A 57,671-nucleotide genomic window follows, 5' to 3' on the forward strand; every position below is an offset into this window, starting at 1 on the left:
GCTTATGGGTTCAGAAACTTTAATAATTTTAGAGTAAGATGCTTATTGAATTGGCATTTTAATTATTAGTTTAGCATAACAAGTACTGAAGAGCCGAGACTTTGAATTTTCCCCCTTCCCGTTTCGGGAAGGGGGCTAGGGGGTTAGGTCAATCGTTAGCTTTTCCACATGACGTGAAAAGTCAGGTCAAATATAGTGACACTTTTGCTTAAACTAACAGCCTGCACCCAATTTGTATGCCCCTGTAATGTTTCAAAGCATAGTTAAAACTATACTGTAAATTATCAAGTTGTCAATTTCTACCTATCAACTTATTGACAAAATTAATAAAGTAAATGTAGAATCGATAACAAATTAGGTGTGAATCGCGAGGATAGCTGAAGTAACTAGCACTGAGGTACCCCACACTATGCCAACACCTGACGTTTCAAATTCTGCTCAGGAATTATTTGACTTACTTGAGAAAGATATTCTTGCTTGTCACACTTGCAAGGATGGAATGATTGAAGTGAGTATCCGCAAGATCGGAACCGATGAGTTTGAAGTGCGTGTCATCTCTTTTCGAGGTTCTTTTCGTTGCGTTCATGCGGATCTGAATAGCTATTTAGAGGAGTTACCAACAGATACGCAAAGTCAGGTATCTATCTATTGCGATCGCTTTCGAGTGGGATTGAGGGGATTGTTAAAGAATGGGTTTGGACTACTCAGCCTAGACTTTTCTAAATGCAAGAAGGGAAATCCCGCGCCGATATTTGGCTGGATGGTATCTGAATTGTTGGATATTGACTAATTTTGGTTGTTTTTTGTTGATTATTCTCAGTAATTACCAAAAGCCACTGATTTCACCTCAAGCTTTAGAGAAACAGTAGAAAATTGTTTTCGTTATTGAGGTTAACAAGTGAATAGTTTTCCAGCCCAAGAGAGTCTAGAAAAAGACTACAGCAGGGTTGATATGGTGCTAAAAAGTGCCACGTCAACCCTGTTGTTTTTTATTAATTTATCAGGAGGAAAATATGGATGCGAATCGTCACAGCTTTTTATTTCGTTTGACTTCCCGGTTTCTTAAATATTTTGCGCTGGGATTATTTGGTCTAGCGATCGCTTACGTTATGTCAGCTATTTTCGGAAGCTCACATATTGCGATGAGTCTACTACCCTTTGTTTTATATTGGGTCATTTTCCGGTGTGGACTTCTTCTTCTTTGCTTAATCTTGACGACAGTAATTTTTGAATCTGTTCGTTAAAACCTCACAAAGAATATTCGGCTTTCACATTTTGCACCATTTTCAACTAATATCCTCGCTCACTCTAAATGAACAATATAGCTGCTAGGTGAAAGTCTGAATTACTTTGTGAATATTTTTAGAGCCGTGAAAAGCTTCGTCTCTAATCATACCTAATAGTATTGAGAATGTGCTAGAAAATTTTACCAATCTAACACACTAAACCTTTTGACAAAATTCAGGCAACAAATTATCAATTGGAGACGGAAGTAATAATGAAAAAAAAACACAGCAATTTTTCTGTACAAGAACAGTTTCATCCTATCTTAGTGATATTAGTAGCAGGTTCACTCTCTTTGGCAATTGCTGATCCGAACAATCGCCCTGCATACTTCGATATTGTGAAAATTGCAGTCGTTTATTTTTTTGGCACAACCAAGTCCCAAGGAGATATTAATAAGTCTAACAATCTAGATGATTCAGAAATCCCAGACAGTTTAGATAGTAAAAAATGTAATGATAGTCATAAGAAGCCTAAATGAAGGACTGAACTAGTTAACAAAACAGAAAATAGAAGTAAAATCAAAAACCCGGTCATGAAGACCGGGCTTTCGAGCGGAAACAATGGGGCTATATTCCCCGAAGGTTAGGTATAGAGGTTCAGTATAATATCGATGCTCTGATATGTACTACTACCCAGTTGCGATCAATTCCGGAAAATTAGCTAATAATTTTTGACTAGCCTTCCTTTGTCTCTGAAAATACACCAACCGACTGGTAACATCAGCCTGTAGGATTGATAAATATTAATTTTCTGGCTTTTGCTGATGAACAATGCATTTAGTAGCTGGCAAGAATGGCTAACAGTATTAGCCTATCTAGGTTTCACCATCTTCATTACCTGGCGCGTCTTTACCGCCGAGAAAAATTAAAAAAGCTGCATATCATCTCACCAGGGCTTTTTTGCTCAAAGGGCAAAATAGTCCCACCTTCTTGAACCTTGACTCGTTGACGACAATTGTAAACTTCGGTGGATCTTTTTACTCCATCTACACTAACTCTTGCCCTGTATTCCCAATAATTTTTGGCACTTCGGTTGATGCTGAGAATGCAAATCTGGTGGCGTAGCCCGTCGTAGTCATCGTAATTGCGGCATACAGATGCAAAAGCCGGATATACCACAGATAAAGGCAGTATTAATAGAAACACAAAAATTATGTATTTAATCCTGCTCATAAAAAATTGAGTTGAACCATACCCAAAGGCCTCCTGTACTTTGAGGGTAAATATCTAGTGCGCCACGGCAAAAATAAAGCTACCATACCCTAATGCCAATTCGTAATATCCTGCGTTAAGCCGCCTTTGTGCGTCTACGTAATTGAGAAAGTCAGATTACATCTGGCTGGGTTTCCACCATTTGTATCTGTAGTCTTATTTTGGAGAATTGATATCACAATATGTGCAAAAAAGTCAGTCTTAAGGACGATAAAATTGCAACCAAAAACAAATTTTGAGCAATCTTGGATTCTACGCTGTTTTGCAGCAGTACTGCTCTTTGGTCAAGTGTGGCTGCATTTACTCCAAGGAAAAACTTACTATCGCAAGATTCTGCAACATCTGGTGACGGCTGGACCAGGTTCTATCTCTCCAGTTCTCCTTGTGAGCGGTTTTGCCGGAATGATTTTTACTATTCAAACGGCGAGGGAATTAGTCCGATTTGGGGCTGTCAATGCTGTGGGAGGTGCTTTTGCCTTAGCTTTTTGTCGAGAATTGGCTCCAATTTTGACCGCTAGTGTGATGGCGGGACAAGTTGGTTCTGCTTTTGCAGCAGAAATAGGTGCAATGCGAGTCACCGAACAAATTGATGCACTTTATATGCTCAAAACTGATCCAATTGATTATCTAGTACTTCCTAGAGTAATTGCTTGTTGCTTGATGGTGCCTTTGATGACGATTTTGGCTTTAGTTACGGGCATCATCGGTGGAATTTTTGCCGCCTCACAGTTTTACCAAATTATTCCTGAAACATTTTTAGAATCAATCAGAGATTTTTTAGAACCGTCAGATTTGTTTATTATTTTGCTAAAAGGGTTTATTTTTGGAGTACTGGTTGCTGTCATTGGCTGTAGTTGGGGTTTAACTACTAGAGGGGGAGCAAAAGAAGTAGGAGAATCTGCAACAAAAGCAGTTGTTACTAGTTGGGTGTCAATTTTTATCATGGATTTTTTCCTCTCTCTACTGCTGTTTGAACAGCCTGCATTTTGAACCCAAGTATTGAAGAACAAAATTCCCGACTTTTTTAATAAGTTGAGAATTTGAGCTAAAAAGGAAGTTGTGGGTAAGCAATATTGGTTGTGAAGCGTTGGCGTAGCCCAACCCAAGCATCGCTAGCTTTTTTGGGTATAATTCATAAAGTTAGCGGAATTTGAGAATATATTAAGTTATAGGTTAGCGCACCCAAAGCTAAACCTCCCAATGAAAAGATAGACGCAGTGCAAAAAGCTAGCCCTTCCCTAAGACCTGCTCTTTGAAAGTCTATCCTAACTAATATAGTCGCTGAAATGATCAGTAAGGTATCAAGAAATACCTGAAACCAGGCAATCATGAGAAAAAATAAGAAAGCTGCTAAGACGGCAACGCCGAAAGTCCTAGTATTTGATTTAAGCAAAATACTGTAGTAATATGTCATCTTTGGCCAAGGAGCAGTCAAGGTTACGATTAAAAGCAAGATAGCAATTACAGTTGCCAGCCACACAAACTCAGGAGCGTGTGTTTCAGATATTACCCAGCCCAAAGTACTGTAACTAAGCAGTACTAGCGCCAGGGACACCCAAGGAACTCTTTTCAAAATTGACATGGGTTGGTATTCCTAGTACAGGGTCAAGGTTTTATTCCATAACTAAGTGTAGTGACTAAAAACTTGATTTTGCTTGAGGGTTTGCTCAGTTGATGATGGTTGTCCTCTCTCAGCGATATCTCAGTATAAAAGGAGTTTTTCACGATGTCGGTATCAATCAAACAAAAAACCAGAAGCTCTTGCAGATGAAATTATGCAGATTCTGACTATATCGCTTAAACTAGTAAGTCTATCATCATATTTCTTATAGCTTCAATCAATAGGCTGTTATGCTGTTCCCAAGTAAGCCAAACAAGTTTGTCGAGAATTGCGGTACAAAGTAGTTAAATATGTTGTTAAACATTTGTAAACTATTAGCAGCCGAGTAGCCGCGTGTCACATCTTGTTAAGGAATTATCATGAGACAACTTGTTATTGCTGAACGCGTATGCCTCATTGGTCATATCGTGTCAAAAGCCTTTGGACTGGTAGGGATGCTACTGGTCGTACCTAATTCGGAAATAATTTTAAACTTATCACAGGTTGGAGAAACCGCCATACAGTTAAGTCTGGCTGGCGGCGGTGTAGTTGATATCATCTTGGGGACAATAGCTGTCTCTATCTATGCCTACCGGACGTTGGGATTAGGGACTTGGCTAGCATTTATGCTACCGGCGATGTTTATCTCTTTGGGGAGTGAACTACTGGGAACTAGCACAGGTTTTCCATTTGGTGATTATAGTTACTTGAGTGGGTTGGGTTATAAGATTGGGGGGTTGGTTCCTTTCACAATTCCTTTATCTTGGTTTTATGTTGGGCTGTCGTCTTACTTAATTGCTAGGACTGGTTTGAAAGTGGCTCAAAAACCCAGTTGGGGTCGCCATATTGCCGCGATAGCCGTTGGTGCTTTGCTCTTCACTTGCTGGGACTTTGCCCTTGAACCAGCGATGAGTCAAACTTCTCTGCCCTTCTGGTATTGGGAACAACCAGGAGCTTTCTTTGGGACACCTTACCAAAACTATGCAGGTTGGTTTGGTACTAGCGCTCTGTTTATGAGTGTGGCAGGATTATTGTGGAGAAATACCTCGATTAAATTAGAGCGATCGCAACTTAATCTGCCCTTAGTCGTTTATTTAACTAATTTTGCATTCGCCGCCGGACTCAGCTTGGCTGCTGGGTTCTCTGTCCCTGTGTTGCTCGGCTTATTGCTAGGTGTGACTCCGGCTGTGGCGCTGTGGTTAAGGAGTTCAACCACACCTGCTCAAGTTACTGTTGAACCAGTAAGCAAAGAAGTATTAGTAGCAAAGGTTGAAGTTGCCTTGAAATAGTATTGGGGACTGGGGACTTGTACTGAGCGACTTGTGCCGAGCGAAGCCGAGGTAAGCCGAAGTATTGGGGACTGGGGAAACTAGGAGAATAACCCACCCAATGCCCAATGCCCCATGCCCAATACCCAATACTTCGGCTTCTCTACGAGACGCTACGCGTAGCTTGCTTCCCCGAAGGGGTAGGCTCAGTACAACTGCCCAATGCCCCATGCCCAATGCCCCATGCCCAATGCCCCATTCCCAATGACTTTGATTGTAGAAAGCGCCATCTCTCTTTTATTGCTACTTATCCAATTACCAGCAACAGCGATTCTGTTTTCACGCCTGTTAAAGGGGCCAAGACGGCATCCGCCAATAGAACCCCAACAGCCGACACCGGATCTTTTGGGTAAGGTTAGCGTCGTCGTTCCCACACTGAACGAGGCGCTTCGCATTAGCCCTCTGTTGGCTGGTTTAAGTCAGCAAAGCTATGAAGTTCGGGAAATTATGGTTGTAGATAGCAAGTCTAGTGATGGCACCCCCGATTTAGTAAAAGCTTCACAGCAGAAAGATCCGCGCTTTCGTCTGATGACAGATGATCCCTTGCCCCCTAGTTGGGTGGGACGTCCTTGGGCGTTACATAACGGTTTTCTATATAGTTCAGAGGGTAGTCAGTGGTTTCTGGGGCTGGATGCTGATATCGAACCACATCCTGGTTTAGTTGCTGGTTTGGTGAAGACGGCTGAAGCACAAGGTTATGATCTTGTTTCCCTTTCACCCCAATTCATTCTCAAATATCCTGGGGAGTGCTGGCTACAACCGGCTTTATTGATGACTCTACTTTACCGATTTGACCCAGCCGGGATCAATACAGATCAGCCAGAACGGGTGATGGCAAATGGGCAGTGTTTTTTGTGTCGTCGCTCCGTTTTAGCTGCTGTGGGTGGTTATAGCAGTGCAAGGAGTTCTTTTTGTGATGATGTCACCTTGGCTCGGAATATTGCGATTCAAGGGTATAAGGTTGGCTTTTTAGACGGTGCAAAGGTGTTGAAGGTAAGGATGTATGAAGGGGCGATGGAGACGTGGAAGGAATGGGGGCGGAGTCTCGATCTCAAAGATGCAACTTCTCGTTCTCAGTTGTGGGGGGATTTATGGCTACTCACGTGTGTTCAGGGTTTACCCCTTTTAATTGTCTTCACTTTTTTGTTGATTTCTCCCCCACTATCAGACTCGCCTACTCCCCCACTGCTGTTGCTGGGACTGAATTTATTTCTGCTGGTGATTCGCTTTGCTATGCTGATTGCGATCGCACCTTCCTATGATCGCACAAGCGCTAAAGGGGGCTGGTTGTTCTGGCTTTCCCCTTTGGCTGATCCCTTAGCCGTGCTGAGAATCTTCTTATCTGCATTCCACACCCCGCGCGAGTGGCGAGGACGCAAATATAGTTAGGAGTTTGGAGTTTGGGACTTACAAATAAAAAAAACATCCAACTAACTCTTGTGGGGTGGGCGTCTCGCCCGCCCAAGTCATAAGGCGCTCATGTTGCCCACCCCACAAGATTGGATAATTTATTTCTTGGAGTTGGGAGTTAAAAATTCATAACTCCTAACTCATAACTTACAACTCATAACTCCTTATTCCTCTTCCCCTCCTACTTGATCCCCGCGTTCCAGTTCCCAAAGAATTTGATTTCCTTCACGGCGTACCCGTGACACTATCCAGTTTCGCCAGCGCCATTGATCTCCTCGACTGGTAACAGCGCTGGCGTGGACATCCATCAAGTCTGCTAACTCAGAACTGGTGATTAAGTAGCCTTTTTCAGAAATTTCGTCAGCGATACGCAGAGTTTCGACCAAGCTGCGGAGTTGCAAAACCCTCATTTCTGGGGGTTTTTCATCGGTTGCGGTCGCAGTTGGCCCAGTTGATGGTTCCATAAAAGTTATTTCTGGTGCAGAAGTACTGACTTTTTGTATACTTTGGTTAGTTATTCTAGAGTTTTTTTCAGAATCAGCTACTTTTGCTACATTTACTTCATTTGGGGAAGGTAAAGATTTGTAAAAATCTGTAGAAGATAATTGTTGTAGGGAAGGCGTTTTGCCACTGCTATATGTGCGAGCGATCGCATCACAACGTTCGTTACCTATGTTACCAGAATGTCCCCGGACGTGTTGCCATTTTACCTGTTGGGTATTGAGTTCATCCAAGATTTCTAAAAGGTCTTGGTTTTGGACGGGTTTACCATCTGACTTTTTCCAGCCTTTGTTTTTCCAGCCTTTCACCCATTTGGTAACGCAGTTAATCAGGTATTCGCTATCTGTATGAAGGGTGATGGCTTGGGTTTGTTGAGATGTTTGCAGGAATTGTAAGGCAGCGATCGCCGCTTGCATTTCCATTTTATTATTAGTGGTATGAGGAGATGCATCGCCCATTTCATGGATTGAGCCATCGCTGAAGTAGACGACTACACCCCAACCGCCAGGGCCAGGATTACCGGTGCAAGCACCATCGGTGTATATGCTTTGAATTGTGGGTTGGGTGGACATGGTTAGGGTATGGAACCGAGAAGGACGCTAACTAAGGAAAGAGTTATTAGCAGCGATTTTTTTAACAATATCCAGGCTATTATACTGATAAACGCTCTTGATTCTGAACGCAGGCGGAGCGTCTCCGGCTCCACTCCTGAATTCTGACTTCCGAATTCTTCTTTAATCCTCCTCATCAGGCAAATTTTCCATTTCCTCACTAATTAGCGTCTGAAAATCTTCGTCACAATGATTATGCAGATGAACCGCAGCAGCTAGGAGTTCTGCTAGAATTTCAGCTTGTTGGTTAGCAGTTAGACTAGTTAACTGTAACTGGTTAACTAAAGCTTGTACTTTCAGGCACTCTGTACCTAATTCATCAATCAAGGTACTGAGGGTTGAATTGGTAACTGCAAGAGGGCGATCGCTAATCTGCATATTTATTGTCCCAATTTTTTACGCGCTTGTTGGATTGCTTTGCCAAAAGCACGAATCTCTTTTTCCCAATGCTTAATTAAACCTTCGTCAGGAAAACTTTTCTCTAATTCCAGTCTAATCTTTTCTTGATGTTCAGTAATTCTTTTAGCTAAAGATTCAATCGCCTTTTGATGGTGCTTTTTACTCATCACTCCGAGCGATAGGCAAGGCGGAGACTTTGGACTAAAATCACCAGAGATGCGATCGCCATTAACCCACCCCAAAACCAGTAAGGTAAAAGCAAATACCTCTGCATTTGCGCTGTATCAGAGAGTCCAAGGGAACCAGCAGAAGTACTAAATAAATAATCAAGTTGATGGTACGTACTTACACAAGCTTGTACACCCAAAAATTGAATGACAAACCCTTGCGCCCAGCGAGGTGCTTTTAGGGCAATACCCAAGATGATTAAACCCAGTAAGGGAATTGCCACTAATCCAAACCAGGAACGTACCCAAATTAATGTGGAAAATAGCAAAAAACTCCCTAATATTTTTAAACAGAGGGTTGCTGCTGTAAAACTGCGGGAAGCCAGAATCAAAGCTGCACCGGCAAGAGGCGGCCCCATTGGCCCGGCTGCGGCGATGATTGCTGGGACAATTGGCCCTAATGACGACTGGATGCCATAAGTTGCGACACCGGAACCATTGCTGAAAATCTCTAATTTCTGAAACTTTCCCCCGAATAGGAGTGCCATTAAGCCGTGACCCATTTCATGAAACCAGGTTGCCAGGATCGTGAATGGGTATAAAATATAATCACCTCCTGGTACTTGCCACAGTAAAGCAGTTGCGATCGCAGCTGCAACTAGCCAGGTTAGCCCCATACGTTCAACAACTGGCGGAGCTTCTTTGGTGAGCAAGGTTTCAAAATTTTTATTTGGTTCCCTCATACATAGATCGCTCAATTTTGGATTTTAGATTTTAGATTACTGGCGTGTGGGGGGCAATAACTATGGGAATCATAACTAATTACCCGGACGTGATATAAAATAAAATTTCTGTAAGTTTGACATCTCACCAGCCTATGCTATGTATGCTAAAAATTCAAAGGGCAATAGGCAAATATGGTTTTTCAGTACACTAACGCATTTGTCACTATAGCATCGGTGAATTTTGAGAAGTTAGTGAATTTCTACATTCAATTGCTGGAGCAAAAGCCAGTTATTTGGATTCCCAATGTCTATGCTGAGTTTAATCTAGTTAGTATGCGATTAGGTATTTTTAAACCAAAGAACACAAAGGAATCTGAATTTGAAGCGATGTCTAACGACAACCCGCTTTCTGTGTATGCCAAAAGTAAGATAAGTTTGTGTTTAGAGGTGAGTAACTTGGAAGATGCGATCGCTCACCTAACTGCTTTGGGCTATCCCCCGCCAGGAAATATTTTCATTGCTTCCCACGGCAGAGAAATTTATGCCTATGACCCTGATAGCAATCGTCTGATTTTACATCAAGCCGAAGAGAGTTAGGAGTTAGGAGTTAGGAGTTAGGAGTTAGGAGTTAGGAGTTAGGAGTTAGGAGTTATTATTTTCCCAGTCCCCAATCCCCAATCCCCAATCCCCAATACTTCGGCTTACCTCGGCTTCGCTCGGCACAAGTCGCTCAGTACAAGTCCCCAGTCCCCAGTCCCCAATCCCCAATCCCTAATTAGTAATTGATAGTTAATAATAAAAAATGGCCATAACTCAAAACTATAGATTAAACCTGATTCAATGGTATCCAGGTCACATTGCTAAAGCTGAAAGGAAGCTCAAAGAACAGCTAAAGCGTGTAGATGTGGTGTTTGAAGTCAGAGACGCGCGGATTCCCTTAGCGACTCACCATCCGCAAATTGCGGAGTGGGTGGAGGGTAAGGCACGGGTGTTGATACTTAACCGAGTAGATATGATTACGCCGCAAATGCGATCGCTGTGGATAGATTGGTTTAAACGTCAAGGAGAAGTCCCTTATTTTACCAATGCTCAACATGGTAAAGGTATAGCAGAAGTGGCGCGGGCAGCGCAAGCGGCTGGAGTAGAACTCAATCAAAGAAGAAGCGATCGCGGGATGTTACCCCGTCCAGTGCGGGCTGTGGTAATTGGTTTTCCCAATGTCGGTAAATCAGCCTTGATTAACCGCCTGTTGGGACGGCGAGTAGTGGAAAGTGCAGCCCGCCCTGGAGTAACTCGCCAACTACGCTGGGTGCGAATTTCCGACTATTTGGAATTGCTAGATGCTCCTGGTGTCATCCCTCTCAGATTAGAAGACCAAGACGCAGCATTAAAATTAGCTATTTGTGATGATATCGGTGAAGCATCTTATGATAATCAGCTAGTAGCAGCAGCCCTAGTGGATTTACTCAACTATTTAGAAGCTGTAGCCACAGATTTATTACCAAAAAAACCATTACAGTCCCGCTACCAACTCGATTCTCTATCCGACACCGGAGATACCTATTTACACGCCTTGGCGGAACATCGTTACAAGGGTGATGTAGAGCGAGCTGCAAGGCAACTTTTAACAGATTTTCGCAAGGGGTTGTTGGGTGAAATGAGTTTGGAATTGCCACCCAATTAAGCAAGAATAACACCATTTTGGATTTTAGATTTTAGATTGACCCCAGACCTAAATTCATTGGCTCTGTCAATTAATTTTGGATTTTAGATTTATTCTCCCGTTTAAATTCGGGGGTAACTCTTCTCTACGAGAGGCTGCGCCACTTTCGACAACGGGGGGAACCCCCACAACGGAGTGGCTTGACTTGAGCAAACTTTCCAAGACGGATTTTGAATCTTCAATTCCATTATCCAAAATTTAAAATCTAAAATTCCGTGAAATGAAATAATGTAATATCCGTCACCCATAGTTGTCGGATGCAGTTAACGGTGTCATAAAGAAAAGGTGAAGGTTAACTTGTAGGGTATAACTTACCTTAGAGTTGCTTGACCTCTAGCTTCGATGGATCATATCACACTCATGACTGAACTCACGCTACGCCTACAAGAGGGAGATACGGAGACAACGATCGCAGTTGATCAAGATGTCTTTACAATTGGTCGTTTGCCGGAATGTAACTTATATCTACCTTTTGCTGGAATATCCCGCAACCATGCTCGCCTGCTAAAAACGGCTGATGGTGTGTGGACTATTGAGGATCTGGGCAGCAAAAACGGGACACAAGTCAATAAATATCTGGTTAACTATCCCCAAGAGTTACATCACGGCGATATCGTTTTGGTGGGCAATGTTAGCATGGTAGTGCTGCTCACAAGCCTTGTTTCCCAACCTATACCTGAATATCCTGGAACTTCGGATATTAATGAGCAAAGAACAATCCTTCACAATGTCGAACAATTACAACAGCAATGGATTGCAGCTGATAGCAAGGATAGCAACATCAGCAATAAGGACAAAACCATTGCCCGTCTCAAAGACTTAGTAGACATAGCGAAAAATCTTTGTGCGGCAGCATCTATAGAAGAGATTTTTTCTCAAGTGCAGCAAGTAGTTTTTCGTTACCTTGATAGTATCGATCGCTTGGCATTATTAATCGATGTCCACGGTTGCGGCCAGTTGGAATTAGTGAATGCTGCTACTAGAAATATTTCCCAACAGAAACATCTTTCCTCTGATGGTAGTTGGATTAGTCGTAGTATCTGTCAAAAGGTATTTGACGAAAAAGTGGTCATTCAAACCGGTGATACTCATCAGGATGAACGGTTTGCTAGTGAACAGAGTATTTTGTTCAAAGGCATTCGCAGCGCGATGGCGGTGCCTTTATGGGATGAAAATAAAGTTGTGGGCGTACTGTATGCCGATGCCAATTTTTCTTCTTACCATTGGGCAAATGAAGGCGAGGAAGAATTGAGCTTTTTTTCAGCTTTAGCAAACCTTGTAGCTTCGAGTGTGCAGCGCTGGCTATTGGTAGAGAAACTCAAAACTGAAGAGATGATTCGTCACCGATTAGAACGTTATCATTCTCCAGCAGTTGTACAGCAGTTGATCTCTGTAGGCGGATTACCAGGTGGTCGTTTAGCTCCCACCGAGAGCGAAATCAGTATTTTGTTTGCGGATTTGGTTGGGTTTACGGCAATTTCTGAACGGTTAACACCAACTGCGATCGCTCAATTATTAAATAATTTATTTGAAGAGATGCTAAAAGAAGTGTTTACCTACGGCGGCACTTTAGATAAATATATTGGAGATTGTATTATGGCATTTTTTGGCGCTCCAGAACCGCAGCTAGATCACGCCGATCGCGCTGTTGCTGCTGCCAAAGGAATGCTGACTCGTCTTGAACATCTTAATGCCAACGGTTTTTGGCACGAACCGCTACAATTACGCATTGCGATTAATAGCGGTAAGGCTGTGGTGGGAGATGTCGGTAGTTCCCAAAGGGTGGATTATACGGCATTAGGCGCGACGATTAATCTTGCTGCTCGGATGGAAGCAGTTTGTCCCCCTAGTGAATGTGTGATTAGTGAAGTTACTCATAAAATGCTTTCACAATCCTCAGACTTTCAGGAAATGGGAGATTATCGTTTCAAAGGTATTGAGCGACTAGTTAAAATTTATCAGACAAATTTGCAGCAAGTGCCAACAATTATTAGTTATTAACTCAAGTTGGATATTACGCGGCTTGGATTACTAGATAAAGATTGTTTTTATGCAACTTTACATAAAATTTGTATCAGCATCAAGGATAAAGTTTATTTTATGCAGAATCTACCTTTAGCTATTACCTGACTGTGCCAGCACTAAAAATTTGCTCTGCTGTCAAATCTAACTCTGGAAAAGTTGGCGACTGGATACGGCCATTTCCTCGAAATTTACTAACGCGATACTCACCTTCTTCTAAAGAGCAAACCAAAAGAGTAGGTTTTTTGGGCTTGCCAATAAATTCTCTACCGCCCAATGCACCATAATCGACAATCCAGTATTCAGGAATTGCCATTTCTTCTCTTCGAGACGCTACGCGAACATAGTCAGCGTATTTTTTCAGATAATCATTACGCCAGTTTGTACTTACCACCTCAATTACTAAAGGAATTGATGCTGCTTGAGTAACAGTTGATTCTTTTTTCCACAAAGATTCATTAACTAAATTAGTAAGATTTAGGAGCAGCAAATCTGGCGAGTAAGCTGATTCGTTTTCAAGTGGTTTAACTAATACTGTTTTTGGTATACCATACCGCAATCCGAGGCGACTATATTCTAAAGTGATTTTTGTCGATAAAAATACAACAATCTCTTCATGGTCGCCTGTTGGTTGGGGTATCTCAATTATTACTCCATCATATAGTTCGTAACGTTGTCCTGTGTTATCTGGATATTTAGCAACGAATTCATCGAATGTAACTACTTTGCCTAAGACTTGAGTCATAGCTTGATTCCTCAATTGTGCAAATTACAGCAACTTTACTTGGATTTAATTCATCAATATTAATACTTACTGATTGGTATACTTTGATTCAATTAAAATTGCGAGATCGTAATATTCAGCAGCTAATTTTTGGCTAAAAGACTAGAATTTGGATGGTAGCTTCCTCAATTTATATGTATAACATTAGGAAGCCAACTTCAAGCTATTTTTTAACGGGAGGTCAGGTAATGGCGATCGCCACCATTAATCCCGCCACTGGGGAGACTTTTCAAACCTTTGAGCCACTCAATGATGTAGAAATTAACACTAAACTCGATTTAGCCAATCAGACTTTTGAACAGTATCGTCAGACTAGTTTTTTGACGCGATCGCACGCTCTTCAAAAAGCTGCTGATATTTTAGAGCAAGACAAAGCAGAATTTGCTAAGTTAATGACTCTGGAAATGGGTAAACCATTTAAAGCTGCGATCGCGGAAGTTGAAAAATGCGCCGTCGTCTGTCGCTATTATGCCGAACACGCCCCTAGTTTTCTCGCTGATACCAGTGTAAAAACGGATGCCAGCCAAAGTTTTGTGCGTTATCAACCAATGGGTGCGATTCTCGCGGTGATGCCGTGGAATTTCCCTTTTTGGCAAGTGTTCCGCTTTGCTGCACCCGCACTGATGGCGGGGAATGTCGGCTTACTCAAACACGCTTCCAATGTGCCGCAGTGCGCCTTGGCAATTGAAGAGATTATCCGACGGGCAGGTTTTCCTGAAGGTGCTTTTCAAACCCTATTAATAGGCGCTGCCAAAGTTGCCGATTTAATTGCTGATGACCGCGTAAAAGCTGCCACCTTGACAGGAAGCGAACCAGCAGGGATATCCCTCGCCGTCGCCGCCGGCAAACAAATTAAAAAAACCGTTTTGGAATTAGGAGGAAGTGACCCATTCATTGTGTTAGAAAGTGCTGACTTAGAGACAGCAGTTGTCACAGCTACTACAGCGCGGATGTTGAATAACGGGCAATCATGTATTGCAGCGAAACGTTTTATTATCGCAGAGGCGATCGCAGACAAATTTGAAAAATTGCTTTTAGAAAAATTCGAGGCGCTAAAAGTAGGCGATCCTATGGAACCAGATACCGATTTAGGCCCACTGGCGACACCTGGTATTCTCCAGGATTTAGATCAACAAGTGCAAGCTGCCACAAAAAGCGGTGGTAAAGTCCTCATTGGTGGACATCCTTTATCAGATCGTCCCGGTAACTTTTATCCGCCAACGATTATCATAGATATCCCGCCTGAGGCACCAATTGCCAAAGAAGAATTTTTTGGGCCGGTAGCCTTGTTATTCCGGGTTCCTGATATCGATGCTGCCATTAAACTCGCTAATGACAGCCCCTTTGGATTAGGTGCAAGTGCTTGGACAACCAACGACCAAGAGAGCGATCGCTTAGTTGAGGAAATCGAAGCCGGTGCCGTGTTTATCAACAGTATGGTCAAATCTGATCCTCGGTTGCCCTTTGGTGGCATCAAGCGTTCTGGATATGGCAGAGAATTGAGTATCCAGGGTATACATGAGTTTGTCAACGTGAAAACCGTGTGGGTTAAATGATTAGTCATTAGTCATTGGTCATTAGCCAAAAAAATGACTAATGACTAATGACGAAGGACAAATGACTAAATAAATAGTTAGGAAATAAAATGAATACAGCAGAATTATTGGTGCAGTGCCTAGAAAATGAAGGAGTGCAATATATTTTTGGACTCCCTGGCGAAGAAAACCTGCACGTTTTGGAAGCGTTAAAACATTCTTCGATTAAATTTATTACAACTCGTCATGAACAGGGTGCAGCATTCATGGCCGATGTTTATGGACGCCTAACAGGAAAAGCTGGAGTGTGTCTTTCTACTCTTGGCCCTGGGGCAACCAATTTGATGACTGGGGTAGCAGATGCTAACCTCGATGGTGCGCCCTTAGTGGCGATTACCGGTCAAGTGGGAACAGATAGAATGCACATTGAATCCCATCAGTATTTAGATTTGGTGGCAATGTTTGCACCTGTTACCAAGTGGAATAAGCAGATTGTGCGACCGAGTATTACACCCGAAGTAGTGCGGAAAGCATTTAAGCGATCGCAATCCGAAAAACCTGGTGCAGTTCACATCGATTTGCCAGAAAATATTGCTGCCATGCCCGTCGAAGGCAAACCTTTACGTAAGGATAATAGCGAAAAAACCTATGCATCTTTTGCTAGCATTCGGGCAGCAGCCGCCGCAATTTCCCAAGCAGTTAACCCATTAATCTTAGTTGGAAATGGGGCAATTCGCGCTCATGCCAGTGATGCAGTAACACAATTTGCTACCTTGCTAAATATACCTGTTGCTAATACCTTCATGGGTAAAGGCGTGATTCCCTACACACATCAATTAGCATTGTGGTCAGTGGGATTACAGCAAAGAGATTTTATTACCTGTGGGTTTGATAACACCGATTTAGTAATTGCCATCGGCTATGATTTGATTGAATTTTCCCCGAAGAAATGGAATCGTAATGGTGAAATTCCCATTGTGCATATTGGGGTAAGTCCGGCGGAGATTGATAGTAGCTATATTCCTAACGCCGAAGTAGTGGGAGATATTTCCGATTCCCTCTATGAAATTTTAAAATTAGCAGACAGACAAGGTAAACCCGATCCCTTTGCTATTAGCTTAAGATCAGAGATTCGCGCTGATTACGAACAGTACGCCCATGATGACGGATTTCCTATTAAGCCACAAAAGTTAATTTATGACTTACGGCAAGTGATGGGGCCAGATGATATCGTCATCTCTGATGTTGGCGCACATAAAATGTGGATGGCGCGTCATTATCATTGCCATAGCCCTAATACTTGCATAATTTCCAACGGCTTCGCGGCTATGGGTATTGCTATTCCTGGCGCTTTAGCAGCAAAACTCGTTCATCCTAAGCGCAAAGTCGTTGCTGTCACAGGCGATGGCGGCTTTATGATGAATTCTCAGGAATTAGAAACAGCCTTGCGTGTTGGTACGCCCTTTGTCACCATAATTTTTAATGATGGTGGCTATGGGTTAATTGAGTGGAAGCAAGAAAATCAATTTGGCAAAGGAAACTCCGCTTTTGTGCATTTTAGCAATCCTGATTTTGTCAAATTTGCCGAAAGTATGGGTTTAAAAGGCTACCGAGTTGAATCAGCTTTAGATTTGATTCCCACTCTGAAAGAAGCCCTCGCTCAAGATGTACCCACCGTCATAGATTGTCCCGTAGATTATCGAGAGAACCACCGCTTTAGTCAAAAAGCCGGCGAGATGAGTTGTGGGGTGTAAAAATTAGAGACGCGATTAATCGCGTCTGTACAAGAGTTAGGAGTTATTTATTCCTAACTCCTTTAGTGTTTTGGTAGGTTGCGTTACGCCAAAGGCTAACGCACCGCTTTACTTCACTTCATTTATAGAGATATTTCTTCTCCTTCTTCGCGTTCTTCGCGTTCTTTGCGTCCTTTGCGGTTCGTAAAAAAACCATGAAGTTGTAAGAGGTTGTTTGAAAAGTTTTTTTATACGCCTAACCCTTGGAGATCCCCCTAAATCCCCCTTTTTAAGGGGGACTTTGATTCCGGTTGGCGCGATCGCTCCGAGTAGCCCCAGAGTATATTGAAAAAGTAAAGTCAGCTCCTCAACGTCATGGCTATCCCAGCCAGCAGTCCTTAGCTACTGAGATGGTGCTTTCTCTTTCCACAGTCAAAAACTTTCTCACTGGTAAACCTGTTGACTATCTAAATTTTGTAGAACTTAGCCGTAAGTTAGGTTTTAACTCCCAAGAAATTGCTTACAAAGAACTTGAGCCAACTAACGCCGAAGCATCACCCTTCATCACAGGCGCACCCATCACCCAGCCGCGTTACTTTTTTGGAGGCGAAAAAGAATTAAAACGCCTTTTCAACTTACTCAAACACCATCCTCTACAAAACTCCGCCATTATCGGCAAAAAGCGTAGCGGTAAAACATCCCTGCTGCACTACTTAAAAAATATCACCACCACCCCAGCAGAACAGCTGCGTCCTTGTCAAAAATCTGACTGGCTACCGCATCCAGAAAATTACTGTTGGATTTTTGTAGACTTGCAAGACGCACGAATGCAAAGCCGAGAAGGACTACTAAAGTACATCCTAGAATCACTCAAGATGCAAGTGCCGACACCTTGCGATTTAGATAATTTCATGAATGTAGTCAGCGATAATTTGCATTCTCCCACAGTCATCTTATTGGATGAGATTAGTGTTGGATTGGAACGCTGTCCAGAATTAGATGATGGCTTTTGGGAATGTTTGCGGTCTTTAGCGACTAACCACACAGGAGGGAATCTAGCATTTGTCTTGGCTACCCCCGAATCACCGATGGAAATGGCGCGAAACACAGGACACAGTTCACCCTTTTTCAATATTTTCGGCTACACCGCATATCTGGGAGCATTGACTGAGAAAGATGCGCGAGAATTGATAGCGAGTTCGCCCATTCCGTTCGCTGATGAAGATGTAGAGTGGATTTTGACACAAAGTTGCTGCTGGCCACTGTTGTTACAAATTCTGTGTAGAGAAAGATTATTTAACTTAGAAGAAGGGGAGGATGATAATTGGCGTGAGGAAGGTTTACTACAAATGAAACCGTTTGCTGATTTATTAGATTCATAACTAGCGGAGTAACTATGAAAGCACACCGAATTGAAACAAAATTAACTAAAAACGGAACCTTGATTCTTGAGGATTTACCGTTTCAGGCTGGCGAAGCAGTAGAAATCATTGTTTTAGAACGTTTTCCCCAACCTTCAGAATCTAATCCTTATCCTTTACGGGGAACAGTTATTCACTATGATGATCCCTTTGAGCCTGCTGTACCTATAGAGGATTGGGAAGTCTTGCAATGATCATCTTAGATACTCATATTTGGATTTGGTGGGTAGATAATAATGAACGACTAAACCAGAGATATCGAGATTGGATTGAAGAATATCAATCTCAAGGATTAGGAGTCAGCATTATTTCTTGTTGGGAAGTCGCCAAACTGGTTGAGAATCGCAAACTTGCTTTTTCAATTTCAGTTGAGGAGTGGTTAGCAGCAGCTTTAGCTTATCCAGGAGTGCAGCTACTCGAACTGACAATTCCAATTATCGTTGAATCAACCAAACTCACAGGTTTTCACAGAGATCCATCTGACCAAATCATTGTAGCTACTGCCAGAATTTACAACTCTCCTTTACTAACTGTTGACGCCAAAATTCTGGCATATCCTGGGGTGCAAACTCTCAAAAACTGAAAGAAAAGTTGGCGTTGCTGAATTAACCGATGAATTGTTCTTTGCGTCTTTGCATGAAGCTCTTTAATATCCTGATTCAGCAAAGCCGAGTATTAAATAGGAGTGCGCGATGTGCGACTTATTCTTGAAACCCCTCTCCAAACCTCTCCCCGAAGCGGGGAGAGGCTTTAAGTCTTGCTCCCCTTCCCTCGTAGGGAAGGGGCTGGGGGTTAGGTTTGAGAGAAACTTGCACACCGCGTTAGGAGTGCAAAAACGTTGACCTCACCACAACTTCCCCGCAACGCCTACACCAATGCACCCCAGCAGCACCCCAACTTAATACTGGGTAGTTTGCAACTGGTGTTTTGGCTATTCTTCCGTCCCACCGCTTGGCGTAACCACCTTGAGCGCATTGACCTTAATCTAGAATCAAACTCTTCTCTGAGTATCTTGTTAAGACAGGGGCGATGGCGAAACCTTGCTTTGTGGAGATTTTTCATCCAAGCATACTTTATATTACCTATCCTGGCTAACTTCCTGCTGGGCTTAGTGTTGTGGGTGTTGGGTGAACCAATCGCAAATATAGCTTTTTGCGTGGGATTAGGTGTGGTGGTAGGTGTGGTAATAGCCGTGAGGTTCAGCATGGTGAGAAGCGTAGGAATAACTACTAATTCTTGGTGGACTGTTCTAGTCTTTCCATTTTTCACTGTTTGGAATTATCTACTTTATAGATTAGACAAAATACGTAATGCTAAAAGCCCTTGTTTATTTCGCTACCACTCTGCTTTCTGGAATGAGTTGCAGTATTTACACCTGCGTGGCTTGGATAAATACCTCCTTTTTGTCATTGAACATAACACAGTTGAAGGAGAATTAGCCTTAGGATACTTGAGTATTACTCCCCAAAATTGGGCGGTTCAAGCTGCTCAAATTGAACTAGATTTACGCAGTTTAGAAGGCTGTAAGAATATGAAAGATATTCGTCAGGTTAATCGCAATCTAATATTTGGTGAAAGCCTTATTAGCCAGTTTTTAGACGATGCATTTAATCATACTGGTATTCACAATCAGCGCATAGCTCTTAGGGTTTTTGTAGAGCATTTGGATGAATACTTGCCGAGCTTTGGTGAACAATATGATTTTCGTTTTCGTTCAATTGCCAAAAGTTGGCGTGAGATAATACTCAACTATGTAGAAGAATTAGCTAAAATTACTGAACTCCGCCAAGAAATTGACTCGCCTTACATCATCGGTGTACCCCTCACAGAGGAGCAAAAAATTTTCACAGGGCGTGATGACATTGGCTTACGCATTGAGCAACTACTGCGCGATCGCCGTCGTCCACCTCTGCTACTATACGGTCAGCGACGCATGGGTAAAACTTCTCTCCTCAATAACATCGGAAAGTTACTACCTAGTAATATCATCCCCATGTTTGTAGACTTGCAAGGCGCACCTTCATCAGCTAGTGACCATACAGGTTTCCTCTACAACCTGGCTAGAGAGATGGAGAAGTCAGCGAAAAAGCAAGGTTTAACTCTACCGTCCCTAGCCCGCGAAGTGTTACAATCTGACCCCTTCACCTATTTTTATGAATGGCTAGATAAAGTAGAACAGGCTCTAGAACAAAATACCGTTTTACTAGCCCTAGATGAATTTGAGGTCTTAGACAACGCCATATCTAAAGGTCGCTTTGATGAACAGGATGTTTTAGGAATGCTGCGTCACCTTATCCAACATCGTCCCCGGTTCAAGGTGTTACTGGCTGGCTCCCATACTATCGAAGAATATCAGCGCTGGGCTAGTTATCTCATTAATGTCCAAGTAGTGCATATCTCCTACCTCAAAGAAGCGGAAGCACGAAAATTAATTGAACGTCCCGTCAAAGATTTTACTCTCCGCTATGAACCTAACGCGGTTGAAAGAGTGCTACAACTCACCCGTTGTCACCCATTCTTAGTACAACTACTCTGTGCGGAAATTATCGTCCTCAAAAACGAGCAAGACCCCTCTATTCGGCGATTGGCAACTTTAGCGGATGTGGAAGCAGCAATACCAGAAGCTTTGCAAAGTGGGGGCTTTTTCTTTGCTGACATTCAAAACAACCAAATAGACGCGAATGGACAAGCTATTCTACGTTTTATCGCCGCTCAAGGGGAAGGGGCTATAGTTAGCCGCCAAACTCTGTTGCAACAGTTCCCCGATGCTGATATTACTTTCAATTTGCTGTTGCAACGGGAGTTAATTGAGGAAGTTGACGACGGCTATGGCTTCCAGGTGGAGTTGATTCGCCGGTGGTTTGTTTGAATCATGTCCGGTAAATTAACTGTAGATATTTACTATTTGCGCTGGCGTAATTGCTCTACTATATAGTCTTCTAGTTCTTGTTTTTCTCTGTTACTAGCATTTCGTTGATAAGTTCTTCCGGTTTCTTGAATAAACCTACGTTTCTCGCTTGGAGAAGATTTGAGTTTACCTCCAGTCGCTTGCAGTTTTACCTGTAATTCTTCCCAAGTCTTTTCACCCACACTTTCACCTAGTTTGACAAGTGCCTTTGGGAGTAACATTTTTGCCTCTCTTTGAAAATCTTCTTCTGTCTCAAGGGAAGCTAAATCTATATTGCTGAAGTCGATACAGCGCTTCCCGCTATTATGCAATACAGTTTTCTCCTTGCCCCTCTTTTAGCATAGCTTTCAGCTTTGAGGATGTACCTCATAGCTGCCGTAAGTGCTGTATCGATTTGAAAGTTACTCATATAATTGTATTTATTCTGTTCAAAATTATTACCACAATTGGGGAAAGCTGGGTTTTCAATTTTCAGCTATGATCTGAAGATAGTATGATTGTACTGTTTGATGTTGGTAACTGAAGTTGAAAACATTAATTCCGAAAGTTGATTGAATCCTTCCGGTAGTATAGCCTTACTTAATCATTGACAACAAGATTCCCGACTTCTTAAAATAAGTGGGAAATCTCAGCCTTTTGGTTTTCATTTCTAAAAGAAGATTGCTATATATTCAAAAAGAATACACATCATTAATGACCCTACAACCAGGTTAGCAGTGTTAAAAATGCTATCTTAAAAGCAAGGTCATTTGCTCAATTTTTGAGGATAATAGTATGACTACAACACTTAAAGAGCCTAACTCTATTGAGTCATTGCTAGGTAAAGAGGCAGAAGACTTACTTACCTACAAAGCAAAAGTTTCTCGTGATTTATTACATTTACCTGGGTCAGACTTTGTAGATCGAATCTGGCTCAACAGCGATCGCAATCCTCAAGTATTGCGTAATCTCCAGTTACTTTATTCTACAGGTCGTCTGGCAAACACTGGCTATCTCTCGATTTTACCAGTAGACCAAGGGATTGAACACTCAGCAGGTGCGTCTTTTGCGCCCAATCCGATTTACTTCGATCCAGAAAATATTCTCAAGCTAGCGATCGCCGCAGGTTGCAATGCGGTTGCTACTACTTTGGGAACATTAGGTATCGTATCACGGAAATATGCCCATAAAATTCCCTTTATTGCCAAAATCAATCACAACGAATTGCTGACTTTCCCCAATCAATTTGACCAGGTATTGTTTGCTGATGTGGAACAAGCTTGGAATTTAGGGGCGGCGGCGGTAGGTGCGACAATTTACTTTGGTTCAGAGCAGTCTACCAGACAAATTCAGGAAATTAGCAAAGCTTTTAAACGCGCCCATGAACTCGGTTTGGCAACTATTCTCTGGTGCTATCTGCGGAACAACGCTTTTAAACAAGATAAAGATTACCACCTTGCTGCTGACCTTACTGGACAAGCAAATCATTTGGGTGTAACCATTGAAGCCGACATAATCAAACAAAAGTTACCTGAGAATAACAATGGTTATGGTGCAGTTGCCAAAGCTACTGGTAAGAGTTATGGCAAAACCGATGAGCGGGTTTACACAGAATTGACAACTGATCACCCAATTGATTTAACTCGTTACCAAGTACTAAATTGCTACTCTGGGCGTGTGGGGTTGATTAATTCTGGTGGCGCGACTGGTAAAAATGACTTCGCCCAAGCAGTTCGCACTGCTGTAATCAACAAACGCGCTGGTGGTTCAGGATTAATTTCTGGGCGAAAGACCTTCCAACGTCCCTTTGAGGAAGGTGTGAAGCTATTTCACACCATTCAAGATGTTTATTTGTCCCCGGATGTGACGATAGCTTAGGGAATGGGGAGTTAGAAGACGCGATGAATCGCGTCTGTACAAAAGTTAGAAGTAGAGACGCGATGAATCGCGTCTCTACAGGAGTTTGGAGTTAATAACCCATGCCCAATACTTCGGCTACGCTCAGTACAAGTGCCCAATACAACTCTTGGAGAGGCTGCGCCAACGACTTCTCTACGAGACGCTACGCGAACGCGGTAGTTGAGCGTAGTCGAAACTCAGTACAAGTGCCCCATGCCCATTTTTATCTAACGTTTCTCAGTAAGAAATTTGGTTGACCACAACTTTTTTGCGATCGCTTCAAAATCTCGGCGCTACAAATACCAGGTTCACCGTTTTTGGAATAACAAAAGAAGACTTCTTGCAAAAATCTTCCTGAACCAGAACAAAAAGGTGCTACGCCATCAGCAGTAATTTGATTATTCGCACTCACAAATGATTTTTTAAAATCTGTAATTGTGGTACGCAAAGGTTTTTCAGGACGATTATAAGCTGCGGGAATAGCGATCGCGTCTTTTAACTTTTTACTCAATGCCAAGTATTCCGCAGGAGTTCTACCCGAACAAGTACCATGTTTTTCCCATTCATGATCGTAAAGTTTATTACTAGGATACAAATTGGGAAACTGCCGCTTTACTTCCGACGGTAATTTTTGTGTAGAACAATTAGCAGGATAACCAGCTTGGTATTGTGGCCACAAACCATGTAGTACAAAACCAAGTCTCCTTCCAGAACCACACTGCTGCGGGTCACGAGTGCCATTTGCTGCACAATAATCTGGCGACCAAGATAGTGTTAGTACATAAAAGTCAAATTTACCGGGAGTACCGCGATTTTGAGCAATGGCAGCATTAGGTATAAAAAGAGCAGTAATTAACAGATAAGACGCAATGAGAAGTTTCTTAATCTGCATATAAACACTGGCCTTACTTTAAAACTAAGTTTATACAAGATACATTGTTAAGAGTCAAGGTTCAGAAATTCTTTCCCAATCCCCAGTCCCCAATCCTCATTCCCTATTCCCCAACGAATTCAGAAAAAGCAAATCTTGGTAGAGATTCTGGGATATCCTTAGATAAGTGAAAGATTTGCCAAAAATAGTAAGAATGAAGCTGGCAGCAAGAGTAAGTCAGGTAACACCTTCATTAACCTTAGCGATCGCAGCCAAGGCTAAGGCACTGAAGGCAGAGGGAATAGATGTTTGTAGTTTTAGCGCTGGAGAACCAGATTTTGATACCCCAGGGCATATTAAAGCCGCAGCAGTAAAAGCTTTGGAAGAAGGCAAAACCAAGTATGGTGCCGCCGCCGGAGAACCAAAGTTAAGGGAAGCGATCGCCCACAAGCTTAAAATTGATAACGGTCTTGATTACAAGTCAGAAAATGTGATCGTCACCAATGGTGGTAAGCATTCTCTGTATAACTTAATCGTGGCGTTGATCGATCCAGGTGATGAGGTAATTATCCCTGCACCCTACTGGTTAAGTTATCCCGAAATGGTGACTTTGGTCGGTGGAGTTTCGGTAATTGTCCCTACAGATGCAACGACGGGTTATAAAATTACTCCCGAACAACTGCGTAAAGCAATCACGCCGAAGACAAAGTTATTTATCCTCAACTCTCCATCTAATCCCACAGGGATGGTTTACACGCCAGATGAAATCAAAGCACTGGCAAAGGTAGTAGTTGATGCAGATATCTTTGTCGTCTCTGATGAGATTTATGAAAAAATTCTCTACGACGGTGCAGAACATATCAGCATCGGTTCTCTTGGGAAGGAAATTTTTGACCGAACTTTGATTAGTAATGGGTTTGCGAAGGCTTATTCCATGACTGGGTGGAGACTTGGTTATTTAGCAGGGCCTGTGGAAATCATTAAAGCAGCAAGTACCATCCAAGGGCATAGTACATCTAACGTGTGTACCTTTGCCCAATATGGTGCGATCGCAGCGCTACAAAGTTCTCAAGATTGTGTCGAAGAAATGCGTCAAGCTTTCGCCAAACGCCGCCAGGTAATGTTAGACAGACTCAACGCCATTCCCGGATTGAGTACCGCCAAACCAGATGGCGCTTTTTATCTGTTCCCTGATATCAGCAAAACCGGTCTAAAATCACTAGAATTTTGTGACGCTTTGCTAGAAAAATATCAAGTCGCAGTCATTCCCGGAATTGCTTTTGGCGCTGATGACAACATTCGTCTTTCCTACGCCACAGATATGGCGACAATTGAAAAGGGAATGGATAGATTAGAGAAATTTGTCAAATCGCGTATTTAGTTATAGCGGTTCTCAATTGCATGGAATACAGACCTAACCCCCAGCCTTTTCCCTACTAGCGTTGGGGGGTAAGATTCAAAGCCTCTCTCCTTAAAGGAAGTAAGGAATGGAAGTGAGGTCAAAGTGTATTACACCCAAACGAGAAGCGCTATAGTTGTTATAGAATTTACCAACTGTCCAACTTCTTAACTCCACCTTTTCGACTCGAACGGGTGGAGTTCTCAATTCTTGTCTCCCTGCTTCCCCCACTCCCCATTTTTAAATTATGAGTTTGAGTCTGTGCATGATTGTAAAAAACGAAGCAGCAACACTGCCTAAATGCCTGAACAGTGTCAGAAAAGTGGTGGATGAAATGGTAGTGTTGGATACAGGCTCAATCGATCGCACTCCTAATATTGCCCAACAACTTGGTGCAAAAGTCCATCATTTTAAATGGTGTAATGACTTCAGTGCTGCCCGCAATGCAGCTCTAAAATATGTGACTGGTGATTGGATTTTAGTATTAGATGCTGATGAAATTCTAACTCAGGGAATTGTACCACAGTTACGAGAGGCGATCGCAAGAGATGAATATCTGCTAATCAACCTCGTCCGCCAGGAAGTCGGTGCAGAACAATCCCCCTATTCTCTGGTTTCCAGACTATTCCGCAATCATCCAGATATTCATTTTGACCGTCCTTACCATGCCTTAGTAGATGATAGTGTGTCAGCAATTTTAACCAAAGAACCCCATTGGCAAGTAGGTTATTTACCAGGGGTGGCACTTTTACACACAGGATATCAAAAAAGTGCGATCGCTCAAAATAACAAATATGCTAAAGCTGCAACAGCGATGTCAGGATTTCTGGCGACTCATCCTAATGACCCTTATGTTTGCAGTAAATTAGGAGCATTGTATGTGGAAACTGGGAAAATTACCGAAGGTATGGAGTTGCTCAGACATGGAATCACCGTTGCTGAAGAAAACTACGATATTTTATATGAACTCCATTATCATTTAGGCATTGCCTACAGTCGGTTACAAAAATACCCACAGGCTATTGCTCATTATCAAGCTGCCATCAAATTGCCAATTTATCCCATGCTCAAATTAGGAGCATATAACAACTTGGGTAACTTACTCAAAGCAGCAGGAGATTTCAACGGTGCGAAAACTGCTTACGCCACAACTTTGAAAATTGACCCGAATTTTGTTTATGGGCATTATAACTTGGCGATGACCTTTAAAGCTTTGGGTTTATTTCTAGATGCGATCGCATCTTATCAAAATGCGATCGCGTTAAATCCCAACTATGCCGAAGCTTATCAAAATTTAGGGGTAGTGTTACTCAAAGTTGGCAATCACCAAGATAGTTTAACAGCTTTTAAAAAAGCGATCGTTCTTCATGGAAGATATAATCCCGAAGAAGCGAAGAGACTACGCCAAGGCTTGCGCGAGATGGAGTTGATGTAGATGTGAGGGCCGGGCAAACGGGCTTGTAGTAAGCATTCTGGTAGGTGTTGGCGAGTTTCGACTTCGCTCAACTCTCGATCTCTCAGTTGGTTGAGCGAAGTCGAAACCAACGGCGGGGGTATATTTATTCCTGTAAATCGCCTATAACTGTTATCTGTGTTATGGTAGAGCCTTTATTTGATAAAATTCGATGTAGGCGTTAGTCTGTAGTGACGGTATTCTGTCTGAGTGTGAAAGTTATAGGTTATTAATACTAAAAGCATTTAACCTAATCACCATATTTTATATCTCTTTTTTTCTGCTCAACGCTGAGACTTTTCACTTACAACCCAAACTATCTCGCGTTGACACACCCGTAACCGGATTTGTCCCATCAGCCCTTTTACACAATAGCGATACTTGATAACGGTCAATCAAAGCGTCTGTAAAATCAGCACCAGTAACTTCGGCATCGTAAAAGCGGCTACTCGTCAAAGTGGCTTCCGTAAAAATGGCATTTTTCAGGTTAGCACTATCCATAGTTACGCGATCGACTAAAGCGCCACTCAAGTTTGCACCTTCCAAATTTGCCTTTAATAAAACTCCCTTAGTCAGAATTGCGTTGCTTAAATTCGCACCTTGGAAATTTGTCCCCCGCATTTCTGCTGCTACAAAAGTCACACCCGCCAAATCAGCATGAGAAAAATCACGGTTTTCTAAATTTATATTGTTGTAATTGATTGTGTTGACTTGAGCAAAAGCCGGCTTGGGATTAAGTATTATCCACAAAAATGCTAGTGTCAAAATCACAATCAAACCAAAAAACCGGAGTAAAATCTTTTTCATAACTTTATTTTTTTTCTGTAGTCCTAGAAGTTCTAAGCGCCGGAAGCCGACGTTCAGAACTTCTCTCTTTGTCATTAACCAATGACCAATACTTCGACTACGCTCAGTACAAGTGACTAATGACTAATGACTATTTCCAATCTTTACCAATGCGGATTGTCAGATCAGATTCTAAATCACCAGTCGCCGACACCTCGATTTGACCCAAGCCTAAGACTTTTTGCAAATCAACTCCAACTCGGCGATCGCCTTTTTCGACAACAATCTGAGTTTGGCGTTGGGTATCTGGCCAATCAGGCACTTTGTAAATATTAGTAAAGCCTTTCTGTTTCAGATAAGCAATAACTTTTTCAGTTAGCTGAGGTTGATTGGAGGCATTTTGAATAGCAATTTTGAGGTTAGGAACCTGACGCATATCTGGCTTCAGACCAGGTACATTTACCCCAACATAATCATTCAACAGGCTCTGTTGTCCAGTCATATTCAGCCAATAGCTATCAGGGTCTTTGCTAAAACGGCTAAAAGTACCAGGCAACACGGTCATTTGGAAATTATCTCGATCTAAGTTGAGGCCGAAGTTTACCAACGCCATCATTTCTTCCATCTTCAGGTTGGTATCAAAGTATTTTCGCATCAAGCGAGTTAGTTGAGGCAACCTGGGTAAAACGGTGGGACTATTGAGGCGTTGCAGCAGGGCTGCGATCAGAGCTTGCTGACGCTGCACTCTTGACAAATCTCCCAAACCTGGTTCGCGGAATCGGACAAACTGTTCTGCTTGTTCGCCGTTGAGGGTTTGCCAGCCACTAACTAAATTAACCGATAGCCGACTGCTGGAGTCTTTATATTCCATTGATTGGGGAACAAAGACTTCTACTCCGCCTAATTGATCGACTAACTGGCGTAAGCCACTGGTAGAAATACGGATGTAGCGATCGATTGGGGCGTTGTTTAAGGTACGACTGACTACCCGTGCTGCCAAGACTGGGCCGCCTTTGGCATTGGCATCAGATACCTTAGTTAATCCCTTTTCTCCCTTTTCGGGGATGGCGATCATCGTATCTCTGGGAATGGAAAGCACCCTTGCAGATTTTTCAGTCGGGTCGAGCCGTACTAGCTGCATCGAGTCGCTTTTGCCAGCAAAGCTTTCTGGTGAGCCATCAACAGTACCATTGACTGGTTCAATCCCCATGATTAAAATATTCATCGGTCGTGAAAGCTGGTACTGGGAGAGTTTGCTCCATAATTCCCCTGGTAGTGGAATTTTTGGCTCGTCTTTACCAGCAGTTCCTAAATCTTCATCTGTTCGATCTAGATTGCTCCACAAAGGAGTCCACAGCGCTAATGTTGACACCAGCAGCCCAGATAAGATAACGCCGATGACAATCGTTGTGATCCACAGCAACCATTGAGGCATGGTTAAGCCCAGTCTCTCAGAAAGCCGATTGGGAATCGCGCCCACAGATTCGACGACGCTACGGTTTGGATTCGCTGGCTGGTTTAGTTCTACATTCTCCTCCTCAGAATCGGCTACTGGTGCAGGTGTTACTTGATTTTCCGTTCGTTGAAGTTGCGGTGATCGCACTTCATTTTCAAACTCTACTACTTGTTGAGATGTAACCGGATTTTCCGACCATTCGATTTGTTTTATCACAATTATTTCCCCACTCAACCACTCCCTAAAAGTATGTTAATCCAAGCTACAAATATTGCCAGTGGAAAAGCTCACTGTAAACTTGTAATGTTCTTCGGTAAGCGTGTATGACAACATGAATACTTTATTGTTCCCCGTAATCCTTGCTGGTGGTAAAGGTGAACGTTTTTGGCCCCTGAGTCGCAAAGACCGACCCAAGCAATTTTTAAGTCTTGATGGTAGCTCTAGAAGTCTATTACAAGCAACCGCCGATCGCTTACTAGCACTCGGAGGCAGTTGGAACACCTTGTGGGTGATCACTTCTAGTCAGATAGCTGAAGGGGTAAGACAACAATTACCTGATCTACCAGTTGAAAACTTACTGATTGAGTCGGAAGGAAGAGACACTGCCGCAGCCGTTGCTTGGACAAGTTTAGAAATCAAACGGCGCTATGGAGAAGACGCTGTTATTGGCTTTTTCCCTGCTGACCACTGGATTGCTGACCAAGAGGCGTTTGCACACACATTAAGGGCGGCTACGCAACTGGCAACAAGCACAGCAGCGATCGTTACACTGGGGATCAAGCCTACTTTTCCATCAACCGGTTACGGCTACATTGAACAAGGTGAAAAGATAGGTAGCTTTAATGAGTTGCCAGCTTATCACGTCAACCGCTTTACTGAAAAGCCCAACCGCGAAACGGCAGAAACTTTTTTATCTACGGGACGTTTTAGCTGGAATAGTGGAATGTTCGTTTTTCGGGCAGGGGTTGTTCTTAAAGAACTACATACCCATGCGCCAGAAATTATCGAACCTTTAGAACAACATGGCCCTGATATCTATCCCCAGTTGCCTAAGAAGAGTATAGACTATGCGCTAATGGAAAAGACAACTCTAGCATACGTTTTGCCAGTTGATTTTGGTTGGGATGATTTAGGAGATTGGAATGCCATCGAACGCTTACTGAAGACAGAAGAAACTCCCAATGTAGAACTCGCTACCCATGTAGGGCTGGACACCCAAGGGGCGATTATTTATGCCTCAAATCCAGAGGATGTAGTTGTTACTATTGGTTTAGAGGACGTGGTGATTGTGCGCGATCGCAATGTCACCCTGATTGTTAAAAAAGAACGTACCCAGGAAATCAAGCAGATCCTCAAAATTCTCCAAAGCGATTCCCGATTTACCAACCTGCTATAAAAGTTAAACCCCTTGGCAGAGGCTAAAAAGCCTGTTTTCCCATTATAACTTGACTTTGGCCATGGGGCATGGGGCATTGGGCATTGGAAAAATTCTTTCCATCTCCCCCATCTCCCTCATCTCCCTCATCTCCCCCATCTCCCTCATCTCCCCCACTCCCCACTCCCCAAAATGTTCCTGACCCAAACTGTTCCCCGTCAACGAGAAATCCTTGAAGTCTTCCTTCGCAATGGCTGGGACTATATGCGAAGGTTACTTACTGGTGGCAAAGCTGATGAACCCCAGCTACCGACACCTGCGGTTTTAAAAAATATCCTGGTGGACTTGGGTCCAGTTTACGTTAAACTTGGTCAGCTACTCTCCACCCGCCCAGATTTACTCAGCGCCGCCTACATTGAGGAATTGTCAACACTTCAAGATGAAGTACCAGCAGTTCCTTGGTCAGAGATCGAAATAATCCTCCGCAAAGAATTAAAACGTCCATTAACAGAAACCTTTAAAACAGTTAACCCGATTCCCGTAGCAGCCGGATCAATTGCCCAGACCCATCGCGCTACACTAGCAGACGGTCGAGAAGTAGCTCTGAAAGTGCAACGTCCGGGAATTGATCTGACTATTGCCCAAGATATTGCTTTAATTCAAGGTATTGCCGATTTAGTGGCACGGACTGAGTTTGGGCAAACCTACGAAATCAAATCTACCGCCGAAGAATTTACTAAAGCCTTAGAAGCCGAGTTAGATTTTACCCGAGAAGCGGGTTTTACAGACCAATTGCGGCGTAACTTATCTAAAAGTCGTTGGTTTGATCCCACACAAATAGTAGTTGCGGAAATTAACTGGGAATTGACCACAGAAAAGTTATTGGTGATGGAATGGCTGGATGGGGTGCCGTTCTTATCGGCGGATTTGGATAGTAACACCAACGGTAAAGACCCTGCTGTACTGCGTAAAGAAATAACTACTTTGTTATTTCGGGTATTTTTCCAACAACTATATATTGATGGCTTTTTTCACGCTGATCCTCATCCAGGGAACTTGTTTTATCTCAAAGATGGTCGTGTTGCCCTCTTAGATTGTGGCATGGTGGGAAGACTTGATCCCCGCACACAGCAGATTTTAACAGAAATGTTGTTAGCGATCGTTGATTTAGATGCTCAAAGGTGCGCTCAGTTAACCTTACAGCTATCAGATTCTGCTCAACCAGTAATTTTATCACGGTTAGAAAATGATTACGATCGGATGTTGCGGAAATATCACAACGTCAGCCTCACGCAAATCAACTTCAGTCAGATAATTTATGAAGTTTTACAAGTTGCCCGCAACAATAAAATTAGGTTGCCCAGCAATATGGGTTTGTATGCCAAAACCCTAGCAAATTTAGAGGGTGTAGCGCGGACATTTAACCCGGATCTGAACTTTTTTGATGAAGTTAAACCATTAATTACAGACTTGTTTCGTCGGCAATTACTGGGCGATAATCCGGTGCGATCGCTCCTGAGAACAGCTTTGGATCTGAAAAGTCTGTCTCTCCAATCTCCCCGCCAAATCGAACTGTTATTAGACCGAGTTACCTCAGAAACCTTACAGTGGAATCTATCACTGCGGGGGTTAGATGGTGTGCGCCGCACTATGGACGATGCCGCTAACCGACTATCTTTTAGCATTTTAGTGGGTTCGCTGATTATGGGTGCAGCAATTATTTCCACTAGAGCGCAGACAACTCAGCTATCTTTTTTAAGCACCATCCTGTTTGCAGTCGCTAGTTTATTGGGTTTGTGGTTAATTATCAGTACACTGCGATCGGGACGTTTACGGTAAAACCATTTTAGATTTTGAATTTTGGATTGAAGAAAAAATCTAAAATTGAATGACTGCTCCTGTAAACAGCGCTAAACGCCAATGATTTATGTGTTTTTACCTGTGTAAGTAGGCGTGAATAATTAAAGGTTTTTAGTAAGGGCTTCAGTTCTTACTAAAAAACTATTTAGTTAATTTTATATTACGTAAAATAGTTTGATTTATTCTTGCCCACTTACTTACATCTGTGCTTCTAATATAAAAAATATGTCAATCATCATTGCTGAAAACCTAAGTAAATCTTATCCAGTAGCAGTTAAAAATCCGGGAATTAAAGGTACAATCACCCACTTTTTTCGCCGCACCTACCGCTCAATTCAAGCAGTTCAGGATGTTTCCTTTGAAATTGCCCCTGGTGAAATAGTGGGGTTTTTAGGCCCCAATGGTGCTGGAAAAACCACCACACTCAAAATGCTCACCGGGCTGATTCATCCCTCTAGCGGTAAAGTCAGAGTAGCTGGACAAGTTCCGTTTCAGCGTAAAGAAGCATTTTTGCAAAAAATTACCTTGGTAATGGGGCAAAAGCAGCAGCTACTTTGGGACTTACCAGCACTCGATTCTTTGAAAATTAATGCTGCTGTCTATAACATCTCAGATAAAGAGTTCCAGAGGCGGGTAGGAGAATTAACAGAGATGCTTTCCTTAGAAGGCAAACTTACCCAACCAGTGCGGAAACTGTCTTTGGGTGAACGGATGAAGGCAGAATTGTTAGCAGCACTTTTGCATCATCCCCATGTATTGTTCCTAGATGAACCAACCCTGGGATTGGATGTAAATGCTCAAGCCGCAGTGCGCGAATTCTTGCGCGAGTACAATCAGCGTTATCAGGCTACAGTACTGTTGACGAGTCATTACATGGCTGACATCACAGCTTTGTGTCAACGGGTGCTATTGATTCACCAGGGAAGGCTGATGTATGACGGTAGCTTAGATGGACTACTGAAACGTTTTGCTCCTTACCGAGAAGTCTATATAGAGTTAGCCCAACCTCTACCAATAGAAAAACTTATGACCTATGGTGACGTGAAACTCTTAGAAGGGCGAGCAGTGCGTTTTATGGTACAGCGAGAGGCACTCACCCGCACCGTCTCTCAGATTTTGGCAGATTTGGAGGTAATTGATTTAACTGTCACCGAACCGCCTGTGGAAGAAGTAATTGGACGAGTTTTTCAGGCAGGGGTTGTGTAGTAAGCTAAAAAACATTTAATTTGCATAAGCGAATTAACCCTTCGGCTTCGCTCAGGGTAAAGTATAACTCTTGTGGGGTGGGCATCCTGCCCGCCCAGTATATGCAAGTTTATTTGTGGAACAGCTTAGAGACGCGATTAATCGCATCTGTACAAGAGTGGAGAATTCTGGGTAATTAATTTTTGTAGCGAGAACTGAATAAATGAAGCGGATGATTAGAAAAGCCTTAACTTTGCTGTCAGTATACTACGCCTATATGGTTGAGTATCGGGCAGAATTAATCTTATGGGTTTTAGCTGGGTCTTTGCCGATTATTCTTATGGGCGCCTGGATACAGGCGGCACAAGGAGGACAGTTTGGGCTATCACCTGTAGATTTTGCCCGTTACTTCATCACGGTTTTTATTGTCAGACAACTCACAATTGTTTGGGTAATTTGGGACTTTGAAAGGGAGGTCGTGGAAGGCAAGCTTTCACCCAAGTTACTACAACCGCTCGACCCAGTATGGCATCACGTTGCGGGGCATATTTCTGAAAGATTTGCTCGTTTAAGCTTTGCTTTTCTATTAGTGGGATTATTTTTTATTCTCTATCCCCAAGCTTTTTGGATACCAAGTTGGGATAGATTTTTGCTCTTTACATTGGCGGTGGGGCTAGCTTTTGCTTTGCGGTTTACCATTCAGTACACCTTTGCCATGTTTGCTTTTTGGACAGAGCGGGCTAGCGCGTTAGAAAATTTCTGGTTGTTATTTTATCTATTTTTATCTGGTTTGATAGCACCTTTAGAGGTTTTTCCAGAAGCCGTGCGGAAAATAGTTATGTTTACGCCTTTTCCCTATTTAATTGACTTTCCCGCGAGTCTTTTGGTAGGGCTACCCGTCGATATAGGAAGAGGATTTTGGTCAATTCTAGGTTGGATATTAGTATTTTTGGGTGTGAATCGCTTTCTTTGGCGTGCAGGTTTGAAGCGGTATTCTGGGATGGGAGCATGAGTAATTTATATAATTTGCCGTAATTTATCTAGAGTATTCACACTTTTAATTCCCTGCTGAATTGCTTTTAATCTATCATTATCGAATTGCTAGCTGATTTAAGAGAATTCATTGGCTTCTAATATTTCGACATCTTCTTATCGTTTCTATTCATAGTATGGGAGTTGATTGAGGAAGCTTTACCTTTGGGAAAATACACCCTATATAAAACCTGAAAACCAGTGAAATAAAATAAATTGTATTACAAGTTGCTCGGTATTGTCTTAAACTTCTGTACCGATCCTAAAGAATAATCTTCTAGTTTAAAATCAGCAAAAGGCTTTTTTTCTAACCTATCCCGTAGCGCCTCATCGATAATCACACCTGATGATTCTCTTTTAACACCAATAATTATAATACTTCTCTGATATGTAGTTACATCCTGATTTGCCTGACAATCACTGCGCTGAAATTGACCCAAATTTAATAAGCGATAATTTTTGACGCTTGGTGTATTAATAAATAATTTTTTCACTAAAAGTTGTATTTGTTGAGAACGTTCTAGAGCCAGACGTTCTTCAACTGCTGTATCACCTTTACAAGAAGCTGTGCCTAAAGAGATAATCTCACTAGGCGCTTCCATTATATTCTCTATACTTTCTTGTTCTAAGCTCAATTTTAAAAGGTCAATACTAATAATTCCATCATTATCTTTAATTTGAAAATTGCTGCCTAAAAGCCATTTATATCTTAGTGATAAAACCGCTATATTAAACTTAGCTATCCTTCCCTGATTATCCCTACCTTCTTGATAGGAGAAATAATCGATTCCGCCTTTTTTCACGGGATATTGTTTGTAATTTGAAATTCCAGAAACTTCTGATTTTTGCGCTGTCAAAGCCAGGATGCTAAATAATCCTAAAGCCAGTAGTAGTGCTGCAAAAAATGCCAATAGGGGCACTTTTTCTGGTTGCTTATGTGTAGATAATAAATTATTAGTAATAGGCGTAGTTAAATGTTCACTTTGAGATAATTCTGGCGGATTAGGATCTTTATGATTGATTCCTCTAAGTTGAGCTGCAATTTCTTCTAGGTAATTCAAAATCTCCTGGGTATTGGCAGGGCGTTTTTCTATATCTGATGCTGTTAGCCAATCAATGAAATTTAACAGCAAGGGTGAAATATCAATAGCATTATTTTGCCAGTGCAGCAAATTTTGCTGGACATCATACATTTCCAAAGGATGGTATCCCGTTAACAAAAATATAAAGGTGCGTCCCAAAGCAAATAAATCTGATTGCGGTGCTGCTTGACCATTCATTTGTTCTGGGGCGCTGTAGCCAGATGACATAAGTGCTGTCATCTTGTCGCCGTTGCTGAGTTGGTTTTGGTAAGTTTTAGTAATTTCACTGGCGGTGCCAAAATCAATCAGTACTAGCTTCCCCAAACCATTCTCAATGGGGGATCTAATCATGATGTTAGATGGCTTAATATCTCGATGTAGATACTTGTTACCATGCACTACATCCAAAATTTCTATCAACTGTCTTAACCAGTCTATGGCTTGTTCTTGAGATATGGGGCGATTCTGCTGTTTTAACCACTCTTCTAAGTTATAGCCCTCGATTTTTTCCATTGCAATGCAATGCAAAACTAAACCATTTCGGGTTTGATACTGGAAGTAACTATCCTCTTTGGGAATGCCGGGATGCTTGAGTTGTCCTAACACGGTTACTTCTTGCTGAAATAGTTCTACTGCTTTGGTGTCGCCTGATAAATCCTCTTTGAGTATTTTGAGGATTTTGGGGGTATCTTGTTCGTATGCCTCATAAACTTTACTAAAACCTGTTTTTTCACTCAACAGGCACGCCACCCGATAACGCCCTAGCAATTCCAGATGGGAACCACAACTTTGACAAAAGCGATTTTGATGATTATTCGGGTGATTTGGTTTAGGGCAAACGGGATTGATACAAAGGCTCATGAATGGTGAGTGGGGAGTAGGGGGTGGGGAATGGGGGAGTGGGGGAGATTAACAATTCAAAATTCAAAATTCAAAATTAAAGACATTTCAGACGAAGAGGAGTGCGGTCTTGGAATCTCCCCAAGAGGAGCAACTCCGGGGGATTTAAACCCCGATGGTTCCTGAGCGTAGCCGTTGGCGCAGCCTCTCGTAGAGAAGGACTGAAATGGGAGCTACATCTAGATTGCAGGTTCTTAAACCCTTTAATTTACGATAACCAATGCCCAATGCCCAATACCCCTATTAATTCTTCTCTTGCTGTATGATAATCCCGTGTAATAATCATGAGATTTTTTATCTGTGTTCTACCAAGAAACCTGCTACAGTTTGGTTAAATGCCTCTGGTTGTGTCAAAAACGGCCAATGATTGCCGGGAACTTGGCAGATACGTAAGTTTTTCAGATGGGTTTTGTATGGTTGGATTTGCCAATCTTGGCGATTCAGTCCTTGTTTTGGCTGGACGAATAGGGCAGGGGTGTCAAGAGGAATTGTAAAACCAGGCACTTGCATTACTGCTTCAAAAATCCCGTCGCGGGCGGCTATGGTAAATTTGCTGCCCCAACTGCCATCGGGTTTTTGTTCTATTCCTGCTTGGAAGACTTGCTGTTGTAAGGAAGTCCATCCTTGATATTGCTTTAATTGCCGTGCTTGTTGTTCGGCTTCTTCATGACTGGCAAAGGGACCCATGCTTTTGAGAAAAGGCAAGAAGCGATACAACATCGGGAAAGTTAATCTGAGAAGACTGGGCATTTTCCAGATGAAAATCGGATCGACAAGAATTATACTCCGTAAACGCTTTGGGTTTTGTCTTGCCCAGATAGCGGCTAATTTGCCTGTCCATGAGTGACTTACAATATGGGCAAAAGTCCATCCCAGATGATCCATGAGTGCTTCAAGGTCTGCGATCGCACTCTCAAAGCTATAATCTATCTCTGGCTTACTACTTTGGCCATGTCCGCGCATATCTGGCGCAACTATGTGGTAGTCTGCCGCCAAGTAATCTCCTAAACTAGACCATACCAAAGCATGGTCGCCTAAACCATGTAACAGCAGTAAAGGTTCTTTACCTTGGTTCCACTCTAAATAAGAAAGTTGGATATCAGGCTTTGATAAAGTTTGACGTACAGGCATCATTGCACATCCAGCCGTAGATAGTTTTGCGTTTATATGGTACTGCGGAAGATGGGGATTGGGGACTGGGGACTTGGGACTGGGGATTGGGGACTGGGGACTGGGGATTGGTAACAATTGGACTGGGGACTGGGGACTGGGAGACAAGGGACTGGGGACTGGGAGACAAAAGAGAATTAACTAATGCCCAATGCCCAATGCCCCATGCCCAATACCCAATGCCCAATACCCAATGCCCCATGCCCAATGCCCCATGCCCAATGCCCCATGCCCAATACCCCATGCCCAATCCTTAATCCCCAATCCCCAATCCCCAATCCCCAATCCCCAATCCCCAATCCCCAATCCCCAATCCCCAATCCCCAGTCCAATTGTTACCAATTACCACTTTATGACTCTGAGGATTGTACCAATTGACACGAAATAATGAGGCTAATGAATGCCAAGATCAAAAAAAGATGCCCCAAGGATATTGAAAGTACTATGCCAGAATTACACCAATCAATTGCCCAGCATTATCACGAACGGACTAAATACAATCCTGAGACTCTCGCCTCCAAAAGTCAACGGTTAGATTGGACTAAACAGCCAGTGCCTTTTAAAGAGTACAAAATTGGCTCTAGTTTTGATCTCAAACCCTATATCCAAGAAAAACCAGAGGCTTATGCTAATAACCCAGATGCTCAATGGTGGCAAAGACTCTCGCGGCTGTTGTTTCGCAGCTATGGATTGACGGCAAAAATGCCTTCTATGGGTAGTGCGGTGTATTTACGCGCTGCTCCCAGTGCTGGCGGATTATACCCGGCTGAGGTGTATGTGGTTTCCCGTGGCACGTCGTTATTGCCGCCCGGACTGTATAACTACCAGTGTCGGACTCATTCTCTCATCCATTATTGGGAAAGTGATGTTTGGCAAACTCTGCAAGCAGCTTGTTTCTGGCATCCTTCTTTAGAGAATACCCAATTGGCAATTATTGTGACTGCGGTATTCTATCGTTCTGCGTGGCGCTATGAAGATCGGGCTTACCGTCGAATTTTTCTGGATACGGGACACCTGTTGGGCAATATCGAATTGGCTGGTGCGATTACTGACTATCGCCCTCACTTAATTGGCGGCTTTGTGGATGAATCGGTTAACGATCTGCTTTATGTCGATCCTACACAAGAAGGTGCGATCGCTGTCTTACCTCTGGCAGACTTGTTAGATGTTAATCAAAATTTGCCATTGGGATGTACTGCTTTACCTTCCGCTACCGAAACTAGTTATCCTCAAATCCCTGATGGCGAACTACTGACATATTTCCATCAACACACCCAAATCCAACCAGGTATAACTGGCAATCTCAATTTACCAACTATTAAACAAGAAAAATCTTTGGAGGATAAATACAATTTTCCTTTCTGTTTAAAAATTCCCACCAACACTGCACCTATAGACTGGGGAAAAAAGCTGTCAGAACTAGAAATCACTATGTACAAGCGACGCTCTACCCGCGCTTACAATGGTGATGAATTAACTTTCGATGAATTGAAAAGTTTACTCGATTTTACTTACCAACCGCGAAATTACATCGACCAAAGTTTAGATATTTCTCCAGATTACTTTGATCTGAATTTAATCGAAACATTCATTGCTGTTTGCGGAGTCCAAGGATTAGAGGCGGGTTGTTACTATTACGCACCTAAAGCCCAAGAATTACGCCAAATTCGGTTTAAAAACTTTCGCCGAGAGTTACATTTTCTCTGTTTGGGACAAGAATTAGGGCGGGATGCGGCTGCGGTGTTATTTCATACAGCCGATCTGAAAGCTGCGATCGCCCAATATGGCGATCGCGTTTACCGTTACTTACATCTGGATGCCGGTCATTTGGGACAGCGCTTGAATCTAGCCGCAATGCATCTAAATGTAGGCGTTAGCGGTATCGGTGGATTCTTTGATGATCAAGTAAATGAAGTTTTAGGCATTCCTGCTGATGAAGCTGTTTTATATATCACTACATTGGGACGACCAAGATGAAAATAATCCCAGAGGCGCGGAGAATGCAGAGAGTTTATTTCTGTGTCCTTTACGTCTCTGTACAAGTGATCTTTGCTTAGTGTAAACTATCAGACATACTTTACACTGCAAGATTCCCATGAAGATTGAACCGACATATACCTCTATAGGAAGACAAGTAGGTCGGCGTAAATAATTATCGTTGGGATAAGGCAGGGGGAAAGAGAGTTTGAGCCTTATTTACTTTTCTTTACACAGGTTGGTTTTATTGTGCCGACTTACTTATATGAAGACTTAAAAAAAGAAGCTGAAAAATCCCATAGCTCTGACAATGAAATTATCCTCGAAAGTCGAATTATAGATATTTAATTATTTTTTCAGATTTCAGCAAATTAAATCTCGCATTTAACAAAACTTTTTTCACCCAACCACTAATGCTATTTCCTGAAAATGAAAGCCAACGTCTAGAAGTACTTAATCAATATCAAATTTTAGATACACCACCAGAAGAAGTTTTTGATGAACTAGCTCAACTAGCTGCTAACTTTTGTGAAACACCAATCGCTCTCATTAGCCTAGTTGATGCAGAACGAGAATGGTTCAAGTCAAAAATCGGAGTAAGTATATCGGAAGTTTCTCGAAGCATTTCCTTTGGTAGTTATACTATCTTGCAAAGTCAAATATTAATTATCCCCGACACTTTGCAAGATGAACGGTTTGCGAAAAATCCCTTTGTCACATCAAATAATTATTTCCGCTTCTATGCGGGTGTTCCTCTAATTACCTCAAGCGGCATTGCATTAGGTAGTCTTTGTGTAATTGATTTTGCACCCCGAAACTTGAATGTTAAAGAACAAGTAGCTTTGCAACAATTGTCTCGACAAGTAATCAGACATTTAGAGTCATATCGGCAAAAACTTATTGATGATAGCCAAAGAACTTTTAATCTCTTTTTCTCTAAAAATCCTAACCCAATGTGGGTATATAACCAGAATAATCTGCAATTTTTAGATGTAAATGAAGCTGCTGTTATCCATTACGGCTACTCACGAGAAGAGTTCTTAAAAATGCGAATAACTGACATTCGCCCTCTAAAAGATGTGCCTATATTACGGGAATATTTAAGACAAAATTACCCTAACTTACACTTTGCTGGACAATGGCAACATCAGCGAAAAGATGGACAGATTATTGATGTTGAAATTTTCACGCATCCAATAGATTATAGCAGTTATAATGCTCGTTTGGTTAATATACGAGATATCACAGAACACAAACAAATAGAAAAAACTCTTCAGGAAAGTGAAGCCAGATTTCGAGTTATTTCTGAAGCTATCCCTGTTCCGTTCATTATTTCGCGTGTCTCTGATGGGTTGATTTTATACGCTAATCCCGAGTCACTTCAAACATTTCAGTTTTCTCCAGAGTATTTAGTTAATCGCAAAAATATATTAGATTTATATCATTATTTCACAGATTTAGAAGCCCTGTTAAAAGCTCTTAATCAAGATGGCTTTATTCATAATTATGAACTTCAATTAAAAAGAGCCGATGGAACTTTTTTTTGGGCGATCGCTTCCCTTCAATATTTACATTATAACAACGAATCAGCAATATTGACAGTATTTAATGATATTAATGACCGCAAAAATGCTGAGACAAAACTTCAAGGGCAAAATGAGTTTTTGCGGATAATTTTTGAGAGTATACCGTTGATGATTGCCCTGATTGATGCCAATGGCAAACTCCAGTGGGTGAACCCAGAATGGGAAAATGTTCTCGGTTGGAAATTTCAAGATTTCCAAACTCGTGATGTCTTGGAACTGTTATACCCTAATGCTGAATATCGACAGTATGTAATTAATTTTATGCAGTCTGCACAACGCGTTTGGGGCGATTTTAAAACTCAGATGCGCGATGGTCGTTTACTAAATACATCTTGGACTAATGTTTACCTTTCCAATGGTCAAATTATCGGTATTGGGCAAGATATTACAGAACGGAAGCGAACTGAATTAGCTCTAAAAGCCCAAGCCGAGCGGGAGCAATTGATGCGAACTGTTGCTCAACGGATTCGTCAATCTTTGAATCTCCACGATATTCTGAATGCAACAGTTGAAGAAGTGCGATATTTACTTGGAGTTGATCGAGTCGTAGTTTATCAGTTTGACTTAGCGATGATCGGCACAATTATGGCGGAATCGGTGGAACCTGGATGGACGGTTTCTTTGGGTGTAGAGATTCATGATACTTGTTTTCAAACAGGCACAGGAGTGGAGTATTATCAGGGACGCAAACGTGCGATCGCTAATATTTATGAAGCTGGACTAACTGATTGCCATATTCGCCTGTTAGAACGGTTTGAGGTGAAAGCAAATTTAGTTGTACCAATTTTACTAGAAGTCAGCTCTCAAAACCCTGGCTCTCACCTTTGGGGTTTACTGATTGCTCACCAATGCTCTGGTTTCCGCCAGTGGGAAGAAAATCAATTAGATTTGCTCGATCAACTGACAGTCCAATTAGCGATCGCAATTCAACAATCCAGTATCCTTGAGCAAGCTCAAACTGAACTTGTTCAAAGACAAAAAGCTCAAGTGAAATTAAAAAATGCCTTAGCTGAAAAAGAAGTTCTCTTAAAGGAAGTTCATCATCGAGTTAAAAATAATTTGCAAATTGTCTCCAGTTTATTACAACTTCAGTCTCAAACACTCAAAGATCCAGAAGTCATCAAAGTTCTTCGAGAAAGTCAAAACCGAATTGAGTCAATATCTCTCATTCATAAAAATTTGTATACCTCCGCTAATATTGGACAAATTGATGTTGGTGACTATATCCATAATTTAGCAGCAAGCTTGCTAATTTCCTATCAAATATGGCCTGGTAAAATCGCTCTCAAAACTGATATAGAACCATTGAGTTTGAATATTGACCAAGCTATGGCCTGTGGATTGGTTATTAATGAATTAATCTCTAATGCCCTCAAACACGCCTTTCTCAATCAACAACTAGGTACTATTAGTATTACTCTACGTAATCTGGACAATAGTATCGAGATGACTATCGGAGACAATGGCATTGGTTTACCAGATAATTTAGATTGGAGAAATACTGATTCTTTGGGTCTGTCGTTAGTACATGATTTGGTTACAGAACAACTGGAAGGTGACATAACTCTAGAACGCAATCATGGAACAGTATTCAAAATCCAATTCACGCAGTTAACTTTGCATCAGTAAATATCAAATGGGTCAAGCTAAGATTTTAGTCGTTGAAGATGAAGTGATTGTGGCTAGAACTATTGCTAGCCAACTGAGTCAACTAGGATATATTGTTACGGGTACAGCTTCATCTGGAAAAGTTGCCATTGCCAAGGCATCGGAAACTCAACCAGAACTAGTATTAATGGATATTATTCTTAAAGGTGAGATGGACGGTATTGCTACCGCCAGTAAGATTCGTGAGCAGTTAGATGTACCTGTAATTTATTTAACCGCTTATGGTGACGATCATACTTTAGAAAGAGCCAAAATTACCCAACCTTTCGGATACATCGTTAAACCATTTACTACAAAAGATTTAAGAATAGCGATCGAGATTGGTCTGTTAAAACACCAGTTAGAACGTGAACTGCGGGAAAATCGAGATCAGTTAGCAACCCTTTTAAACTCAATAAGTGATGCTGTAATCGCTACTAATGAGCAGGGAACAGTAACATTTATGAATCCCGCAGCTGAGGCGCTGACTGGCTGGCAGCAAAAAGATGCTTTAGGAAATGAAGCAACAAAGATTTTTCACCTTGTCGATGAAGTTACAGAGACTACATTAGAAAACCCGGTGACAAAAGTGTTGCGAGAGCAACAGGTTGTTTATTTAGGGGAATTCACATCTTTAATTACAAAAAACGGCAAAAGAGTTCCAATTGGTGATAGTGCTTCACCAATAAAGCAACGGCCTGACCAGATAAATGGTGTAGTAGTTGTTTTCTGGGATCTTAGCGAACGACGGCAAACAAAGCTGCTAGAACAAGCATTGGAGAAAGAGCAAGAACTTAACCGTCTCAAATCCTTATTTATCTCTACTGTATCTCATGAGTTCCGTAATCCTCTGACTGTTATTCAAACATCAGTAGAACTCATAGAAATGCAAGGAGCAAATTTGACAGATGCAAAAAGAGGCATCTATTTAAAGCGAATTCAAGGTGCTGTGCGATCTCTGGAAAAACTCATGGAAGAGGTGCTGTTTATGGGTCGAGCGGAGGCAGAAAAACTCAGATACAACCCTGTTAGCCTTCACTTAGAGCAATTCTGTCGAGAGTTAATCGAAGACTTTTCTATTGTTAAAAGTAGCGCGTGTGAAATTGTTTTTACCTGTCATAGTGATAACACTAATGCTGTCATGGACGAAGGACTATTACATTACCTATTTGAAAATCTCGTCTCAAACGCGGTTAAATATTCTCCAAGAGGTGGCAAAATTCAGTTTGATTTAATCTGCGACCCGATTGAGAAAGTAGCAATTTTTTATATTCAAGATCAAGGTATGGGCATTCCCGAATCAGACCAAGATAAACTTTTTGAATCATTCTACCGAGCCTCAAATGTCCAATCAATTAAGGGTACTGGATTGGGGTTAGTAATTGTTAAAAGGTGCGTTGATGCTCACAGAGGTCAAATCACTGTCACAAGTCAAGTTGGAGTCGGTACTACATTTACAGTAACTTTGCCCTTAAATTCGGAATTATCCTTGACTGAAGATTCAGAATTATGAATTATTCTTCAACTCACATCCTGATTTTTGTTAGCAAGTTGGGTTTGGTAGTGCCGCCATTTTTGCTGCTGACGCGCTCTTTTTTCTTCGGTGAGGCTATCGAAACAATAGAGACAAGAGATACCTTGCTCATACTTGTCAGATACCTTATCTTCCTCAGAAATCGGACGCCCACAACAGAAGCACCGCTCACAACTACCTTCCTCCAACCGATGACTGACAGTTACGCGATCATCAAAGACAAAACATTCCCCTTCCCATAAACTTTCTTGGGCTGGAACTTCCTCCAAATACTTGAGAATGCCGCCTTTAAGATGGTAAACTTCTGCAAAGCCTTGAGCAAGCATAAAAGATGAGGCTTTTTCACAGCGAATGCCGCCTGTACAAAACAGAGCAACCTTTTTGTGTTTAGTTGGGTCGAGGTGGTGTAGCACATAATCGGGAAATTCGCGGAATGATTCAGTTTGGGGATTTTCTGCACGGTGGAAAGTACCGATATTCACCTCATAATCATTCCGGGTGTCAATCACGGTTACTTCTGGATCAGAAATTAAATCATTCCATTCCTGGGGATTGACATAAGTGCCAACTCGCTCGCTTGGGTCAATTTCCGGCAACCCTAAAGTGACAATTTCTTGCTTCAACCGGACTTTCATCCGCTCAAAGGGCGGGGTTTCGGTATAGGACTCTTTGTGTTCTAGGTCTGCTAGACGGGGGTCAGAACGCAAAAACCAGAGAACCGAGTCAATAGCCTGACGCGATCCAGCAATTGTACCGTTAATCCCCTCTTGTGCTAGCAAAATTGTCCCCTTGACACCTTGCCCTTGGCAGTAAGACAGCAGAGGTTCTTGTTTATCGGCAAAATCTGGCAGCTTAACAAATTTATACAGTGCTGCGATGACCTGGATATTTTCTGGTTTCATCCCTTTGAGAATAGAACAATATAGGGAACTCCAACAAATAAATTATCCAATCTTGTGGGGTGGGCAACATGAGCGCCCAGTTCACAGGACGGGCGAGACGCCCATCCCACAAGAAATATTAGGATATTTTATTACTTGCAAGTCCCATAAGTTACAATAGCAATGGCAAGTAAATTTACCTGCTATTTTAATTTTATGGGGGTTTAGCTCAGTTGGTAGAGCGCCTGCTTTGCAAGCAGGATGTCAGCGGTTCGAGTCCGCTAATCTCCATTAAAAATCCTTCATTGAAACGTGCGATACCTGGGTTTGGCTACGCCTATGCAAATATATATAATATACATCAAAACCCCACCCCTTTATAGGGAATCCCCAGAGGGTTAACAAGCGGCTAAAGTTTGCGATCGCAGATAACAAAGCCGCTTTTTTTGTATAGATGTCCAATAATTTGATCAGTCCAGTCCTTGACTCTATACCCAAACAATGGGGAGATACTCTATTAGATAAATTCCGTTGTTTCCAATGGTGTATGTGTCAAAAAATATCAAAATCATCGATTAGTTGATCGCCAAAATTTTTGGAAGCGTTAATTTATATACGCAAATTAAAAAACGCTTGGGAGTGTTGCCGTGTTTCCACCCCAGGCGTTTTTTATTCTTAACTTGCTCCTCACACACTATTCAACAATATCACTGCTTCTATCAAAAGGCAAGTATATTGAATGAAACTTTTTAAAACTGGACAACCAATCTAATTTTTGACAAATTAAAAAACGCTTGGGAGTGTTGCCGTGTTTCCACCCCAGGCGCTTTTTATTTTTAACTTGCTCCTCACACACGACTAAACCATATCACCGCTTCTATCAAAGGGCAAGTATATTGAGTGACACTTTAAAAACTGCACACCTTACGGTTAAATATTTTAGTGTAAAAAGTGACGTACACCAGTTAAGACCATCACTAAACCCAGTTGGTTAGCAGCAATGATAGAATCTTTATCGTGCAAACTTCCCCCTGGTTGGACAATGGCTGTAATTCCTGCGGCTGCGGCTGTTCTGACTGAATCATCAAAGGGGAAGAATCCATCGCTGGCGAGAATTGCGCCTTTGGCTTTTTCTCCAGCTTGTTCTAGGGCAATTTTAACTGAGCCGACGCGGTTCATTTGACCACTACCTACTCCTAGTGTAGTGCGATCGCTTGTCACAACAATGGCATTAGATTTAATGTGTTTGCAAACTTTCCACGCAAATAGCAATTCGGCTAATTCGCCCTCGGTAGGTTGACGTTCAGTGACTATTTGCCATTTAGTAGTGTCAGCAATCACGTCATCGCTAGCTTGGACAAGGAAACCACCTGCGATCGCCTTCACTGTTTCCTTAGAGCCACTGCTGAAATCTGGTAAAATCAAAACTCGCACGTTAGATTTTTTGGCTAAGATTTCTTGAGCTTCAGCATCACAACTTGGTGCAACCACACATTCTAAAAATGTTTTGGTTAACTCACTGGCCGTAGCCGCATCAATGGGACGGTTGAGTGCGACAATACCACCAAAGGCAGAAATAGAATCAGCGTTGAAAGCTTTTTGGTACGCTTGGAAAATAGTACTTCCCAGTGCGGTACCACAGGGATTTGTATGTTTGATAATCGTTGCGGCTGGGGTATCTGTGAATTCAACAATAATTTGGCGTGCGGCTTCTAAATCAACTAAGTTATTGTAACTAAGTTCTTTACCTTGCAGTTTGGTGGCGGCTGTCCATCCCGTTGGGGTAGTACCAGTTTGATACCAGGTGGCGGGTTGATGGGGGTTTTCGCCGTAACGCAGAGATTGTAATTGTGTGCCGCTAAGGGTGTAATGCTGTGAGTCTGCGAGGTCAGATGCGAACTGACAAGTCAGCGCTTGCGCTATCGCTTGATCGTAGCTAGCAGTGTGCGAAAATCCTTTTAATGCCGCCTTTTGCCGAAACTCTAAGGATGCTTGGCCGTTATTTTGGCGCAATTCTTGCAAATACTCGTCATACTGTGCCGGATCGCATAATACAGCGAGATGGGCAAAGTTTTTCGATGATGCCCGTAGCATCGCCGGGCCACCGATATCAATTTGCTCAACGGCTTGGGATAATGTCACCCCTGGTTTAGCAATAGTTTCCTCAAAAGGATATAGATTCACCACCACTAAATCAATCGGGCGAATTTGGTTATTTTCTAAATCTGTAATGTCTTGGGGAACATCTCGCCGTGCCAAAATTCCGCCATGAATCCGGGGATGCAGTGTTTTAACTCTACCACCTAAAATCTCTGGTGAAGCTGTATAATCTGCAACTTTGGTAACTGGGAGTCCCGCATCTTTGATTGCTTGGGCTGTTCCCCCACTGCTGATTAAATCAAAGTTAAATTCTTCAACCAAGCTACGGGCTAGGTCAATTAAACCAGTTTTGTTAGATACACTGAGCAGGGCTAGACGCGCCATTGATCAATTCCTTAAAAGTAGGCCAGAAGCAAAGGATCTCAAGTTTTACATAAGCCTTGGCTCACTTCAAGACTTTTGGCGATCATTCACAGATCCGGTAGCGGCATCAAAAGGTTTATAGAAAGCGGCGGGAAACTCCATCCCCTCCCTACGGGACTACGGGACGCTACGCGAACATGGGTAGAGAGGGATAGCCGCCCCGCCACTTTAGTCATTGGTCATTGGTACTAATGACTAATGACTAATAGCAAATTTAGTCTTGATAATTTTGGAGTTTTACCCCGATTTATCGAGCTGTTAATGAATAAGTCTTTAAGCTAAGTAATTGGTTATAAGCGCTCTTGGTCAGTAGGAAGTGGTCAATTTGACCCACTACTGACTACTTTTGAGTTGTCATTAAAGACTTCAATAATTATGTTGATTTACACTCAGTTACTTATCTTTATTTTTTATACACATCTCAAAAATTATGCGAATCATACATATTTTAAACCACGTTCAAGAAATAGGTAACGGGATTGTGAATGTGGCTGTGGATCTAGCTTGTCTACAGGCTAAATCTGGTTATGAGGTGGCGGTTGTTTCTGCTGGTGGTGAATACGAGAGGTTACTAGATATTTGTGGTGTCAAACACTACCAACTAGACCAAAGCCGGAAACCGATCAGTATGATCAAAGCAGCTATGCATTACCGAGCGATCGCAGCTGAATTTCAGCCGGATATTGTTCATGCCCACATGATGACGGGAGTCATACTAGCACGTATTTTTAAAGGACACAAGTATGCTTTAGTTTCTACGGTACACAACGAATTTCAACGTGCTAGCCTGCTGATGGGTTTAGCTGACAGGGTAATTGCCGTCAGTAAGGCGGTGCGAGATTCTATGGCCAGGCGTGGTATCCCAGAAAACAAGTTGCGGGTAGTATGCAATGGAACTTTGGGCAGTCCCCGCACTCGACAAATACAAGATTATCAACCTTTACCATTACAGCGTCCAGCGATCGCCACCGTAGCCGGGATGTATCAACGTAAGGGAATCACTGAGTTAATCGCTGCCTTTGAAAAAATTTCCTCAGATTTTCCCCAAGCGCATCTTTATTTGGTAGGAAATGGTCCTGATAAACAGCTATTTGAGGCACAAGCACAAGCAACTTCTGTAAAAGAACGCATTCATTTTGAAGGTTTCCAGCCGGAACCTCAGCGCTATCTCATATCTTGTGACATATTTGTGCTGGCTTCCCACCGCGATCCTTGCCCTTTGGTGCTTTCGGAAGCAAGAGAAGCTGGAACTGCGATCGTCGGTACTCAGGTAGATGGGATTCCTGAAGCTTTGGATAATGGGCAAGCAGGTCTTTTGGTGCCAGTAAAAGATAGTAATGCTTTAGCTGTGGTATTAGTGGAATTACTGAGTAATACTGAGATGCTGCACGAGTGGAAACAACGGGCAAATAAAAACCTAGAGCGGCTGAGTGTTGCTCGCGTCCATCAGGAAACCTTGGTAGTATATCGTGAGTTAATTACGGAATGAAGGCATTAGCTGATATCTTGCACTCTTGCACTGGAAGTCTCGGCTACACGAGGTAAAACCCGCCTACGCGGGTTTCAAACTTGCATATTTAAAACTTATATAACTCTTGTGGGGTGGGCAACATGAGCGCTCTAATTATGCAAGTTAAATGTGGAACAGCTTACTAGTCGCCAATCCCCAGTCCCCAGTAACAGAGTTAAAATTAAAGCGATCGCTTTAATTTTAACTCTGTTACGCCGAAAGCGCCAAAGAGCAGTACACCCAAAACACCATAACTCTTAAATTCACGCAATCTTTATAAAAAATCTAAATTAGAATTTATGCATTGACAAATTAGACAATATGTGAATCATAGCTAATTATTCAGACAGTAATAAACCGTGGTTTATTACTGTCTGAATGGGGCACCACATACTAGGCTTGAGAGCAAGCTGCTAACCCTCAAGTAACTGACGTGCAAGAGCGATCGCCTCTGTTGGTGTTGAAACTTTCCCCTCAGCTTGTGCTACGCCAATTTCTCTCAAGAGTTCGCCGATGATTGGTGAAGCTGGAATATCTAATGCTATAATCAAGTCCTTCCCGCTCACTAGTGGAGTCGGATGAGCGACCAGATCATCAGGGTTCAAGTAGCGGTTGATCAAAGATGCCCAAACAGGGAAACGCCTTTCTTTAGTTTCCTCTGTTATGACGACTGGTGTATGTAGTGGCTTGTCACCAGACATCGCCTCTAGGAAATTATCAAGTGCTACAGCTAGCACTGCCGTAGTGGGAAAGGCAATATCTGCGTCATGGAATAAAAAGTATTGTTCTCGCAAAGACATATCGACTACTTGAAACTGCGGTAATAGTTTCAGAGCAGTGGTTACACCTCTGATTTCGGCACGGCTATAAGTTAGTTCCTGTAGCTCTATTTCTGCTAATTCGGGATTTTGGTTGACTAGACAAGCAAGTTTGGCAATACCTAGCCAAGTGGTTTTGATGCGATCGCGGACATATTCTTGCAGTTGTGTCCCTAATTCTGGCCAATTTTCTGTGAGTAAGGCGGCTGCATTGTCAACTGCTGCTAGTTTGAGCAAGCTTTCACGGGTGGCATTTTTGAAGAAAGGGGCAAGTAAACCATCTTCCCAAGCACTAGTTATCCAGGGAGTACCTTGAGAATTTGCTAATAGATAGCCAATTTCTACCCTAACTCGTTCGGCAGCAACTTTGCTGATATGTGATGCCAAAGAACGAATTGCGGCTTGGGTAGCTGGCTCAATAGTAAAACCTAATTGGGCAGCTTGGCGATAACCTCGCATTAACCGCAAAGGATCATCTTCTAGGTTGGCGGGTGATACCATTCGCAAAATGCCCTGTTGTAAGTCTAGGTAACCTTGCAGAGGATCGATAATTTCTTGAGTATGGGGATTATAGGCGATCGCATTTACTGTAAAATCCCGTCTGTGCAAATCAACTTCTAAACTATTTCCTTCCTGTTGGGCAAAGTCAGCTGTGGCGTGGGGAAAAACCACACGGGCAATTTGTCGTTTGGCATCGAGTAACACAAAACCAGCTTTGTAATGATGAGCGATCGCTCTCGCTACCTTTACCGCCTTAGATGGGATAACAAAATCTAAATCCAGATATTCGCGCGTTCTGCCAAGGATAGCATCTCGGACAGCACCACCTACCATATAAGCGGGTTGTGGCAGAAATTCCAAGCTAAAAGGCCAATTTTCAGGAGCTAGGGTAGAAGGAACTGATTCGTGCATTGTAATAAAAATCAACCCATCAACTCATGAATAACAGTTGGGCTTAAGTTAGATTAGCAATAAAGGCGCCTGGAGTTGGTTCTATTATGTGTATTTGCGTGAACTGCCACTATGTAGACAGCTGTGTTACCTATCATGCCGTTGAAGGGCAGCACCAACAGCCTCACTTGACTGAAACACCAGATTTTGATCCGAATGAACCTTCGATCAATGTCAACATTCGGACTAAAGATGATGTAATTGAAATGGAATGGGATGTTGTTGGTTGCCTGAGCTTTAAGCAAGAAACGGGTAAGTGGTCAAAATTGCGTCCTGGTGAATTAGTGCCGACTTGACAAATAGACAATAATATGTTAAATTAACGCCCATTAATAACAGAACCTTGACTTAGGGACTGACAAGAAATAAATTACCCAATCTTGTGGGGTGGGCGTCTCGCCCGCCCATATACAAGGGCGGGCGAGACGCCCACCTCACAATAAGTAGTTGAGTATTTTTTTATTTGGAAGTCCCTTATGCAAAAAGGCAGTAAAAGCCTTGATTTACCGTAGGGGTAATTCATGAATTGCCCCTACATTTCGTACTCTTGTTTGCCTTATTCTGCCCCACCTAAATACTGATAGGCATCAGCCATTCCTAGATTAACTTTGGCTTAATCTTTGCTTAAAAATAGCTTAATCATTAGGCATAGATAATGAAAAAGTGAAAAAAATACAATATCCATAAGTAAATATTGTACTTAGTAGGAATACTGCTATGCTCAAGAGAAATCTCATTCTGTTCTTGTTAGCATCATTTTTTGTTGCCCCTGCCGCCAATGCAGAGGTTAAGCTGATTGCAATTGGAAGCCTGAGTGGTAACATCAGAGACCTTTCTAGCCAAACCTCCGCTCCGCTTGAAAGCGGTGTTGCCGGAAACCTCCTCGGTGGTTTTGGGTCAGGACTGGCCTACGCTGGACGTAACACCTTCATCGCTATCCCAGATCGGGGACCAAATGCCAATGCATACAATAGCGCCGTGGATGACACAACATCCTATATCAACCGCTTCCAAACGATCAGGCTGAAACTCCTACCCAGCGAGCTTGGTTCAGCGTTGCCCTTTACTCTTACTCCTTCTCTAGTTGACACAACCCTGCTATTCAGCAAGAAGCCTCTCGACTACGGTACTGGGTTAGGACTGGGAGTGCCTAACGGTGCCCCTGCCCTGAATGCCAAGAATACCTACTATTTCACTGGACGCTCAGACAATTTCGACCCCACCGAGATATCGACCAATCCCAGTGATGCCCGCTTCGATCCTGAGGGCGTGCGTGTATCTAATGATGGTGAGTCCATCTTTATCTCCGATGAATACGGCCCTTATGTGTACCAATTCGACCGCGAGACAGGTAAGCGCATCAAGGTCTTTACACTCGACAGTAAGTTCGCAGTCAAGAACCTAAATCCCGTTAGTGCTACAGAAATTAGCGGTAACACATCTGGACGTGTTGCAAACAAGGGTATGGAAGGTCTCGCAATTACCCCTAATGGCAAGACCCTAGTCGGCATAATGCAGAGTCCACTGATCCAGGACGGGGGTACTAATGGCGCTTACACCAGAATTGTTAAGATCGACATTGCAACAGGCACCACCAAAGAGTATGCCTATAAGCTAGATAATATCGGTACGTCAGCTAAACCTAAATACCCGACAGTAAGCGAGATTTTATCCATCAACGATCGCGAATTCCTGGTAGACGAACGAGATGGCAAGGGGTTGGGTGATGGCTCTCAGGCTGTCTTCAAGAAGATATACCATATCGATCTGACCAATGCTCAAGAAGTAAGCAATATCACCGGGGAAAACAACCTAGCTGGTAAAGAAGTTAGCAAAACCCTGTTCCTTGATGTAGTAGCTACGCTGACTCAGAATGGGATCAAAGCAGAGGACATACCTGCCAAGCTTGAAGGTTTGGCTTTTGGGCCAGATGTGGTTATCAACCGCACGATCAAGCATACGCTTTTCCTCGCCAACGATAATGACTTCGTTGGTACCATAACGTCGGACGCTTTCCATCCGTCGGGTATCGACAACCCAAACAAGTTCTTCGTCTTCGCAATTGACACTACTGACATCCCAGGCTTCATACCCCAGAAGATTGAAGGAGAGGATTAATATCCAGGGTTCGGGGGAAGATAATGGTAGAAGTTGCAAAATGGAAAGATGAAGTGTCCCGAATGCAACTCTCACCAAACAATTAAGAACGGCGATCTTTAATCAGTAGTCTATTCAATTAAGAACCGCTATGTTATATGCTTGAATAAATCACGTTAACTCTATAGCGGTTCTTGAATGGAAGCAATACAGTTTGACCTCACTTCCATTCCTCTCTCCTAAAAGGAGAGAGGCTTTGAATTTTGCTCCCCTTCCCCTGTAGGGAAGGGGCTGGGGGTTAGGTCTGTATTGGACTCAACCGAGAAGCGCTCTATAAAAATAGATATTTTAAGTAACTTTGACAACGGAACTAGAAGACCTGGCAATAAATAAATACGCCTTAGCACTACACACCACCACACCCGAATTGGGTTTGGCAATTACTGATTTTTCTGGTGAAACTCGCTCTCAAGTTTGGAATTTGGGGCGTGATTTATCTAGCTTAGTACATCAATATTTAATTGAATTTATCAAACCGCAAACTTGGGCAGATTTGTCGTTGATCGCAGTGGCAAAAGGACCTGGTGGCTTTACGGGAACTCGCATTGGCGTTGTCACTGCTCGCACTTTAGGGCAACAGTTAGATATTCCTGTATTTGCGATTTCAACTTTGGCTGCGGTTGCTTGGTCAGAAGTAAGTAAAAGTCAAAAGTCAAAAACTATTGCTGTGGAAATGCCAGCACAACGAGGTCAAATTTTTGCTGCTATTTATCAGTTTGAGTCAGATGCTTCTAAATTAAAAGTGTGTTTGTCAGATAGAGTGTTGACACCAGAAGTATGGCAGGAAACTTTAGCTAATTGGAACACTAATTATCAGCTGATTCAAGCGCAATCTGGGTTAGCAGCGACGGTGACAAGTATTTTGGAACTAGCTAATCTCGATTGGCAAGAGGGCAAATGTCCTAATTGGTCAGAGGCTTTGCCATATTATGGGCAGCATCCAGTACAGGATGTATAATAAAGCATGGGAATCGGTAGGTGGTGGTTTCTAAGAATTTACAAAGGCTATATCTGAGTGTAATTGTGCATAACCCTGGTAAAAAACCTATAACAGTAGATGTATGAGACATCTGATGAAATTAAATATGCTTTACCTAGAACCCTTGTAGAGACTTAGCATTGCGAAGTCTCTACATTTGTGTGTACAGGGTAGCAAAGGGCGCGGGGTTCTTGGGGTTCAACAATTAAAATCGATAGTTGCGATCGCGCACCCACATACTAACTGGTACTGCCTTACCCTGTGGATCTACTTTCGCCTTCACCACAATGGGGGGTATTTGTCCTCTACGGGCGCGTTGGGCTTGCAAGTCGTTCCGAATCTGCTGCCGTTGGTTTTCTGGAATGTAATATGTTTCTAAGCCGTAGTTAACAGAGCCATCTTGATAAACACCTTTTAAGGCTACTTGGTTGGCTCTTAGGGTTGTGGGGCGATCGCTACTAACCCGTAATGGTCTCCAAGCTCTAGGAACACCGCCACCATAGGATAATTGCTCTTGCAAAGTCACGTAGATGTTAGTTCCTTCAGGCAATCTTCTGCCACTTCCACGACCTTTGCTGACTAATGTTTGCCAACCAGGTAGTCTACTTAAATTTGAGGTACGAGATATGTTGTAATCTAAGGCTAAGGTGTTACCTTCTAGCACATTGTTAGGTTCTACAGGTACGGTTTGCAAAATCACCGTCTTACCTGTGACATCCGTATAAACTGCTTGAGCTGGTACTGCCATAATTAACCCTGTTTGCAGCGCCAGGGGAACTATTAACCGCCAAAAAGGTAAAGGCTTATTCGATTTTTGTTCAGTAGCAATCAAGTAATCCCGAAAAGTCACCTTACTAGAAAATTCGGCTTCAGGAGACAAGGGTTTATTTTTAGATTCAGAAGAGGTATTAGTCATGAGCGTAGTCCTAAAAAGCAGAGGTCTTGAAGAGGTCAAAAGTAACGAGATTAGGACTGACGCAGAGAAACTTTAAAAACTTTAACGCACAGAGATTTCAGAATTTTAGATTTTAGATTTTTTATTCAATCCAAAATTCAAAATTCAAAATCTAAAATTTGCACTACTTCTTATTGGTAGAGCTAGAACCACCAGTTAGGCGGCGTTCAAACCAGAGTCCAGCGCTAATTAATGCAGAACCGCACAAGATAAAGACCAGCGACTTAAAAAGTAGGTCGGTATCGTACTCTTGCACGCGACTGATAATTTGCAGTGTTACTAACAGCATACCGCCCCAAAAGGAAGTTCTGTTGCTTAATTTCAATCCTTCTTGAATTAGTCCCCAGGCTAATGTTGCAAGAAGTACATTGAAAATGAAAATGCCAAGTTCATCAATCCGGCTGATAGTTTGATGCCAAAAAGGTACTATTGCAATAAAGGCAAGAAAGGTACTAATGACAGCAGTCGTGAAAATTACTTCGCGGCGCGGAGGGTTATTTCTTTGGCGCAGTAGAAACAACCATTGCAATACCGCCAAGCCGCTAAGAATCCCCAAATCGATGATTGGCAGAGACTCGAATAAGTTCCTCAATGTCGTTGGCTGATTATAAGCATAATCAGGAGATTCCCAAACCCAACGAAAAGACAGAACATAAAAGACAACGCCGAAGCTGACCAAGGCTAAATTCCGGGCTAGGTATTGAAACAACCTGTAATTTATGGTCGGGAACAGCAGGTCATCATAACTCCAGAATAATGCAGATGGCAGTGCAAAAGCAAAAGATGCCACCCAAGGGGCGATATTAGCATAATTCAGCAATGGGAGAGGGTTAAGGTTGGCTTGTAAGGAACTAGCAAAAACAAAGGCTGCTAGACCAAAAATCCAACGCGATCGACAGAAGTAGGCTAAGGGTACAAACACCAGCCATGCCAACAAAGGCAAATGCTGCACCACTAGACGCGACCAAGTTAACTCACCTGAAGAGTACCACAAGTCTTCTAGCCCAGTCCAGTAGCCGATTTCCACCAGGACAATTGACAGAATTCCTAAAGAATTTAAGGATAAACAGAAGGCCATCACCACAACACCCAACCCCCAAGCCAGAAACAATTGGGAAGCTGAACCAGCAATATTGAACATCTGGGCCATCAGCAGTAAATTTGCACCGAAAATGAAGGCGCTTAAAATTAGCAACCCTTCTCCCAGTAAGCGTTTGCTTTGTTGTGGCTTCTTGCCTTCAGGTTGTCTCCAGGTGTAAAATCCAGTGATGGCGATCGCAAAAAACAAACTCATCATCAAAATAAATTTGATTTCTCGCGATCCTCCCTGCCAGTTTCCTGATACAAAGGTAATTATGCCTAAGCATAAAACTATGCTGCCTACACCGATCGCTATGGCTTTATTGCGATCGCGTGCAGCAGCTTCCAGGTTTTTAAATTGATAACGTTCTGCTATCTGTTCATACAGCGAAGAACTAATTAATCCTTCATCCCTCCATAATTGTGCTTCTTTGCGTAATTTGTGCGGAAAATTATCTAAGATCATGACCTTCTCCGGTGCAGTGGGGTAGCTTGGCCATTGCGATCCCAATGGCGGTCATTGTATTTTGAGTATGAAGCCAAAACCCTTAATTACATGTTCTTGTGTAACAGTTTTATTTTGATTTTGATACAACCTATTAATTCGTAATTCGTAATTCGTAATTCAATTTTTAATTGGTATTGTATATATCTACATGGAAAAACCTTCGAATTTATTACTTAAAGTCTCGCGGCGTTTGTTCACTAATCTAGATGAGCAAGAAAAATTTATTGAGGCTTTAATAAATCCTCAGCCTTTTTCACCCAGTATTCTTTGGTGTCAAGAAAAGCCAGAGATTTCGCCCTTGGCGGTAGAAACACCAACCTCTTGGCAACCACAATTTATAGACCGCTTATCTCTGGGAGAAAAACCCGGTAAGCATCCCTTGCATGAAAAAGGATATTTCTATTGTTTAGACTTTTCTTCGGTGTTTGCAGCTACTACTTTGTTAGCTCTTCCTCAGTCAGTGCGTTTAGTTTTTGATATGTGTGCCGCACCAGGAGGTAAAAGTATCTTCGCGTGGAAAGCTTTACAACCAGACTTACTCATTAGCAATGAAGTAATTGGTAAACGTCTGGGAATGCTAATTTCTAATTTGAAGCGTTGCCAGATAAACCCTAGTGCAGTAGTTAATAGAGATTCGAGTATATTTGCCCAAATCTTTTCTGACTCTAGCAATCTAGTAATAGTAGATGCTCCTTGTACTGGACAATCTTTACTTGCTAAAGGTGAAAAAGCACCCGGATGTTTTCACCCAAC

Annotated in this window: 50 protein-coding genes and 1 tRNA gene (1 of these 51 running past the window's edge); 31 read left to right on the plus strand and 20 right to left on the minus strand. The window is 42.4% G+C overall.

Features of this window, described 5'->3' with window-relative positions; genetic code table 11:
* Window positions 1–409 precede the first annotated feature (409 nt).
* Window positions 410–790 carry a hypothetical protein gene (locus V7K50_RS00655; RefSeq protein WP_334956275.1) on the plus strand — a complete coding sequence of 127 codons (381 nt, stop codon included), beginning with the start codon at window positions 410–412 and terminating at the stop codon, window positions 788–790.
* Window positions 791–1,498: 708 nt separating this feature from the next.
* Window positions 1,499–1,765: a hypothetical protein gene (locus tag V7K50_RS00660; protein WP_334956277.1), complete on the plus strand. Its 267-nt coding sequence runs from the start codon at window positions 1,499–1,501 to the stop codon at window positions 1,763–1,765.
* A gap of 370 nt (window positions 1,766–2,135) precedes the next feature.
* Here V7K50_RS00660 and V7K50_RS00665 read toward each other — a convergent pair whose 3' ends face one another.
* A complete protein-coding gene (locus V7K50_RS00665; RefSeq protein ID WP_334956279.1) occupies window positions 2,136–2,459 on the minus strand; it encodes a hypothetical protein in 324 nt (107 codons plus the stop codon).
* 255 nt (window positions 2,460–2,714) lie between these two features.
* Here V7K50_RS00665 and V7K50_RS00670 point away from each other — a divergent pair, with 255 nt between their 5' ends.
* Window positions 2,715–3,488: an MlaE family lipid ABC transporter permease subunit gene (locus tag V7K50_RS00670; protein WP_334956281.1), complete on the plus strand. Its 774-nt coding sequence runs from the start codon at window positions 2,715–2,717 to the stop codon at window positions 3,486–3,488.
* 142 nt (window positions 3,489–3,630) lie between these two features.
* On the opposite strand, the gene V7K50_RS00675 is transcribed toward V7K50_RS00670, so the two are convergent.
* A complete protein-coding gene (locus tag V7K50_RS00675) occupies window positions 3,631–4,080 on the minus strand; it encodes a hypothetical protein (RefSeq protein ID WP_334956283.1) in 450 nt (149 codons plus the stop codon).
* A 398-nt stretch (window positions 4,081–4,478) separates the two neighbouring features.
* Here V7K50_RS00675 and cruF point away from each other — a divergent pair, with 398 nt between their 5' ends.
* Window positions 4,479–5,387, plus strand: a complete 909-nt coding sequence (gene cruF, locus V7K50_RS00680) for a gamma-carotene 1'-hydroxylase CruF (protein ID WP_334956285.1) — start codon at window positions 4,479–4,481, stop codon at window positions 5,385–5,387.
* Here cruF and V7K50_RS00685 read toward each other — a convergent pair.
* A complete protein-coding gene (locus V7K50_RS00685) occupies window positions 5,355–5,597 on the minus strand; it encodes a hypothetical protein (RefSeq protein ID WP_334956287.1) in 243 nt (80 codons plus the stop codon). The genes cruF and V7K50_RS00685 overlap by 33 nt on opposite strands.
* Window positions 5,598–5,630: 33 nt before the next feature.
* On the opposite strand from V7K50_RS00685, the gene cruG reads away from it, so the two are divergent.
* Window positions 5,631–6,815, plus strand: a complete 1,185-nt coding sequence (gene cruG, locus V7K50_RS00690; protein WP_334956289.1) for a 2'-O-glycosyltransferase CruG — start codon at window positions 5,631–5,633, stop codon at window positions 6,813–6,815.
* Window positions 6,816–7,000: 185 nt separating this feature from the next.
* Here the strand turns inward: cruG and rnhA are convergent, their stop codons facing one another.
* The 4 genes from rnhA to V7K50_RS00710 all read right to left on the minus strand — a co-directional run bounded on the left by rnhA (window position 7,001) and on the right by V7K50_RS00710 (window position 9,257).
* On the minus strand, window positions 7,001–7,909 hold the full coding sequence (rnhA, locus tag V7K50_RS00695; RefSeq protein WP_334956291.1) for a ribonuclease HI: 909 nt from the start codon (window positions 7,907–7,909) through the stop codon (window positions 7,001–7,003).
* Between the two features lie 162 nt (window positions 7,910–8,071).
* Window positions 8,072–8,326, minus strand: a complete 255-nt coding sequence (locus V7K50_RS00700; RefSeq protein WP_334956293.1) for a hypothetical protein — start codon at window positions 8,324–8,326, stop codon at window positions 8,072–8,074.
* A gap of 2 nt (window positions 8,327–8,328) precedes the next feature.
* A complete protein-coding gene (locus V7K50_RS00705) occupies window positions 8,329–8,514 on the minus strand; it encodes a hypothetical protein (RefSeq protein ID WP_334956295.1) in 186 nt (61 codons plus the stop codon).
* Window positions 8,514–9,257 (minus strand): M50 family metallopeptidase, encoded by a 744-nt coding sequence (locus V7K50_RS00710; RefSeq protein ID WP_334956297.1) that lies wholly within the window; start codon window positions 9,255–9,257, stop codon window positions 8,514–8,516. Before V7K50_RS00710 ends, V7K50_RS00705 begins: the two co-directional genes overlap by 1 nt.
* Before the next feature lie 174 nt (window positions 9,258–9,431).
* On the opposite strand from V7K50_RS00710, the gene V7K50_RS00715 reads away from it, so the two are divergent.
* From V7K50_RS00715 to V7K50_RS00725, 3 genes are all read left to right on the plus strand, one after another.
* Window positions 9,432–9,836, plus strand: coding sequence for a VOC family protein (locus V7K50_RS00715; protein WP_334956299.1), 405 nt, complete (start codon window positions 9,432–9,434; stop codon window positions 9,834–9,836).
* A gap of 205 nt (window positions 9,837–10,041) precedes the next feature.
* Window positions 10,042–10,923: a ribosome biogenesis GTPase YlqF gene (gene ylqF / locus V7K50_RS00720; protein WP_334956301.1), complete on the plus strand. Its 882-nt coding sequence runs from the start codon at window positions 10,042–10,044 to the stop codon at window positions 10,921–10,923.
* A gap of 399 nt (window positions 10,924–11,322) precedes the next feature.
* Entirely contained in the window at window positions 11,323–12,963 is a 1,641-nt protein-coding gene (locus tag V7K50_RS00725) for an adenylate/guanylate cyclase domain-containing protein (protein WP_334956303.1), read from the plus strand.
* Between the two features lie 121 nt (window positions 12,964–13,084).
* On the opposite strand, the gene V7K50_RS00730 is transcribed toward V7K50_RS00725, so the two are convergent.
* Window positions 13,085–13,729, minus strand: coding sequence for a Uma2 family endonuclease (locus tag V7K50_RS00730; protein ID WP_334956305.1), 645 nt, complete (start codon window positions 13,727–13,729; stop codon window positions 13,085–13,087).
* A 227-nt stretch (window positions 13,730–13,956) separates the two neighbouring features.
* On the opposite strand from V7K50_RS00730, the gene V7K50_RS00735 reads away from it, so the two are divergent.
* From V7K50_RS00735 to V7K50_RS00760, 6 genes are all read left to right on the plus strand, one after another.
* The gene (locus V7K50_RS00735) at window positions 13,957–15,324 is read left to right on the plus strand and encodes an NAD-dependent succinate-semialdehyde dehydrogenase (protein WP_334956391.1); all 1,368 of its coding nucleotides are present in this window, start codon (window positions 13,957–13,959) and stop codon (window positions 15,322–15,324) included.
* A gap of 89 nt (window positions 15,325–15,413) precedes the next feature.
* Window positions 15,414–17,057 carry an acetolactate synthase large subunit gene (locus V7K50_RS00740; RefSeq protein WP_334956307.1) on the plus strand — a complete coding sequence of 548 codons (1,644 nt, stop codon included), beginning with the start codon at window positions 15,414–15,416 and terminating at the stop codon, window positions 17,055–17,057.
* A 290-nt stretch (window positions 17,058–17,347) separates the two neighbouring features.
* Window positions 17,348–18,418 (plus strand): ATP-binding protein, encoded by a 1,071-nt coding sequence (locus V7K50_RS00745; RefSeq protein ID WP_334956309.1) that lies wholly within the window; start codon window positions 17,348–17,350, stop codon window positions 18,416–18,418.
* A 14-nt stretch (window positions 18,419–18,432) separates the two neighbouring features.
* Window positions 18,433–18,651, plus strand: a complete 219-nt coding sequence (locus tag V7K50_RS00750; RefSeq protein WP_094352538.1) for a hypothetical protein — start codon at window positions 18,433–18,435, stop codon at window positions 18,649–18,651.
* Window positions 18,648–19,040, plus strand: coding sequence for a type II toxin-antitoxin system VapC family toxin (locus V7K50_RS00755; RefSeq protein ID WP_334956311.1), 393 nt, complete (start codon window positions 18,648–18,650; stop codon window positions 19,038–19,040). The genes V7K50_RS00750 and V7K50_RS00755 overlap by 4 nt, the downstream gene beginning before the upstream one ends.
* A gap of 255 nt (window positions 19,041–19,295) precedes the next feature.
* Entirely contained in the window at window positions 19,296–21,326 is a 2,031-nt protein-coding gene (locus V7K50_RS00760) for an AAA family ATPase (RefSeq protein ID WP_334956313.1), read from the plus strand.
* Window positions 21,327–21,358: 32 nt separating this feature from the next.
* On the opposite strand, the gene V7K50_RS00765 is transcribed toward V7K50_RS00760, so the two are convergent.
* Complete coding sequence (locus V7K50_RS00765; protein ID WP_334956315.1) at window positions 21,359–21,676, minus strand: hypothetical protein; 318 nt, start codon at window positions 21,674–21,676, stop codon at window positions 21,359–21,361.
* A 463-nt stretch (window positions 21,677–22,139) separates the two neighbouring features.
* Here V7K50_RS00765 and V7K50_RS00770 point away from each other — a divergent pair, with 463 nt between their 5' ends.
* Window positions 22,140–23,222 (plus strand): class I fructose-bisphosphate aldolase, encoded by a 1,083-nt coding sequence (locus V7K50_RS00770; RefSeq protein WP_334956317.1) that lies wholly within the window; start codon window positions 22,140–22,142, stop codon window positions 23,220–23,222.
* Window positions 23,223–23,466: 244 nt separating this feature from the next.
* Here V7K50_RS00770 and V7K50_RS00775 read toward each other — a convergent pair whose 3' ends face one another.
* Entirely contained in the window at window positions 23,467–24,135 is a 669-nt protein-coding gene (locus tag V7K50_RS00775; RefSeq protein ID WP_334956319.1) for a ribonuclease T2 family protein, read from the minus strand.
* Window positions 24,136–24,328: 193 nt separating this feature from the next.
* Between V7K50_RS00775 and V7K50_RS00780 the strand changes: the two genes are divergently transcribed.
* Both V7K50_RS00780 and V7K50_RS00785 read left to right on the plus strand, forming a co-directional pair.
* Entirely contained in the window at window positions 24,329–25,495 is a 1,167-nt protein-coding gene (locus V7K50_RS00780) for a pyridoxal phosphate-dependent aminotransferase (RefSeq protein ID WP_334956321.1), read from the plus strand.
* A gap of 283 nt (window positions 25,496–25,778) precedes the next feature.
* Window positions 25,779–26,948, plus strand: a complete 1,170-nt coding sequence (locus V7K50_RS00785) for a tetratricopeptide repeat protein (protein ID WP_334956323.1) — start codon at window positions 25,779–25,781, stop codon at window positions 26,946–26,948.
* 318 nt (window positions 26,949–27,266) lie between these two features.
* Here the strand turns inward: V7K50_RS00785 and V7K50_RS00790 are convergent, their stop codons facing one another.
* Both V7K50_RS00790 and V7K50_RS00795 read right to left on the minus strand, forming a co-directional pair.
* Window positions 27,267–27,773: a pentapeptide repeat-containing protein gene (locus V7K50_RS00790; protein ID WP_334956393.1), complete on the minus strand. Its 507-nt coding sequence runs from the start codon at window positions 27,771–27,773 to the stop codon at window positions 27,267–27,269.
* Between the two features lie 130 nt (window positions 27,774–27,903).
* Window positions 27,904–29,424: an LCP family protein gene (locus V7K50_RS00795; protein ID WP_334956325.1), complete on the minus strand. Its 1,521-nt coding sequence runs from the start codon at window positions 29,422–29,424 to the stop codon at window positions 27,904–27,906.
* 115 nt (window positions 29,425–29,539) lie between these two features.
* On the opposite strand from V7K50_RS00795, the gene V7K50_RS00800 reads away from it, so the two are divergent.
* From V7K50_RS00800 to V7K50_RS00815, 4 genes are all read left to right on the plus strand, one after another.
* On the plus strand, window positions 29,540–30,604 hold the full coding sequence (locus tag V7K50_RS00800; protein ID WP_334956326.1) for a mannose-1-phosphate guanylyltransferase: 1,065 nt from the start codon (window positions 29,540–29,542) through the stop codon (window positions 30,602–30,604).
* Window positions 30,605–30,775: 171 nt separating this feature from the next.
* Window positions 30,776–32,422: an ABC1 kinase family protein gene (locus tag V7K50_RS00805; RefSeq protein WP_334956327.1), complete on the plus strand. Its 1,647-nt coding sequence runs from the start codon at window positions 30,776–30,778 to the stop codon at window positions 32,420–32,422.
* Window positions 32,423–32,668: 246 nt separating this feature from the next.
* Window positions 32,669–33,649 carry an ABC transporter ATP-binding protein gene (locus tag V7K50_RS00810; RefSeq protein WP_334956329.1) on the plus strand — a complete coding sequence of 327 codons (981 nt, stop codon included), beginning with the start codon at window positions 32,669–32,671 and terminating at the stop codon, window positions 33,647–33,649.
* A gap of 202 nt (window positions 33,650–33,851) precedes the next feature.
* On the plus strand, window positions 33,852–34,640 hold the full coding sequence (locus tag V7K50_RS00815; RefSeq protein ID WP_334956331.1) for an ABC transporter permease: 789 nt from the start codon (window positions 33,852–33,854) through the stop codon (window positions 34,638–34,640).
* A 241-nt stretch (window positions 34,641–34,881) separates the two neighbouring features.
* On the opposite strand, the gene V7K50_RS00820 is transcribed toward V7K50_RS00815, so the two are convergent.
* The 3 genes from V7K50_RS00820 to V7K50_RS00830 form a co-directional block, all read right to left on the minus strand.
* Window positions 34,882–36,603, minus strand: a complete 1,722-nt coding sequence (locus V7K50_RS00820; RefSeq protein WP_334956333.1) for a serine/threonine-protein kinase — start codon at window positions 36,601–36,603, stop codon at window positions 34,882–34,884.
* Window positions 36,604–36,936: 333 nt separating this feature from the next.
* Complete coding sequence (locus V7K50_RS00825) at window positions 36,937–37,773, minus strand: alpha/beta fold hydrolase (protein WP_334956395.1); 837 nt, start codon at window positions 37,771–37,773, stop codon at window positions 36,937–36,939.
* Window positions 37,774–37,953: 180 nt separating this feature from the next.
* Window positions 37,954–38,154: a hypothetical protein gene (locus tag V7K50_RS00830; RefSeq protein ID WP_334956335.1), complete on the minus strand. Its 201-nt coding sequence runs from the start codon at window positions 38,152–38,154 to the stop codon at window positions 37,954–37,956.
* A 102-nt stretch (window positions 38,155–38,256) separates the two neighbouring features.
* On the opposite strand from V7K50_RS00830, the gene V7K50_RS00835 reads away from it, so the two are divergent.
* The 3 genes from V7K50_RS00835 (at window position 38,257) to V7K50_RS00845 (ending at window position 44,535) form a co-directional block, all read left to right on the plus strand.
* Complete coding sequence (locus V7K50_RS00835; protein ID WP_334956337.1) at window positions 38,257–39,789, plus strand: SagB/ThcOx family dehydrogenase; 1,533 nt, start codon at window positions 38,257–38,259, stop codon at window positions 39,787–39,789.
* A 413-nt stretch (window positions 39,790–40,202) separates the two neighbouring features.
* Window positions 40,203–43,004, plus strand: coding sequence for a PAS domain S-box protein (locus V7K50_RS00840; protein ID WP_334956339.1), 2,802 nt, complete (start codon window positions 40,203–40,205; stop codon window positions 43,002–43,004).
* Between the two features lie 7 nt (window positions 43,005–43,011).
* On the plus strand, window positions 43,012–44,535 hold the full coding sequence (locus V7K50_RS00845) for a hybrid sensor histidine kinase/response regulator (RefSeq protein ID WP_334956341.1): 1,524 nt from the start codon (window positions 43,012–43,014) through the stop codon (window positions 44,533–44,535).
* 8 nt (window positions 44,536–44,543) lie between these two features.
* On the opposite strand, the gene trhO is transcribed toward V7K50_RS00845, so the two are convergent.
* Window positions 44,544–45,458, minus strand: a complete 915-nt coding sequence (gene trhO / locus V7K50_RS00850) for an oxygen-dependent tRNA uridine(34) hydroxylase TrhO (protein ID WP_334956343.1) — start codon at window positions 45,456–45,458, stop codon at window positions 44,544–44,546.
* 197 nt (window positions 45,459–45,655) lie between these two features.
* Here trhO and V7K50_RS00855 point away from each other — a divergent pair.
* Window positions 45,656–45,728, plus strand: a tRNA-Ala gene (locus tag V7K50_RS00855).
* A 648-nt stretch (window positions 45,729–46,376) separates the two neighbouring features.
* Here V7K50_RS00855 and purH read toward each other — a convergent pair.
* Window positions 46,377–47,921: a bifunctional phosphoribosylaminoimidazolecarboxamide formyltransferase/IMP cyclohydrolase gene (gene purH, locus V7K50_RS00860; protein WP_334956345.1), complete on the minus strand. Its 1,545-nt coding sequence runs from the start codon at window positions 47,919–47,921 to the stop codon at window positions 46,377–46,379.
* Between the two features lie 469 nt (window positions 47,922–48,390).
* Between purH and V7K50_RS00865 the strand changes: the two genes are divergently transcribed.
* Both V7K50_RS00865 and V7K50_RS00870 read left to right on the plus strand, forming a co-directional pair.
* A complete protein-coding gene (locus V7K50_RS00865; protein ID WP_334956348.1) occupies window positions 48,391–49,449 on the plus strand; it encodes a glycosyltransferase family 4 protein in 1,059 nt (352 codons plus the stop codon).
* A gap of 150 nt (window positions 49,450–49,599) precedes the next feature.
* Window positions 49,600–49,731 carry a hypothetical protein gene (locus V7K50_RS00870; RefSeq protein WP_334956350.1) on the plus strand — a complete coding sequence of 44 codons (132 nt, stop codon included), beginning with the start codon at window positions 49,600–49,602 and terminating at the stop codon, window positions 49,729–49,731.
* A gap of 152 nt (window positions 49,732–49,883) precedes the next feature.
* Here the strand turns inward: V7K50_RS00870 and V7K50_RS00875 are convergent, their stop codons facing one another.
* Complete coding sequence (locus V7K50_RS00875; RefSeq protein ID WP_334956352.1) at window positions 49,884–51,200, minus strand: CCA tRNA nucleotidyltransferase; 1,317 nt, start codon at window positions 51,198–51,200, stop codon at window positions 49,884–49,886.
* An 86-nt stretch (window positions 51,201–51,286) separates the two neighbouring features.
* Between V7K50_RS00875 and V7K50_RS00880 the strand changes: the two genes are divergently transcribed.
* The 3 genes from V7K50_RS00880 (at window position 51,287) to tsaB (ending at window position 54,354) form a co-directional block, all read left to right on the plus strand.
* Window positions 51,287–51,535 carry a Ycf34 family protein gene (locus V7K50_RS00880; RefSeq protein WP_334956354.1) on the plus strand — a complete coding sequence of 83 codons (249 nt, stop codon included), beginning with the start codon at window positions 51,287–51,289 and terminating at the stop codon, window positions 51,533–51,535.
* 421 nt (window positions 51,536–51,956) lie between these two features.
* The gene (locus tag V7K50_RS00885; RefSeq protein WP_334956356.1) at window positions 51,957–53,357 is read left to right on the plus strand and encodes an esterase-like activity of phytase family protein; all 1,401 of its coding nucleotides are present in this window, start codon (window positions 51,957–51,959) and stop codon (window positions 53,355–53,357) included.
* 337 nt (window positions 53,358–53,694) lie between these two features.
* Window positions 53,695–54,354, plus strand: a complete 660-nt coding sequence (tsaB, locus tag V7K50_RS00890; protein WP_334956358.1) for a tRNA (adenosine(37)-N6)-threonylcarbamoyltransferase complex dimerization subunit type 1 TsaB — start codon at window positions 53,695–53,697, stop codon at window positions 54,352–54,354.
* Window positions 54,355–54,580: 226 nt separating this feature from the next.
* Here tsaB and V7K50_RS00895 read toward each other — a convergent pair whose 3' ends face one another.
* Window positions 54,581–55,291, minus strand: a complete 711-nt coding sequence (locus V7K50_RS00895) for a GDYXXLXY domain-containing protein (RefSeq protein WP_334956360.1) — start codon at window positions 55,289–55,291, stop codon at window positions 54,581–54,583.
* Window positions 55,292–55,454: 163 nt separating this feature from the next.
* Entirely contained in the window at window positions 55,455–56,876 is a 1,422-nt protein-coding gene (locus V7K50_RS00900; RefSeq protein ID WP_334956362.1) for a DUF2157 domain-containing protein, read from the minus strand.
* 190 nt (window positions 56,877–57,066) lie between these two features.
* Here V7K50_RS00900 and V7K50_RS00905 point away from each other — a divergent pair, with 190 nt between their 5' ends.
* A protein-coding gene (locus V7K50_RS00905; RefSeq protein WP_334956364.1) for an RsmB/NOP family class I SAM-dependent RNA methyltransferase crosses the window boundary here: on the plus strand, window positions 57,067–57,671 show its 5' portion. It continues 367 nt past the right edge of the window; 605 of the gene's 972 nt are visible here — the first part of the coding sequence; the start codon lies at window positions 57,067–57,069; the stop codon falls past the right edge of the window.

Origin of the sequence: Nostoc sp. (assembly GCF_036917135.1) — a bacterium.
Lineage (GTDB): Bacteria > Cyanobacteriota > Cyanobacteriia > Cyanobacteriales > Nostocaceae > Nostoc.

What these genes read in the sequence shown, in the direction of transcription:
- V7K50_RS00655 (WP_334956275.1), top strand. Translation starts at nt 410, where the DNA reads ATGCCAACACCTGACGTTTCAAATTCTGCTCAGGAATTATTTGACTTA.
- V7K50_RS00660 (WP_334956277.1), top strand. Translation starts at nt 1,499, where the DNA reads ATGAAAAAAAAACACAGCAATTTTTCTGTACAAGAACAGTTTCATCCT.
- V7K50_RS00665 (WP_334956279.1), bottom strand. Translation starts at nt 2,459, where the DNA reads ATGAGCAGGATTAAATACATAATTTTTGTGTTTCTATTAATACTGCCT.
- V7K50_RS00675 (WP_334956283.1), bottom strand. Translation starts at nt 4,080, where the DNA reads ATGTCAATTTTGAAAAGAGTTCCTTGGGTGTCCCTGGCGCTAGTACTG.
- cruF (WP_334956285.1), top strand. Translation starts at nt 4,479, where the DNA reads ATGAGACAACTTGTTATTGCTGAACGCGTATGCCTCATTGGTCATATC.
- V7K50_RS00685 (WP_334956287.1), bottom strand. Translation starts at nt 5,597, where the DNA reads ATGGGGCATTGGGCAGTTGTACTGAGCCTACCCCTTCGGGGAAGCAAG.
- cruG (WP_334956289.1), top strand. Translation starts at nt 5,631, where the DNA reads ATGACTTTGATTGTAGAAAGCGCCATCTCTCTTTTATTGCTACTTATC.
- rnhA (WP_334956291.1), bottom strand. Translation starts at nt 7,909, where the DNA reads ATGTCCACCCAACCCACAATTCAAAGCATATACACCGATGGTGCTTGC.
- V7K50_RS00700 (WP_334956293.1), bottom strand. Translation starts at nt 8,326, where the DNA reads ATGCAGATTAGCGATCGCCCTCTTGCAGTTACCAATTCAACCCTCAGT.
- V7K50_RS00705 (WP_334956295.1), bottom strand. Translation starts at nt 8,514, where the DNA reads ATGAGTAAAAAGCACCATCAAAAGGCGATTGAATCTTTAGCTAAAAGA.
- V7K50_RS00710 (WP_334956297.1), bottom strand. Translation starts at nt 9,257, where the DNA reads ATGAGGGAACCAAATAAAAATTTTGAAACCTTGCTCACCAAAGAAGCT.
- V7K50_RS00715 (WP_334956299.1), top strand. Translation starts at nt 9,432, where the DNA reads ATGGTTTTTCAGTACACTAACGCATTTGTCACTATAGCATCGGTGAAT.
- ylqF (WP_334956301.1), top strand. Translation starts at nt 10,042, where the DNA reads ATGGCCATAACTCAAAACTATAGATTAAACCTGATTCAATGGTATCCA.
- V7K50_RS00725 (WP_334956303.1), top strand. Translation starts at nt 11,323, where the DNA reads ATGACTGAACTCACGCTACGCCTACAAGAGGGAGATACGGAGACAACG.
- V7K50_RS00730 (WP_334956305.1), bottom strand. Translation starts at nt 13,729, where the DNA reads ATGACTCAAGTCTTAGGCAAAGTAGTTACATTCGATGAATTCGTTGCT.
- V7K50_RS00735 (WP_334956391.1), top strand. Translation starts at nt 13,957, where the DNA reads ATGGCGATCGCCACCATTAATCCCGCCACTGGGGAGACTTTTCAAACC.
- V7K50_RS00740 (WP_334956307.1), top strand. Translation starts at nt 15,414, where the DNA reads ATGAATACAGCAGAATTATTGGTGCAGTGCCTAGAAAATGAAGGAGTG.
- V7K50_RS00750 (WP_094352538.1), top strand. Translation starts at nt 18,433, where the DNA reads ATGAAAGCACACCGAATTGAAACAAAATTAACTAAAAACGGAACCTTG.
- V7K50_RS00755 (WP_334956311.1), top strand. Translation starts at nt 18,648, where the DNA reads ATGATCATCTTAGATACTCATATTTGGATTTGGTGGGTAGATAATAAT.
- V7K50_RS00770 (WP_334956317.1), top strand. Translation starts at nt 22,140, where the DNA reads ATGACTACAACACTTAAAGAGCCTAACTCTATTGAGTCATTGCTAGGT.
- V7K50_RS00775 (WP_334956319.1), bottom strand. Translation starts at nt 24,135, where the DNA reads ATGCAGATTAAGAAACTTCTCATTGCGTCTTATCTGTTAATTACTGCT.
- V7K50_RS00780 (WP_334956321.1), top strand. Translation starts at nt 24,329, where the DNA reads ATGAAGCTGGCAGCAAGAGTAAGTCAGGTAACACCTTCATTAACCTTA.
- V7K50_RS00785 (WP_334956323.1), top strand. Translation starts at nt 25,779, where the DNA reads ATGATTGTAAAAAACGAAGCAGCAACACTGCCTAAATGCCTGAACAGT.
- V7K50_RS00790 (WP_334956393.1), bottom strand. Translation starts at nt 27,773, where the DNA reads ATGAAAAAGATTTTACTCCGGTTTTTTGGTTTGATTGTGATTTTGACA.
- V7K50_RS00800 (WP_334956326.1), top strand. Translation starts at nt 29,540, where the DNA reads ATGAATACTTTATTGTTCCCCGTAATCCTTGCTGGTGGTAAAGGTGAA.
- V7K50_RS00805 (WP_334956327.1), top strand. Translation starts at nt 30,776, where the DNA reads ATGTTCCTGACCCAAACTGTTCCCCGTCAACGAGAAATCCTTGAAGTC.
- V7K50_RS00810 (WP_334956329.1), top strand. Translation starts at nt 32,669, where the DNA reads ATGTCAATCATCATTGCTGAAAACCTAAGTAAATCTTATCCAGTAGCA.
- V7K50_RS00815 (WP_334956331.1), top strand. Translation starts at nt 33,852, where the DNA reads ATGAAGCGGATGATTAGAAAAGCCTTAACTTTGCTGTCAGTATACTAC.
- V7K50_RS00820 (WP_334956333.1), bottom strand. Translation starts at nt 36,603, where the DNA reads ATGAGCCTTTGTATCAATCCCGTTTGCCCTAAACCAAATCACCCGAAT.
- V7K50_RS00825 (WP_334956395.1), bottom strand. Translation starts at nt 37,773, where the DNA reads ATGCCTGTACGTCAAACTTTATCAAAGCCTGATATCCAACTTTCTTAT.
- V7K50_RS00835 (WP_334956337.1), top strand. Translation starts at nt 38,257, where the DNA reads ATGCCAGAATTACACCAATCAATTGCCCAGCATTATCACGAACGGACT.
- V7K50_RS00840 (WP_334956339.1), top strand. Translation starts at nt 40,203, where the DNA reads ATGCTATTTCCTGAAAATGAAAGCCAACGTCTAGAAGTACTTAATCAA.
- V7K50_RS00845 (WP_334956341.1), top strand. Translation starts at nt 43,012, where the DNA reads ATGGGTCAAGCTAAGATTTTAGTCGTTGAAGATGAAGTGATTGTGGCT.
- trhO (WP_334956343.1), bottom strand. Translation starts at nt 45,458, where the DNA reads ATGAAACCAGAAAATATCCAGGTCATCGCAGCACTGTATAAATTTGTT.
- purH (WP_334956345.1), bottom strand. Translation starts at nt 47,921, where the DNA reads ATGGCGCGTCTAGCCCTGCTCAGTGTATCTAACAAAACTGGTTTAATT.
- V7K50_RS00865 (WP_334956348.1), top strand. Translation starts at nt 48,391, where the DNA reads ATGCGAATCATACATATTTTAAACCACGTTCAAGAAATAGGTAACGGG.
- V7K50_RS00875 (WP_334956352.1), bottom strand. Translation starts at nt 51,200, where the DNA reads ATGCACGAATCAGTTCCTTCTACCCTAGCTCCTGAAAATTGGCCTTTT.
- V7K50_RS00880 (WP_334956354.1), top strand. Translation starts at nt 51,287, where the DNA reads ATGTGTATTTGCGTGAACTGCCACTATGTAGACAGCTGTGTTACCTAT.
- V7K50_RS00885 (WP_334956356.1), top strand. Translation starts at nt 51,957, where the DNA reads ATGCTCAAGAGAAATCTCATTCTGTTCTTGTTAGCATCATTTTTTGTT.
- V7K50_RS00895 (WP_334956360.1), bottom strand. Translation starts at nt 55,291, where the DNA reads ATGACTAATACCTCTTCTGAATCTAAAAATAAACCCTTGTCTCCTGAA.
- V7K50_RS00900 (WP_334956362.1), bottom strand. Translation starts at nt 56,876, where the DNA reads ATGATCTTAGATAATTTTCCGCACAAATTACGCAAAGAAGCACAATTA.